Below are 56310 nucleotides of genomic sequence, written 5' to 3'. Positions count from 1 at the left end.
CGCAGCCGACAGAGCACGAGGGAGATAGCAGTGGACGAGACATACGACGTGGTGGTGGTGGGTGGCGGCGCCGCCGGGCTCAGCGGAGCCCTGGCGCTGAGCCGGGCCCGACGGTCGGTACTGGTGATCGACTCGGGTGAGCCGCGCAACGCGCCGGCCGACCGGATACACAACTACCTCGGTCGGGAGGGGACGCCGCCGGGCGAACTGCTCGCCATCGGACGGGCCGAGGTGGCCGGGTACGGCGGGCAGTTCCGCACCGGGCGGGTGCAGGCCGCGACCCGGCACGACAACGGGTTCCAGCTGAGCCTCGACGGCGGGGAGTCGGTGCGGGCCCGCCGGCTGCTGGTGACCACCGGCCTGACCGACGAACTGCCCGACGTGCCCGGCCTCGCCCAGCGGTGGGGCCGCGACGTGCTGCACTGCCCGTACTGCCACGGGTGGGAGGTTCGGGACCAGCGGATCGGCGTCCTGGCGACCAGCCCGCTGAGCGTGCACCAGGCCGAGATGTGGCGTCAGTGGAGCCCCAGCGTGCTGCTCCTGCTGCACGACGCCCCGGCACCGGACGCGGAGACCGCCGAGCGGCTCGCCGCCCGCAGCATCGCTGTGGTGCCCGGCCCGGTCGCCGCGGTGGAGGTGACCGACGATGCTCTGACCGGCGTACGGCTCGCTGACGGCCGGGTGGTGGCACTCGACGCGATAGTGGTGGCGACGCGGCTGACTCCCCGCGCCGACGTGCTGGTGGGGTTGGGTCTGGCCCCGGAGGAGGTGACGATGGGTGAGCACGTCATCGGTGCCCAGGTCCCGACCGACGCCACCGGCGCCACGACCGTCCCGGGTGTCTGGGTGGCGGGCAACGTGGCCGACATCCGCGCTCAGGTGATCACGTCCGCCGGGGCCGGCCTGACCGCGGCGGCGGCGATCAACGCCGATCTCATCGCCGAGGAGACCCGGGACGCGGTGGCCGCGTACCGACAGCTGGTGGCCACGACGTTCGAGGAGCCGGCGTGGGAGGAGCGCTACCAGTCCCGGCCCACAGTGTGGAGTGGTCGGCCGAACCCGCAACTGGTCGCCGAGGTCACCGACCTGGCCCCGGGGCGCGCGCTGGACGTGGGCAGCGGCGAGGGCGCCGACGCGGTGTGGTTGGCCGAGCGCGGCTGGCAGGTGACGGCCGTGGACATCTCCAGCACGGCGCTGAGCCGGGCCGCCGCGCACGCCGAGGCCGTCGGCGTGGGTGACCGGATCGAGTTCACCCACGTCGACCTGCGGGACAAGCCGCCCACCGAGGAGGCGTACGACCTGGTGTCCGCGCAGTTCATGCACCTTCCGCCGGTGCAGCGGCGGGAGTTGTTCGGCCGGCTGGCCGCGGCGGTGGCGCCGGGCGGTGTCCTGCTGATCGTCGGGCACCACCCGTCGGACCTGTGGGGGTCGGCGCACCGGATGCACATGCCGGACATGATGTACACCGCGCAGGACGTGGCCGCCGATCTGGAGCCGGCCCAGTGGGAGGTGCTGGCGGCGGAGGAACGCTCCCGCCCCGTCACCAACCAGGACGGCGAGAACATCACCCACCACGACGCGGTCCTGGTCGCCCGCCGACGCTGACCTCGTGCCGAGGTGACCTGCGTCGATCATGGAGTTGTGGTGGACGACAAAGGTGGTGGAGCACCACCTTTCCGGCACCACGAGTCCATGATCGGCGCGGGATCGGGGCAACGCGGGTCGGCAACGTGAGAGGAGGTGGGGCAGGACTTCGCATGAGGTCCGCTCGGCGGTAGCGTTGCGCCACACTGACGGCCCGTGGGGCAGGCGACCGCCGACCCTGACGCCCCGATCGTACGGAGGATGGTGCATGTCCATCGGCGCTGAGCCGCACGCAGCACGCGACGATGCGGCCTCCCGGCCGAGCTTCGAGCTCGCCCTGCGCGGATACGACAAACGCCAGGTGGACCGGCACCTGGAGCAGCTCGACGGTCAGATCGCGATGCTGAGCGGGGAGCATGGGCGTTCCGCCGTCCGCGTCCGTGAACTGACCGCCGAGGTGCAGCGTCTGCGCGCCGAACTGGCCGAGCTTCAGGAGCAACCCGTGCAGGTGGACCGCGCCTCGTTCCACGATCTGGGCCCGATGGTCGGCGAGATCATGGCGCTCGCCGAGAAGCAGGCCGGCATCATCACCGAGTCGGCCACCGACCGCGCGAACGAGCTGCGCAGCGAGTCCGAGCGGATCCTCGCCGACACCCGTGAGCGGGCCGCGCAGGCACGTCAGGATCTGGCCGAGGAACTGGCCGCCCGGCGGACCGAGCAGGAGCAGGCGCACGAGGAACGGCGTACCCACGCCGAAGCCGAACTGACAGCGATCCGCGAGCACGCCGAGCAGTTGCGGGCCGACGGTGAGGCCGCGCACGAGCGCGCCCAGCACGAGGCCAAGCGGATCACCGAGCAGAGCGCGCAGCAGCTCAACCAGACCCGGGTCGCCGCCGACGCGCTGATGAAGTCGGCCCGTACCCAGATCCAGCAGGAACTCCAGTCGGCCCGCTCCAAGAACCAGCAGGAGATGGCCCAGTGGCAGGCCAGCGTGGAGCGAGAGGTCAACGAGCGGCGCACCGCCGCCGAGCAGGACATCGCCGAACAGCAGGCCGCCGCCGAGCAGGAGCTGGCCGAGCAGCGCAGCGCGACCGAGCAGCAGATCGCCGCGCTGCTGGCCGAGGCGCAGCAGCACGTGACCGAGCTGCGCAACCGCGCCGACGAGCAGGCCGCCAGCCATCAGCAGCAGCTCGCCACCCTGCAGAAGGAGCTTGCGGAGCGCCGGCAGGAGGCCGCCGAGCTGAACGCCGAGCTGGACACCGGCCGCCAGCAGCTCGCCGAGATCCGCCAGGAGGGCGAGACGCTGGAGAACGAGCTGTCCCGGATGCAGCAGCGACTCGGTGAGGTCCGCCGGGACCTGACCGCCGAGAGCGCCCGGCTGGACGAGGCCCGGCGTGCCGGGGACTCCGCCGAGCGGCACGCCAAGGAGGTCCGCGCCCGCGTACAGCGGGAAGCGAAGCGGGTGGCCGATCTCGCCGCCGCCGCGGTCATGGCCGCGGCAGCCGGCGGTACGGAGACCGCCGAATACCCGATGGTGGGTTCCCGCTCCAGTGCCGACCGACCCGCCCCCGAGCGGGTAGGCGTCGAGCGGCTCCACGTCGACCGCGTCGGCGTCGACCGGCACTCACCGGAGCGATCCACAGCGGACGATGCGGACGCCGACCGCACCCCGCTCAGCCCCGCGCCTGTCGACCGCGTCCCGGCCGAGAACGGCTATGTCGACCGGACCCCGGCCGAGCAGGCGAACGGCGAGCACGGCGACGCGTCGGCGGTGGCGGACGAGTCGACGGCGCCCGAGCGTACGGCTGCCCGGGAGGTGAGCGCCGACGACGCCGAGCCGACCTTCCCTCGGCACATCGGCACCGACGCACCGACGCCGGTGCCGTTCCTGGCCTTCGGGCAGCCGGTCAGCGAGAACGGCGCCGCCCGACACTGATTCCAGCTCAAGGAACGCCCCGTCCGCGCCGATCTTGCAGTCTCGGTCGCCGAGATGCGCGGAATGCCCCCTACGTCGGGACAGTAAGTGCAAGATCGCGGAATGGGGGCGGGCCGGGCGGATTCTGCGCGGAACCGGGTCGCCGTGCCCGCTTGAGCTGGCAGGCTGGGCTGGCCGCCGCGCACCAGCGGCGGCCGCCGGCCCGGCCGGTGACCGAGAGGAGCGCCCGGTGACCGACCAACCGGAGGAGTTCGACCTGCTCGTCGTCGGTGGCGGCAAGGCCGGCAAGACGCTCAGCATGGACGTCGCCCGATCCGGTCAGCGGGTCGCCATGGTCGAGCGCGGCATGATCGGCGGCAGCTGCATCAACGTCGCGTGCATCCCGACGAAGGCGCTGGTGACCAGCGCGCGGGCCGCCCGCCAACTGCGGGACGCGTCGGCGCTCGGCCTGGCGGTGGAGGGCGGCCGGGTCGACATCGACCTGTTGCGCGCGCACAAGCAGGACGTGGTCGAGGGGATGGTCGCCGCCAACCGGCAGCAGTTCCTCGACTCCGGCCTGCACCTGGTGATCGGCGATGCCCAGTTCGTCGGCCCACGGACCGTACGGGTGACACTCGCCGACGGCGGCGAGCGGCTGCTGCGCGGCAGCGACGTGGTGATCAACACGGGCACCCGCCCGCACCTGCCGTCGGTGCCCGGGATGGCCGAGGCCGGGGTGCTCACCAGCGACGAGTTGCTGCGCCTGGACCGGCTGCCGGCCCGACTGGTGGTGCTCGGCGGCGGCACCGTCGGTGTGGAGTTCGCGCAGATGTTCGCGTTGTTCGGCAGCGCGGTGACGCTGGTCGAGGGCGGTCCACGGCTGCTCACCCGCGAGGACCCCGACATCAGCGACGCGGTGATGCGCGTCTTCCTCGATGATGGCATCGACGTACGGGTGGGTGTGGCGGTCGCGCGGGTCGACCGGGAGGCCGACGGCTCGCTCCGGGTGACGCTGGACGACGGCAGCGTGGTGGTCGGCGACGACGTGCTGGTGGCCGCCGGCCGGGAACCGGTCACCGACGGAATCGGCCTGGACGTGGCCGGCGTACGGCTCAGCGAGCGGGGCTTCGTGCAGGTCGACGAGCACCTGCGCACCAGCGCCGAGCGCACCTGGGCGGCCGGGGACGTCGCCGGCAGCCCGCAGTTCACCCACGTCTCGCTGGACGACTACCGGATCATCCGGGCCAACCTCGCCGGAGGCCAGCGCAGCACCGCCGACCGGCTGATCCCGTACACCGTCTTCACCACCCCCGAGCTGGCGCGGATCGGACTGACCGAGACCGAGGCGCGCCACGCCGGGTACGACGTCCAGGTCGCCCACCTGCCGGTCGCCGCCATTCCCCGGGCACGCACCCTGCGCCAGACCCAGGGCATGTGGAAGGCGGTCATCGACACCGGCACCGACCGGATCCTCGGCGCGGCGTTGCTCGGCGCCGAGGCCGGTGAGGTGATCACCTCGGTGCAGTTGGCGATGCTCGCCGGAATGCCGTGGACCGCCCTGCGGGACGCCGTCATCACCCACCCGACCATGACCGAAGGGCTCAACCTGCTCTTCGCCTCGCTGGAGTCCCGCCCGGTCCGCTGAGCGCCGCCCGGCCCCGCAAACAGCGCGAGGGCTAGCCGGCGATCTCGTCGCGTACCCGTCGTTGGAAGGCGCGGGCCTGCGCCCCGGTGGGCGGCGGCCCGCCGTGCCGCGCGGCGACCGCCTGACCGATCACCTCGGCCTGGTCGCCGGCGTCGATCAGCCGCCGGCCGGCGGCCACCTTCGCCAACCAGACGCCGTCGCGGTGGCGCACCAGCGACCGGCAGGCGCCGAGTACGGCGTCCTCGGTGCCGGGCGCGGGTTGGTCGTCCGGCGGTGTGGGCAGGGCGAGCCACCAGGACAGCGCCTCGATGAGCAGCCGGCGCAGATCGGCCGGGGCGAGGTCGGCGAAGGCCTCCCCCGTCGGCGGGCCGAGCAGTGGGAGTCCACTCTGGTGCAGGATGCTGCGATCGAGGCCGTACCAGAATCGGCCGTCGGCGGGCGGGCGGTCGGCGGGGTCGAGGGTGCGCCGGAACGGCATGCCGGCCCCGGTGTTCAGTTCGACCTCGAAGCCGGGCTCCGGGGTGCCGGAGGCGGCCACCGCCCGGTCGTAGACGACAAGCTCCAGTCCGCGCGCGGGGCAGGGCAGTGCCTCGTGCCGCAGCCGGGCCACCAACGTCCGCTTGGCGGTGTCGGTGAGCGGCCCTGCGCTGAGCAGCGCCACGTCCACGTCGCTGCGGCCGGGCTGGTACGCCCCGAGCCCCACCGAGCCGGCCGCGTACGCACCGACCAGGTCGGCGCCGAGCACGTCCCGGGCGGTGGTGACGAGGTCGTCGAGGTAGCGCTGAAGATCGGAGTCCACGGGCCATCATGGCGCACGGGTCGGAGACCGGCGGGACTACCCCGCGTAGAGCAGCAGCAGACCGGCGACGGTGTAGGCGACCATCAGCGCCAGCAGGGGTAGTTGGCCGGCCACCGCCCGGGCCCGGGGGAACAGGTACAGGGCGCGGTCGTGGGCGAGCAGCGTGCCGAGCAGGTGCCCGAGGATGATGACGGTGATCTGGAGGGTCGCCACCCCGGAGGGCGTGATCAGCGCTGTCTGCGGTTCCCAGTCGGCGGTGCCGAGCCAGTTGGCGCCGGTGCCCAGGGGGTCGGAGAGCAACGCGACGGTGCGCTGGCCCTCCAGGATCAGCAGCGAGTAGTAGTGCGCCACCACGTACCCCACGGCGATCGGCACGATGGAGTGGGCGATCTCGCCCGGCACCCCGCGGGCCTCGGCCGTGTCGGCGCGACCGATGCGCGCCGCGGCGCCGGTGGCGGCAAGGTACGCCACCGCGACGGCGGCGATGACGAGGCTCAGACCGGCGCTGCCGGTGACAGCCGGGTGCAGGCCGTTCTCCTGGCTGAAGCGCAACCAGCCCGGCGCGTTGGAGAGGCTGTCGTACATTGTCGAGCCGAGCAGCACGATCACCACGGCGACCAGCCCGGGGCGGGGTCGCAGGCCGGCGATCCCGTCGAGCGGGTTGCGCCACACCAGGACGCCGTCGGCGGCCCGGCCGAGAGGGGCGAGCTGACCGATCACTGTGCTGTACGCCTCGAACGGGTCGGCGTGGTCGAACCAGCCGGCGCCGAACAGGACAGCGCCGGCCAGCAGGACCACCGCGTACCCGGCCAGCCAGGCGGTGATGACCGGCAGGGTGGCCCGGTCGGGGGCGACCAGTTCCAGCCAGACGAACCCGAACAGGGTGGCGGCGGCCGGCCACCAGCCGACGCTGTCGGGCAGCTCACGGAGGCCACGGTTCGGGTCGCGCCGCGCCGCCAGCGCTGCGAGCAGGTGCACCGTACGCAGCGGGTTGACCACCCGCCAGATCGGGCCGAGCAGCAGCGACAACGGGGCCAGTCCGACCCAGAGCAGCACGTAGAGCGCGCCGGCGGTGGGGTTGTCCGCGGTGTCCGGCCCGCCCAGCAGACCGAGGCAGAACCAGGCGGCGGCGAGCAGGCCGAGCCCGCGCAGCGCCCACCGGAACGCGGGTGCGTCGACGAGTCGGGCGAGCTGGCGGGGCACCGGGCGACCACCGGTGGCGTCCCGGTCGAGCCGGGGTTCGCGCCAGAGCAGGCCCAGCGCCACGAACGTGACGACGAGGGTCAGCGCGGCGGCGACGACGAGCTGCGGCAGCGTGATCGGCAGGTCCTGGCGGCCACCGACGCCGTGTGCCAGCACCGTGGGAGCGGCCGTCATGTGGTTCAGCGGACGACGAGCTGGAAGAGCACCAGCTCGGACTCGTGCGTCTCCACCTCGAACAGCCCGGTCTTGTCGGCGCGGAACTCCACCGAGCCGGGTGTGCCGGCCGGCAGCCGGGCACCCAGGTCGTAGCCGTGCACGTGCAATTCGTCGGCCACGTCCGAGATGACAGTGATCCGGATCAGCTGGCCCTTACTGACGGTGACCCGTCCGGTCGGCGGATCGACCCGCTTCTTCGCGATCGTGACGGTGATCTGTTTGTCGACCGCGGCGGTGCTGGCGGAGGCGCCGGGCGTGCCGGTGGCCGTCGGGGTCGGCGCGGTGGGGGTGGCGCTCGACGGGGCGGCGGACGTGGGAGCCGCCGAGGTGGTGGCCACGGAGGGGTCGTCGTCCTGCCCGCAACCGGCAAGGAGCAGGGCGCCGAGGGTGACGGCGGCGAGGGTGGCGGCGGTCCGGGCGGCGGGGGTACTGACGAACACGGGCGGACTCCGAACGACGCGAGGGGGACGGGTGTCGGGTTGATCGTCGGGGAGGAGAACTCTACGTCTTGTTCGGTGCCGGGGAAATGACCATGATGAACGAATGCGATCGAAGCTGGTCACTGTGCGTAAGGTCCTGAGCCGTGTCGTGGCGGCGTTGGCGGCGACCGTTGTGGTGTCGCTGCTGCTGCCGGTCGCCCCGGCGTCCGCGCACGGCCAGCTGGCGACCTCCACGCCGTTGAAGGGCACCGTCGTACGCGAGCCGCTGACCCAGTTGGCGTTGTACTTCACCGAGAAACCCGCGTCCAACGCACACTTCGCCATCAGCGGTCCGGACGGGTCGCGAGTGGACAACGGGTGGTCCTACGGTGAGCCGAAGCGGCTGGACAAGCCGGTCACCGAATACTTCATGGTCAACGGTGTGTTCGAGCCACGGCTCTACCACACCGGTTTCCCGGCCATGGTGACAGTCGCGCACTGGCCGGCGAAGGGCCGCTACACCGCGAGCTACCTCTCCGTCGCCTCGGACGGTGAGGCGGTGCGGGGCGAGGTGACCTTCGACTACCAGGGCCCGGGCACGCCGGCCCCGGCCGGCTGGTCGGTGCCCACGGCGGGGCCGGATCCGGCGCTGCTCGCCCAGGCCGAGGGCGAGGGCTCGACCAACCCCGGGGCCACCGGAAGCCCGGTCGCCCCCACCGGCGCTCCGGCGAGCGAGCCCGCCGGCGCCGCCGAGGAGCAGCGCGACGGCGGGTTCCCGGCCTGGCTGATCCCGGCCCTGATCGTCGTGACTGTCGCAGTGCTCGTGTTGGTTGCGGCCCGCCGTCGGCCTGCGGTGCGCGGAGCCTCCACTGCGGACCGCCGACCAGTCGGCGGCGCGAGCCGGGGCGGCACCTCGACCCGCAAGTCCGCCAACCCGACTCGGAAGAGCGGCAACCGGACGGGTGGTCCGACGCGGCGCGGACGGCGGTAGACCGTCGCAAATACCCGGGCATTTTGCGCGTACCATCGCGAACTTTCGCACGGACATTGGGAACTTTTGATGTATCGAGGCGAAGCCATGGACAGTCCAATCGAAACGCCTTAATGTTCCGAGCCATCCACCCGGTGTTTCCGCAACGTCACTCGTCGGCGTCGAGGACGTTACGGAGCCGGGCCGACGGTCATCCTCACCGCTGATCCACGCCGACCGTCGGACACTCCACTGCCTCCTGGAGGAACGATGGGCACACGCCTGCTACGCCGACTCCACCATCCCGTCCTGGGTGCGCTGGCACTCGTCCTCGCCGCCGGTCTCTGGGCCGTCCCCGCGAACGCGGCCCCCGCACAGGAACCGGGCGTCACGCTGCGCGTCTTCGACGTGCAGGTGCCGCTGTCCGAGTTGTGCACCCTGAAGCCCGCCCAGACCCCCAACGTGGACAAGCTGATGTCCACCATCAACTGGACCTCGGCGGCCGACTTCGGCTTCGAGGACAACTTCGTCTCGCAGGTGCTCGGCAACATCACCACCACCCAGGCCGGCAGCTACACCTTCCGGCTCAGCAGCGACGACGGCTCCAAGCTGTCGATCGACGACGCCGTGGTGATCAACCACGACGGCCTGCACGGCGCGACCCCGCCCAAGGAGGGCACTGTCACCCTCACCGCCGGCCTTCACCCGCTGCGCATCGACCACTTCGAGCGTGGGGGTGGGCAGCAGATCACCCTGGAGTGGAAGACTCCCGGTTCGTCGACCTTCGTGGTCGTACCGAACTCGGCGCTGAGCACCGACGCCGGCGTGGTCCGCGTGACCGCACCCGGACGCAAGGAGTGCGAGGGCGTCTCCGACACCCCCGGTGACGGCCTGCCGCTGACCGGCGTGCACCCCGGCTACGCGCTGACCAACCTGCGGCCCAGCGGCTTCCAGCCGAAGGTCACCGGCATGGACTGGCTGGCCGACGGCCGGCTGGTCATCAGCACCTGGGGCGGCAGCGACCAGTCCGGCACCTCCCAGGACGGCGAGGTCTGGATCCTCGGCAACACCGGCGGAGCGACGAGCCCGGGCACCGTGACCACCAAGAAGATCGCCGGCGGCCTCAAGGAACCGATGGGGCTCAAGGTCGTCGACGGGGTCGTCTACGTGACCGAGAAGCAGCGCTTGACCCGGCTGGTGAACACCGGCGGCGACGAGGTGGCCGAGCGTCTGGAGACCGTCGCCACCTGGCCGTACGGGGGCAACTTCCACGAGTTCGCGTTCGGCCTGCTCTACCAGGACGGGTTCTTCTATCTGAACCTGTCGGTGTCGATCAACTCCGGCGGCGCCACCACCAACCCGCAGCCCGCCACCAACCGGGGCACCACCCTCAAGGTCAACAAGGACACCGGTGCGGTCAGCTACGTCGCCGGCGGCCTGCGGACGCCCCACGGCATCGGCTGGGGCCCGGAGGGCGGCATCTTCGTCACCGACAACCAGGGCGGCTGGCTGCCCTCGTCGAAGCTGGTGCACGTCAAGCAGGGCCGGTTCTTCAACCACTTCACCAACCCGGCGGGTCCGTTCGACACCGCTGCGGTCACGCAGCCGGTGCTCTGGATGCCGCAGAACGAGATCGCCAACTCGCCCAGCACGCCGCTCTACCTGACCAGCGGTCGCTACGCCGGCCAGTTCGTCATCGGCGACGTGACCTACGGCGGCCTGCAACGGGCGAATGTGGAAAAGGTCAACGGTGAGTACCAGGGCGCTTTGTTCCGGCTCACCCAGGGCCTGGAGGCGGGTGTCTCCGAGGTCAACGTCGGCCCGGACGGCGCGATCTACGTCGGCGGGCTCGGCGCGGGCGGCAACTGGGGCCAGACCGGCAAGCTGTCGTACGGCCTGCAGAAGCTCACCCCGAACACCGCCACCACGTTCGAGATGCTCGCGATGCGCGCCACCACGACCGGCTTCGAGGTGGAGTACACCCAGCCGGTGTCGACGGCGACCGCCACCGACCTGGCCGCGCGCTACAAGCTCAAGCAGTGGCGGTACGTGGCGACGTCGAACTACGGCGGTCCGAAGATCGACGAGGAGACCCTGACCGTCACCTCGGCCACCCTGTCGGCGGACGGCAAGAAGGTCAGCCTCACGGTGCCCGGTCGCAAGGCTGGCAGGGTGGTGTACCTGCGGTCGCCGCGCCCGTTCACCTCCACCAGCGGCCAGTCCCTGTGGAGCACCGAGGCGTGGTACACGCTCAACTCGATCCCGGGCAGTCCTCCGCCGCCGACCGGCGGCACCATCACCGGCGTCGGTGGCAAGTGCCTGGACGTCGACAACGCGGGCACCGCGGACGGCACGAAGATCCAGCTCTGGACCTGCAACGGCACCACCGCGCAGTCGTGGACGAAGGTCGGCGATACGTACCGGGTGCTGGGCAAGTGCCTGGACGTGGACAACGGCGGCACCGCCAACGGCACGAAGGTTCAGCTCTGGACCTGCAACGGCAGCGGCGCGCAGGTCTGGCAGCCGCAGTCCGACGGGTCGATCCGCAACCCGCAGTCCGGCAAGGTCCTGGAGGCCGCGGGCGGTAGCAGTGCCGACCGCACCCAGATCCAACTCGGCACGTACGCGGGCGGCGCACACCAGAAGTGGGTGGTCAGCAGCGGGGTAACCGGCTGACCTCGGACGAAGGGGCGTGGTCTGACCGGCGGGTCAGGCCACGCCCCAGCCGTCCGTCGTGCGGGAACCGCCGCTCAGCGGAACAGCACCGGCCGGTTCCCCCGGGCGCCCACGAGGTGGCCCCGGATGTTGATGTCCTCGATCGAGTCGGTCTCCCACACGCCTCGGGTGGTCAGGTCGGTCATCACCCCGTTGCGCCAGAGAAACGGGCGCCACGCGGCGGTGGTGGTGCTCTGGCCCACCACAGCGCCCCGGTCGTTGATCGCGGTGGCGCGGCTCCAGTAGCCACCGAGCGTGCCGAGGTCGGTCAGTGTCCCGTTCTGCCAGCGGAACGCCCGCCCGTTCGCCGCGCCCACCACCTGGCCCCGGTTGTTGACCCCGATGGCCTCGCTGCCGATCTGGGTGAAGACGCCGTCGCGCAGGAGACCGCCGACGCAGGTGCACGGGTAGTCCTGCGGCGGGACGTTGAACCCGCCCACCACGTCGCCCGCGTTGTTGAAGTCGGTGGTGAACTCGTAGAAGTACTCCCGACCCAGGTCGGTGAAGACACCGTTGCGCCACAGGAAGCGGTGCGGCATCTCGCCGGCCGGCTCGCTGGTGCCGAGCACCTGCCGCCGGTCGTTGACGCCGATCGCCACGCTGTTCTCCCCGCCCAGGGTGCCCAGGTCGTGGAGCTGACCGTCGCGCCAGAGCACAGCGCGGGTCAGATAGTCCGAGCCGAAGGAGGTGATCGCCACGTCACCGAACTCGTTGACGTCCACCGCGCTGGAATCCGTGTCGCCCGGCAGCACGCCCAGGTCGGTGATGACACCGTGGCGCCAGAGCACGGCGTGCCGGGCGCCGCTGGCGACTGTGCTCCAACCGACGATGTCGCCGCGGTCGTTCATCGCCGTCGCAGCGCCGTCACCTCCGCCCAGAGTGCCGAGGTCGACGACCCGGTAGCTGTGCGGGGACGCGGCGACGGGAGCCGGAGCGAGAGTGATCAGCGCGACGACTGTCGTCGCCGCGGTCAGCAGGGGACGCGGGGACACCATGGACGCCAAGGGGGACGCTCCTCGGATCGGAGCGGCGACGACCCGGCGGACGGGCGCGGGACCACCACCACTGCGCGTTCGATCGGTAACGCACAGTAGATCCGGTGTCGTGGCGGCGCGCCACTGACCGAACGGTCACCGACGCCCGGGGCGTCCAGCTGTGGAGGCGTCGGTCAGGGGCCGTGCGGCAGCGGCTGCGCCAGTGCCCGCAGATCCGCCGGGAGTTGGGCCAGGGCGTCCTCGAACTCCCGGTGCCCGACCACCCGATGCATCGTCTGGAGCACCGCGCGGGTGCCCCGCTCGGCGGCCGGACGGTCGATCCCGGCGCGGTCGGCCACCCGACGCAGGAACTCGTCGTAGCCGAACGTCTCCGGCGGCTCGGCGGCCTTGACCAGCAGCGGGCTCAGCTCGGCGGCCAGGTGGGGGGCCAACGCGCCCGCCTCCCCGCCGCTGAGCCGCTCGGTGAGGGTCCGCAGGACCGCCTCGGTGAGCGGGCGCGCCTGCTCCGGCGGGAGACCCGCCCTTGCCGCAACCTTGTCGACGAACGCCAGCTCGGCCATGCCCCCGCCCTTCGCTTTCGGAAACGCGTGGCTACCCGGGCCCACCGGCAGCAAACCCGGCAGGCGCAGCGGAATGGTTCTGCTGGTTGCTCCGCGCGGTGCCGTCCGCTTCTCGTACGGTGAGGTCGGACCGGGAACCCGACGGCTGCCCGACGGCGGCCCGTGCCGCAGGAGGAGCAGATGGCCCTCGACCTGCCCGACGTGATCGACAGGTACTTCCGGGCCGTCAACGACCGGGACCTGGACGCCTTCGTCGCCTGCTTCGCGGACACCGCGAGCGTCGCCGACGAGGACCGGCTGTACGACGGGCGGGCCTCGATCCGCGCCTGGCGGCAGAAGACGATGGACGCCTACTCGTACACGGCCGAGCCGGTCCGGGTCACGTCGCAGGCGGGCGACTCGTACCTGGCGCTCACCCGGGTGTCCGGTGACTTCCCCGGCAGCCCGATCGAGCTGCGGTACCGGTTCACGCTGCGCGACGGGTTGATCGGCGCCCTGGACATCCGCCCCTGACGACGAGTGCCGCCGTCGGAGCGGCGAGGCTGGTCGGGGCGGCCCGCCGGTGATCAACCGCCGAACGGACGAGACAGTCAAGAGGTCAGTGGGTGACATGATGTGGCGACAACAGCTGTCGCTACGAGAAGGGTTCCCGCTGCCCGATGGCGCACTTCGAGGCTCGCACGCCCACGACACCCGCGCGGAACGCGGTGCCGCTGGCCGGGCAGCCGCATCGGGCGGGCTGATGCCTGGCGAGCGACGGGAAACCGTGGCCGAGCAGAGTGTCCCCACCCACGCCGCGGACACCATGTCGTATCAGGTCGCTACCGACATACGAGCGCTGCGCGCGTTCGTCAGCGCCGGCGCGCTGGCCCGCGGCCTGTCGGCCGAGCGGGTGGAGCTGTTGACGCTGGCGGTCAGCGAACTGGCCACCAACACGTTGCAGCACACCACCGGCGGCGGCTGGGTACGGCTCTGGGCCGAGCCGGGTCAGCTGCTCTGCGACGTGGTCGACCGGGGGCCGACGCGGGCGTTCGGCCGGAGCATGCCGGCCGCCGACTCGGTACGGGGTCGCGGGCTGGCTATCGTGGAGCAGATCTGTGACGAGGTAGCGGTGCTCAGCGGCCCCGGGCAGACCGTCGTACGGATTCGCCTGAGTCTGTGAACGTCGGCGGCGATCCCTCCCCGCCCGGGCCAGGTTCGCTGCCACAATGCGGACAGCCCGGGCCGACGGTGGCACCGGGTCGGACCCGAACGGGAGGACGCCACAATGCCGGACAGCGCACGCGAGGCTGAGCTGCTCGACGCCGAGCGCACCCTCCAGGCCGCCCAGCGGGCCGGCGACGTCGCCGCCCTCGATCAGCTGCTGGTCGACCAGCTGATCGCCATCGGCCCGGACGGGCGTACCCACACCAAGCAGGATGACCTGGCCGCCCACCGGGACCGCCGCTCGGTCATCGAGGAGTTGGTGGAGGAGGAGTTGGATCTGCTCGTCGTCGGGGCGACGGGGGTGACGTTCTTCCTGGGCCGGGTGTCCGGCGTCTCCGAGGGTGCGCCGTTCGCGGCGCGGCTGCGCTACACCCGGACGTGGGTCCACGACGACCCGCACGGCTGGCGGGTGTTGGCCGCACACATCAGCCCGGTCTGACTCAGCTCCCGTCCTCGTCGTCCTCGTCGAGGAGGCCCTGCTCGTCGAGGAACGCGAACCACCTGTCGTCGGCGGGGGTCAGGTCGGCGTAGCCCGGCCCGAGCAGGTAGTAGTCCACGAAGGATTCCACGTCGGGGGCGAGCTCCTCGAACGCGTCGGACATGAACCACTCGGTGCCGGTGGGTGGGAAGTACCAGATCGCTCCCGTGCCACGATCCATGAAGATCGGCTCGTCGCTGCGAACGCCGACCACCAGCCAGCCCGGCCGGTCCTGCGGGATGGACGAGAAGTCCGGGGCGTAGTCCAGGTGGTACTGGATTCCCGCGAGGGTCGACGAGGACGCCAGCTCGACCCGACCCGCCCGCAGCCCGTCGGCCACCAGCAGGAGGTCCCGCAGGTCGGCCGGGAGCCCCGCCGGTACGGCGTCGATGGCCGCCCCCTCGCCGAACTCGGCGTAGGCCAGGCTGTCCGGCAGATCGGCCAGCTCAGCCCGCAGCTCCTCGATGAGCTGCCGCAGCTCGAGGTTCACCGCATCACCTCTGTTCGGATGAGGTCCCGTCCGGCAATGCCCCCGGCTGCCCGGAGACCGGCGAGCCGATGTGCGGTTTGGTTCTACCACGCACCAGCTCGCCGGGGCGCCACCTCGCCGAATCCGCCAACCGGGTGGCAACGCGGCGCTCACACCAACGGCGGCTGCTCGGCGCCGACGTCCAGCCCTTTCCTCAGCTCACGACGGCGTCGATAGCGCCGACGCGCAGGGTGCCGTCGTTGAGGGGCGTACAGCGGATGCCACCGGTGGTGCGCAGCGCCTTCCACGTCCCCGGGCCGACGGTGACGTCCATCCAGGCGCACGGCCGGGCCGCCCGGTTGACCCGCAGGCTGACCGGGCCGTCGCCGGAGTCCAGCACCAGCACTCTGCCGATCAGCTCGTCCACGGCGATCCCGGTGGTGAGGATGTTGCGTCGTACCTCGGCCAGGCCGATGCCGGCCGGTAGCGACTCCTGGGCGATGACTGTGACGCTGGCGTCGCGGTGCGCCTGCTGGCCGAAGTACCGGTCGCCGACGATGCCGAGGCCGGCCCGGATCCGGACGGCGTCGACCAGCTCACCGGGCGGCGCCGGGGCCGGGCCGTCGGAGGGCCGGCCCAGGAAGCGGTGCACGGGCGAGGCCAGCAACTCGACGATCTCCGGCATGGCAGGAATTCTACGAACCGGACCGGGCCTGCCGGGGCAGGTCGACGGATGAGCCGGTGGGGACGGCGGCGCGAGCGTCGCCGTCCCCACCGCTCCCCCGGTTCAGGCCGGCGTGCCGGTGAGGGTCAGGTTGCGCAGTCGGCCCACGTTGTCGAACGAGCCGAAGCCGACCCGTCCCGAGCCGAACGTGGTGTCCCTCGCGGTCAGCAGCGGGTCGCGGTGCCCGTCGACGTAGACGGCGATCTCGCCGGTGGCCGGCAGGTGCACCACCCGGACGCGGTGCCACAGGGCATCGGTGATCGCCGGGTTGGCGCCCCGGGACCGGCCGTTCCACTGGTGGTCGATGCGCTCCCGGTCGGCGTTGTCCACCTTGAAGATGCCGTTGTGCGGATAGATCGTGTTGTCAGTGGAGAGATGGGCGTAGTAGAACTCGGTGTCCGAGCGCCAGCCGAAGACGATGATCACGTCCCGGTTGGTGACCTCCACCGGCGTGTCGAGTCGTACCTGGGCGTCGACCCGCACCGACGACCACGCCGGGCCGTTGGTCAGCACCGCGTACTCGAAGGGCCGGCGCGGACCCGGCCGGCTCTCCCCGGCCTCGGCCAGGATGACCTGGTCGCCTGTGAACTGCCACTTCGCCGGCGTCACCGGCGCCCAGTTCGCGGCCCCAGCGGTGCGGCGCAGTGTGACGTCCCCGACGTCGCCGCTGGCGAACTCCCTGGTGCCGGTCACCTTCCACACCTTTCCGTTGGCCTTCGCGACGACGTAGAGCTCGCCGGCGGCGTCGGTGCCGAAGCGCAGGTCCACCCGGTTGGGGTCACCGGGCGCGCCCGGGGCGGACAGGTCGCGCATCCGGACCGGGGTGCCCGCCGCGTCGAAGAGCGCGAGCTGGTGGATGGTGGCCAGCCCTCGGCCCCGGCGCATCTCGTTGGCCTCGGTGTAGAGCACCCGGCCGTCGACGAGGTCGCCGAAGACGTACTTGCCGCGCAGCGCGGGCAGCGCCCGCCCCCGGTAGACGAAACCGCCAGCCACAGCGACACCGACGTCGTCGGTGCAGTTCCAGCCGGCCGCGGGGTCGTGGTCGTACGCGGCGACGGGGTAGGTGTAGCCGTACCTGTCGTCGTCGGCGGGCAGCGGGAGCAGCCGGTCGCACGGGTTCGTGGCCGTCTTGTCGAAAATGAATGAGCCCTCGCGCTCGCTCCAGCCGAAGTTGTCCCCGGCGCGGACCTCGTAGATGGCCTCGACGGCGTGTTCACCGATGTGTCCGAGGTACATCCGGCCGGTCGCCCGGTCCCAGCTGAACCGGTGCGGGTCCCGGAAACCCACGGCGTACAGCTCGCCGAGCGCGCCGGCCCGGCCGACGAACGGGTTCCCGGCTGGGATGCCGTAGCGCCCGTTGGCGGACTTGGTGCCCCGGGGGTCGATCCGCAGCAGCTTGCCGTGGGGCAGTGCCAGGTTCTGCGGGTCGGTGTTGCGCGCGCCCTGGCCACCGTCGCCGACGGCGAGGTACAGCAGACCGTAGTCGCGGTCGTGACGCTTGGCAGTGGGGTTGAAGTTGATCTCCTGGATGCCGTGCACCTGGCCGCCGAAGCCGATGCGCAGCACCTCGCGGTGGGTGCCGGCGAAGGTGTCGGCGGCCGGATCGGTGGCCGTCCACTCGGTGATGACACCGTGGAAGAGCGCGTTGGGCTGGGCATAGTCCGGGATGGCGGTCGTCGTCGACGCCAACTCGGTGTGGATGGTGTAGAAGCGGCCGTTCACACCGAACTCCGGGTGGAACGCGACGTACCCGAAGCCCTGGCCGAGCCCACGACCGGAGAAGAACCGCGGCGCGAACGTCGCCGCCACGTCCAGGTAGACGTGCGGCACGCCGCCCTCGACCAGGTAGAGGCTGCCGTTGAGGTCGGGCACCGCCCGCCGGCCGGAGCCGTCGGGCACCTCCATGATGGTGTTGATCCGCGCGGTACGCATGAGCCGCGCGTCGGTCGGCGCCGGCGTCGGGTACGACTGCGGGAAGCTGGCGTACTCGCTGAGGACCAGCCCGAGTCGGGACTGGACCGGCATCTCGGGGATGGGGTCGTCGACAGCGTCGGCGGCCCGCGCGGGCGAGGCGACCAGTGTGGACAGGATCAGCACGAGGGCGGTGAGGCCGGCCCTCACTGTGGGCCGGCGGGCGGTGCCGGCGCGGCGGTGCAGGGTGCGCACGCGTGTCTCCTTCTCGGTGGGACGGTGCCGAGGGTGGTCAGCGGGCAAGGTGGCGGTACTGCCTCCGCACGTCGTTCGCGGAGACCACACTGTCGAGGAACATCAGGCCGTCCATCCGGCAGTCGCACGGGTTGCGCTCAACTGTGTCCTGCGGGAAGCTGCCGCCGATCTTGATGCCCCGGGGGTCGGACGCGGTGGTCACGTGTGGGCCCGGCCCGGACACCAGCCACGGGTCGTCGGCCCGGGTGTAGAAGCCGTCCACCGGTTCGCCGTCGCGGTAGAGGGCGAGCGCGCCGGTGTCGAAGTCGAAGGTGGCGGCCAGGTGCACCCACTCCCCCACCGGCAGCAGCTCGCGCCAGTCCCGGGTGGCGGCGAAGGTCTGCGAGTTGCCGCCGTCGAGCCGCCGGCCGAGCGCGACGAGGCGCAACTCCCCGTCGACGTCGATCAGCTCCAGCAGGGCGCGGACGCCGTGGCCGTCGGAGTCGCCGGTCAGCACTCCGGCCAGCCCGATCGCGTTGTACCTGTCGCCCGGGTCGGCGGTGGTGGAGTTGGGCAGGGGGCTGTCCATGTTCAGCTTGAACCAGCCCATGACCGTGGTGCCCGCTGTGGCGCTGAAGGGCCGCAACGTCCGCACCCCGCTGGCCGACCAGGTGCCGGCCTTCCAGTCGTCGTTGCCGGCGACGGCGGGGTCGACCTGGCGGGTCTGCACCGCGTTGCGGCTGCCCCGGTAGGCCCGGTCCGGCACCCGCATGGCGGCGCCGCCGTTGATCAGCTCGATCTCGGTGCCGGACCGCCCCTGGTCGCGTTCGAGGGCGGGGTCGCCGGGCACCGGGTGGTCGAAGTCGTACGCGGCGACCAGGTGCGCGCGCAGCGCCGGGTGGACGTCGTGCGAGAGGCTGCGATCCGCCTGCGCCGGTGGCGCGCTGGCGCCGGTCAGTGCGCCGATCGCCAGGAGGGAGACGGCCGCTCGTCGGGCCCTGGACATGGCTGTCACCTCGTTTCGCGGCATACCGGATGCCGGTCACGTAAGCGCTTACGAAAGCGCTTACGTACCCTAGGCTTCGATCGATGTCGCTCGCAACAGATCGGGTGACATGAATGTTCTCGGAGGGTTGCCGATGCCCAGGGCCAGCCACCGGCCGCGCCTCGTGGACGTCGCCCAACACGCCGCCGTCTCGCTGGCGACCGCCTCCCGCGCCCTCGCCGGCCGTGAGGGGGTCAGCACCGAGGTCGCCGACCGGATCCGGCAGATCGCCAGTGAGCTGGGCTACGTGGCCAACCCGTACGCCCGCACCCTGGCCAGCGGGGCCACCTCCACCGTGGGGTTGATCGTCCATCAGGTCGACGACCCGTACTTCTCCGAGATCGCCGCCGGTGTCATCCAGCTCGCCGCCGAGCAGGGGCTGCTGGTGCAGATCTGCCAGTCCGGCCGCGACCCCGGCTACGAGCTGCAACAGTTGCGCCACCTGATCGCCCAGCGGGTCGGTATCGTCCTGATCAGCGGTTCCGGCTACGACGACCCACGGATGGAGAGCGCGGCCCGCGCCGAACTGGACGCGTTCCAGGACCACGGCGGACGGGCCGCCGCCATCGGACGACACGCGCTCGGCGTCGACGCCGTGCTGCCGGACAACGAGGCCGGCGGCCATGCCCTCGGCCAGCACCTGATGGATCTCGGCCACCGGCGGATCGCTGTCGCCGCGGGCAGCGCCGGCCTCACCACCGTCGCCGACCGGCTGGCCGGGGTGTCGTCGGCCCTGCGGCAGCGCGGCCGGTCCCCCGCCGACCTCGTCGTCGTGCACAGCGACTTCACCCGCGGCGGTGGGCGCGCCGCCGCCGAGCAGATCCTCAACGAGCATCCCGAGACGACGGCGATCGTCGCGCTCAACGACGTGATGGCCATGGGCGTGCTGTCGACGCTGCGGTCCCGCCGCGTGCCGGTGCCCGCGCGGATGTCAGTGGTCGGCTTCGACGACGTCTCCGTGGCGGCCGACCTCGCGCCCAGCCTCACCACCATTCGTCTGCCGATGACCGAGATGGGCCGCACGGCACTCACCCTCGCGCTCAAGCCGCGCACGACACGCCCGCGCCGCCGCCCCACCGGGCACCTGCTGATCGTGCGCGACTCGACCGGGCCCGCACCGAGGACCTGACCGGCGCCGCGCCGGTCAGACCGCCAACGCCGCCCGGACCTCCCGTTCCGCCGTGACACCCCCTTCGCCGTGCGAGGTGACCCGACCGGACTCCAGCACGTGGTAGCGGTCCGCCACCCGCAGCGCGAAGCCCAGGTGCTGCTCGACGAGCAGCACACTGAACCCGGACTGCCGGGTCAACTCGACGATCCGCTCCTGGATCTCCGCGACCACCGACGGCTGGATTCCCTCGGTCGGCTCGTCGAGCATCAGCAGCCTCGGCCGGGTGATCAGGGCACGGGCGATGGCCAACTGCTGGCGCTGACCGCCGGAGAGCAGCCCGGCCCGACGCCGCAGCAGCGGGCGCAACGCCGGAAACAGATCCAGCACCTCCGCCGTGGCCACCGCACCGTCGCGCCGACCGTCGGCGACCAGCCGCAGGTTCTCCGCCGCGGTCAGGTGCGGGAAGCACTGCTGACCCTGCGGGACGTACGCCATCCCCCGCGCCACCCGCTCGTGCGGCCCGGCGCGGGTGACGTCCTCGCCGTCGAGCTCGACGGTGCCGGCGCTCGGGCGCAGCAGCCCGGCCGCGACCCGCAGCAGGGTGCTCTTGCCGGCACCGTTGTGCCCGAGCACGGCGGCCACCCCGTCGGGCGGGACCGCCAGATCGACCCCGTGCAGCACCCGGGAACGCCCGTACCCGGCGTGCACCCCGCGCAGCGTCAGCATCATGCCTCCAGGCCGGTGCGGGCCGACCCGGCGTCGACCGGGTGGCCAAGGTAGACCTCCTGCACGCGCGGGTCCGCCTGGACCTGCGCCACTGTGCCCTCGCTGAGCACCCGGCCGGCGTGCAGCACTGTGACGCTGCGCGCGAACCGACGCAGGAAGTCCATGTCGTGCTCGATCACGACGACAGTGCGATCCCGGCTCACCGTCTCCAACAGGACGCCGGTGGCGTCGCGTTCCTCGTGGCTCATCCCGGCGACCGGCTCGTCCAGCAGCAGCAGCCGCGCGTCCTGCACCAGCAGCATGCCGATCTCCAGCCACTGCTTCTGACCGTGCGCGAGCGTCCCGGCGAGGTGCGCGGCCCGCTCGGCCAGACCGATGGTCTCCAGCGCGGCGGCGACCTCGTCAGGGACACCGCGGCGGCGGCGGGCAAGTGTCGCCCAGCTACGCCGGGCGCCCGCAGCGATGTCGAGGTTCTGCAACACCGACAGCTCCTCGAAGACCGTCGAGGTCTGGAAGGTCCGCCCGATGCCGAGCCGGCTGATCCGGTGCACCGGGCGGCCGAGCAGTTCCTCGTCGCCGAACCGGACCGAGCCGGTGGCCCGGACCAGGCCCGTGATCGCGTCGACCAGTGTGGTCTTGCCGGCGCCGTTCGGCCCGATCAGGAACCGGATGTCGCCGGCGGGCACCTCCAACGAGACGCCGTCGACGGCGGTGAAACCGTCGAAGCTGACCCGCACATCACGGACGGACAACCCGTCCAACCGCTCACCGCTCATGCCGCCGGCACCTCCGTCCGCTCAGCGCGTCGTCGGCCCAGCGACAACCGCCCACGCCGCAGCGGCTGCGCGGCGACGTCGCGGCGGCGGGCCAACGCCCACAGCGACGCCAGGCCGCCGGGAAGGAACGCCACCACGACCACGAAGAGCAACCCCTGGAGGTACGTCCAGGTGCCCGGGAACCTCTCGGAGAGGGCGGTACGCGCCCAGGCCACCGCCACCGCGCCGAGCACCGGCCCGAGCAGGCTCGCCCGCCCGCCCACCGCGACGCCGATGACGAACTCGATCGACGGGACGATGCCGATCAGCGCGGGCGAGATGATGCCCACCGCCGGCACGAACAGCGCCCCGGCAAGCCCGGCCATGCCCGCCGCGACCACGTACGCCACCAGCTTGACCGACGCCGGGTCGTAGCCCAGGAAGCGGACCCGTTCCTCACCGTCGCGGACCGCCACCAGCAACTCGCCGTAGCGGCTGTGGATGAGCTGACGGGTCAGCGCGAGCAACGCCAGCAGCGTCCCGGCGATGATGAAGTACACCATCCGCTGGTTGACCGGGTCGTCCAGGTCGTAGCCGAAGAAGCCCTTGATGTCGGTGAGCCCGTTGGTGCCGCCCGTGGTGCCCTGCTGCCCGATCAGCAGGATCACCATCGCGGCGGCGAGCGCCTGACTGAGAATCGCGAAGTACGCGCCGCGCACGCGGCGGCGGAAGACCAGCGAGCCGAGCCCGAAGGCGACCGCCATCGGCAGCAGCACCGTCGCGGGCAGCGCGAACCACGGGCTGGCGAACGGCCGCCACCACAGCGGCAACTCGTCGAGTTGCCCGTACAGCTGCATGAAGTCGGGCATCCCACCCGGGCCCGCGTCGGCGAGCTTGAGGTGCATGGCCATCGCGTAGCCGCCGAGGCCGAAGAAGACACCCTGGCCCAGGGTGAGCATTCCGCCCCGGCCCCAGGCGATCCCGATGCCGACCGCGACCATGGCGACGCAGAGGTACTTGGCGAGCAACGCCAGCCGGAAGTCCGACAGCACCAGCGGGGCGACGGCGAACAGCACCGCCGCGCCGAAGGCGAAGCCGGCCAGGGTCCGCAGCCGTGATCGGCCGGCGGGCCGACCCGGTGGTACGGCGCCGGCGGGCGCCGGGCGGACGGCGGTGCTGGGTGGCGCGGGGGTGACGGCGGTCATGCGAGGCTCCTGGTCCGCAGGGTGAACAGGCCCTGTGGCCGCCACTGGAGGAACGCGACGATCGCCACGAACACGATCACCTTGGCGACGCTGAGGGTGGTGAGGTACTCCCCGGTGGCCTGGAGCACGCCGAGGGCGAAGGCGACGATCACGCTGCCCTTGAGCTGGCCGATCCCGCCGACCACGACGACCAGGAAGGCGTCGATGATCAGGTTGGTGCCCATCGTCGGGCCGATCGGGCCGAGCAGGGTGAGGGCCACCCCGGCGAGCCCGGCCAGGCCGGAGCCGAGGAAGAAGGTCGTCCGGTCGACCCGTGAGGTGGCGATGCCGGACACGGCGGCGAGGTCGCGGTTCTGCACCACAGCGCGGATACGACGCCCGAGCGGGGTGAGTCGCAGCGCCAGGGTGAGCGCCGCGACGGCGGCCAGCGCCAGGGCGAGGATGAACAGCCGGTTGTTGGCGATCGTCAGCCCGCCGGGCAGCGCCACGTTGCCGGTGAGCAGCTCGGGCGCGCGGGTCTGCACGTTCGGGCTGCCGAAGACGTCCCTGGCCAGTTGCTGCAACATCAGTGACACACCCCAGGTGACCAGCAGGGTGTCCAGTGGCCGGGCGTAGAGCCGGCGGATGAGCAGCACCTCCAGCAGGACACCCATGGCGCCGGCGACCACGAACGCCACCGGCAGCGCGACCACCAGGGACAGGCCCGCGCCGGTGATGCTCTGTTGCAGAACATAGGTGGTGTACGCACCGGCCATGATGAACTCACCGTGCGCCATGTTGATCACGTTCATCTGGCCGAAGGTCAGCGCGAGGCCGAGCGCGATGAGCAGCAGCACCGCGCCGATGCTGATGCCGGTGAAGAGTTGACCGAAGAGGACTGTCACGGTGGGTACTCCGAACTGCTGGTCGGGTGGCCCGGGCGGAGCGCGCGGCAACGCGTTCCGCCCGGGCCGGCGTCGTCAGCTCAGGCCGCTCGCCCACGGGTAGGTCTTGAGGTACGGGTCCGGGGCGACGGGCTTTCCGGAGTTCCACACCTCGGTGATCAGGCCGTCCGCGCCGATCTTGCCGATCCGGGCGGTCTTGGCGATGTGCTGGGTCTTGCCGTCGACGGTGACCAGACCCTCCGGCGCGTCGAAGGTGATCCCGTCCGAGGCGGAGCGGACCTTCTCCACGTCGAAGGCGCCGGCCTTCTCGACCATCGCCTTCCACAGGTGCACGCCGACGTACGCGGCCTCCATCGGGTCGCTGGTCGGCTTGTCCGCGCCGTACTTCGCCTTGTACGCGGCCACGAACTTCGAGTTCGCCGCGCCCGGAGTGGTCTGGTAGTAGTTCCAGGCCGTCAGCTGACCCTCCAGGTACTGGGTGCCGATGCCCTTGACCTCTTCCTCGGCGATCGACACCGACACCACAGGCATCGCGGCGGCGGTCAGGCCCGCGGACTTGTACTCCTTGAAGAAGGCCACGTTGCTGTCACCGTTGAGCGTGTTGAACACCGCGTCCGCTCCGGAGGACTTGACCTTGTTGACGATGGTGCCGAACTCGGTGGAGCCCAGAGGCGCGTAATCCTCACCCAGCACCGTCATCCCGTTCGCTGTCGCGTACGCCTTGATGATTTTGTTGGCGGTGCGCGGAAAGACGTAGTCGCTACCGACCAGATAGACCGACTTCGCGCCCTGCGACTTGAGGTAGTCGAGCCCGGGAACGATCTGCTGGTTGGTCGTCGCTCCGGTGTAGAAGATGTAGGGCGACTGCTCCAGGCCCTCATACTGCACCGGGTAGAACAGCAACGCCTTGTTCTTCTCGAACACCGGCTTGACCGCCTTGCGACTGGCCGACGTCCAACAGCCGAAGACGGCGGCCACCCGGTCCTCGGAGATGAGCTTCTCGGCCTTCTCCGCGAAGGTGGGCCAGTCGGAGGCGCCGTCCTCACCGACCGGCTGGATCTTCTTGCCGAGGACACCGCCGGCCGCGTTGATCTCCTCGACGGCGAGCATGATCGAGTCGCGGACGGTGACCTCGCTGATCGCCATGGTCCCGGAGAGCGAGTTGAGCAGGCCCACCTTGACGGTGTCGCCGGAGACATCGGCGGTGACGCCGGTCGCGCCGCCCTCGTCGGTGGTCTTGCTGCCGCACGCGGTCAACGCGGCCGCGGCGACCAGGGTCATGGCACCCGCCAGGATGCGGCGGCCCCGGAATAATGACATCTACTCTCCCTGCGGTGCACTCAAGTGGCGAAAGGACGGTCGGTGCGGTCCGATGGAGCTGACGTGGGCGATGCCAGGGTCGACGGGTGGACGTCGCGCAGGGCACCGGATCGGATATGGGCAGGGAAAGCGTCGACCGGCATGATTGCGCGGGTGTTTCCCGGTCCTTAATTGACTGTTTCCGACAGACCGTCGAGGCGCGCACGAAAAACGGCCGACACCGTCGGGGAGGAAACGGTGTCGGCCGTTCGGAAAGACGCAGAATAGGTGCCACCACAATGGTCGACGGACACATCCGTCGACGGTGGGCACACATTGGCGAGATCTGACCCGCGGCCAGATACTTCACGCAGGAAGCATCTTAGGACGGGGGCGGGTGGCGCTGTCAAGGGTCGGGGGGCCGACTGGCAGGGCCCGGTTCAGAGTTGGGCGAGCACAGTGAAGTCGAGTCCGTCGGCCTCGGCCAGGTAGATGCGCTGCCGGACGTGCCGCTGACGCAGCCGTAAGCGCCCACGCGGCCCGTGGTAGGCGACAGTGTCGGCGGCGGTCTCGATGGCCCGTACGTCGAGGGTGCGGGCCTGGCCGATCAGCGCGGCGAGCAGCATGACGCCCTCGTAGCAGGATTCCCCCAGGCTGCCCAGCGGCGGTGCCTCCACCCCGAAGCGCCGCGCGAACTCGCCGTGGAAGTCGAGATTTTCCGGTGTCACCAGCCCGGCGAAGAAGCCAGCAGTGCTGTACAGCCTCCGGGTCGCGCCGGCGCCGCTGGCCAACAGCATGTTCTCGTCCATCAGGGTGCTCAGCCGCAGGCAGCGCTGATCCAGGCCGGACCGGGCGAACGCGCGGTTGAACCGCACCGCGTCGGCACCGACCAGCAGCATCAACACCGCGTCCGCGTCACTGTGCTCGATGCGGCGCAACACCTCGGTGAAGTCGTGCGCGTCCAACGGCAGGAAGTGCCGGCCCACCACCTGCCCACCGCTGCGCAGCGCGTACCGCTGGGCGGCTCGCGACGTGCGGCGCGGCCACACATAGTCGTTGCCGACCACGAACCAGCGGCCCACGCCCTGCTCCCCGGCGAGCAGCCGCATCGCGGGCCACAGTTGGGCATCGGGCGTCTCGCTGGTCAGGAAGACCCCTTCGGTCCGTTCGCCACCCTCGTAGAGTGCGGTGTAGACGTAGGGCACCCGGTGCGCGACGCGGGGCGCCATCGCCTGGCGCACCGAGGAGATGTGCCACCCCGTCACCCCCTGCACGGCTCCCACTGACACCAACGCCTCGACCTCGGCGGCCACCTCGGCCGGCGGTGCGCCACCGTCGACCGGCACCAGCCGGACCTCCCGGCCCAGCACGCCACCACACCGATTGATCTCCTCCACCGCGAGCTGCGCGCAGAGCTCACAGGTGGGACCGAACATGCCGGCCGGCCCGCGCATGGGGTAGACCAGCGCGATGCTGACCACGGCGCGGTCGACGGTCAGCCACGGCGGTGCCGGCGCGGACATGAGCACATGATTGCCCGGCCCACCACGGAAGACCAGCGCTCACCACTGACCGGGACGACTCGCTACCATGACAGGGCCACCGGACCAGGGAGTTTAATGTCAAACGTGCCCGGGGCGCCAGCGGACCTGCTGCGCTCGCTCACCCGCGCCGAACGGCTGCTCTCCCGCCGGTTGAGCGCCGTTCTGGCGGACGACGCGATCAGCATCGAGGCGTGGCGGGTGCTCTGCCTGCTCGCCGACGGCCAGGGTCACCCGATGAGTGAGGTGTCCGCCGAGGCGTCGCTGCCACCGGGCACCCTCACCAAGCTGGTCGACCAGCTCGTCGACCGCAACCTCGTCTTCCGCCGGATCGATCCGATCGACCGCCGACGGATCCGGGCGTACCTGACCGCTCGGGGCCGCCGCGAGCACGCCCGCCTGGACGAGCGGGTCCGGGCCAGCATCGACGAACTGGGCATCACGGAGATGGGCGTCGCGGAGACCAGCGAGCCGGGCACTCCCTCGGCCGCCAACCTCGTAGGCCAGCTCGACGACCTGATCGGCCGCCTCGACCCGGCCCGGCAACGAGTGCACGCCGACGCGGCCGGTCCACGCCGCTGACCCCTTCCCCGCTCCCCGCTCCGGGCTCCGGCTCCGGGCTTGCGGGGCCGTCGGGCTTGCGGGCGGTCGGCACGGCCTTGAGCGCGGCGCGACCTCGCACCTCATAATCCAGAGAGCGTGATGTCGGTGAGTCATCACGATGACCCACCGACATCACGCTCTCTGTGGAGTGTCCGCCGGCCGGCACCGTCGTGCTCTGCACCCACCTGGCATCGGGAACGGTCTCGGCGGTCGAGGCCAATCCCCGCTTGGCCGCCGCGGGTGAGACGGGCCATGGCGGCGTCGCGCAGGGCCAAGACGGCATCGCGGCCCGGAAGCGGCTCCTCAGACCGTGAGGTGGGCGCGCAGGGTGTGCGCGTCGGGAGCGGTGGCGGTCCACAGTGTTCCCGGGCCGCCGGCCAGCGGCAGCCGGGCGACGCTGCCCTCGGCCGTTGGAGGTTCGGCGGGTCGCGACGGATCGACCACCAGCAGGGATCCGGTGGCCGGGGCGCCGCCGAGTACGGCCGGCCCGGCCCAGCCCGGCGCGTTCGGGCCCACCGCGAGGGACTGGCGCAGCAGGGGCCGACCCGCGTAGTCGACCTGGGTGTGCACGACGGCGCCGCCGGGCACCTCGCCGTACCGGCCGCAGATCAGCTCGTCGCGCCACCGCAGGCTCGCGCCGGCGGCCAGCGCGATCCGGGACTCGGCGAGGTGGGCGCAGCCGGCCGCAGCGACCAACTGTTCCGGAAGCCAGTGCAGCGTCGCACCGGCGTGCACCACCGCCCGCACCGCCATCCGGGAGACGGCACCCGCGCGACCCGGTAGGGCGATCGACGCGGCGACGCTGTGCACCCGGACGGCCGCACCCGGCCCGACCTCGATCTCCAGGCGCAGATCGTCCCCGGCGAGCGGTCCGGCCGCCCCGCCGACGAGGTGCACAGTGGCGACACCACAGTCGGTCGGGGTCTGGCGCAGCAGCAACGGCGTTTCGCCGTGCAACTCGACCAGGGCTGTGCCGCCCCTACCGTCGGCCCTGGCGACCAGCCGAGCGAGCGCTCGCATCAGGCCGGGCCGACCGGCACGGCCAGTGGGTGCAGGGCGGCGTGGTGAGCCAGCTCGTGCCGGATCCAGTCCGCTACCGACGTCGCCGTGGGGTCTCCCACGATGGACAGGAAGAGGGTCGGGAGGTCTCCGCGTCGGGCCCGCGCGTCACGATCCATGACGGCGAGGTCGGCACCCACCATCGGCGCCAGGTCGGTCTTGTTGATCACGAGAAGGTCGGCGGCGGTGACCCCCGGCCCGCCCTTGCGGGGCACCTTGTCCCCGCCCGCCACGTCGACCACGAAGATCTGTCGGTCGACCAGACCCCGACTGAAGGTCGCCGTCAGGTTGTCCCCACCGCTTTCCACAAGGACCAGGTCCAACGGGCCGACCGCCTCGGCCAATTCGTCGACGGCGTCCAGGTTGGCGCCGATGTCGTCGCGGATCGCGGTGTGCGGGCAGCAACCGGTCTCCACAGCGCGGATCCGGGCCGGGTCCAGCACGCCGGCCCGCCGGAGGAAGTCGGCGTCCTCGGTCGTGTAGATGTCGTTGGTCACCACGCCGAGCCGCAGCTCGTCGGCGAAGGCCCGGCAGAGCGCGGCCACCAGGGCCGTCTTGCCGGAACCGACCGGGCCGCCGATGCCGACCCGCAGGGCACGGCCGGCTTGCGCCAACGGCGGATGGGGGTCCACCCCCGGCTCCGGATGGGTGTGCGCAACGGTCTCGTCGTGGGGTGGGGTGGCCGGCGGTGGCGGCGTGATCGGTTCGACGGCGGGCACAGCGCTTGGCACAACGGTGTCAGGACGCAAAGAGACGCACCTCCCAGGTGGCATGGATTTCGGCATGGATGTCGGCGAGTGGCGCGGCGGCCGCCGGCAGCCGCTCCGGTGGATCATCGGCGGCCCGCGCCGCGTCGGCGGCCGTGCCGTCGCAGGCGTCGGCCAGGCCGACCAGCAGGGCCTGCACCTGGTACGGGTCGAGGCCGAGCAGACGTACGCCGGCGCTGGCCGCCCCGGTCAGCGTCCCGTACGCCGCGATCATGGCGGTCTCGACGCGGGACAGCCCGGCCGCGGCGCAGAGCAGCCCGAGCACCAGCGGTTGGTGTGGGCCACCGGGCGTCGCAGGCAGGTCGGCGAACGGGGCGTCCGGCCAGATGGACCGGCCGGCACGCAGCAACGCCCGGCCCTGCCGACGCGAGACCGCCCGCAACGCCGGGGCGGCGGTGCGCGCGTCCAGCTCGGCGTCGAGCCGAGTCAGCGCGCCCGACCGGGCGGCGAACTCAGCCAGCACCGCCGCTCGGTGGGCTGCCGCCGCGAACGCCGCGCCGACCAGCCCGGCGGTGGCCAACCGGCCGGCCAGGAACGCCTCCAACGAGGTCAGGTCGGTGACCCGACCGGCGGCGACGGCCGCCTCCAGACCACCGGAGTGCGCGTGCGCCCCGGCCGGGAAGCGCCCGTCGGCCAACAGCAACAGCAGGCTCGGCGTCGCCATCAGAACAGGAAGTACCGCTGGGCCATCGGCAGCCGGGTGACCGGGTCCGGCTCCACCACCTGCCCGTCGATCCGTACCGTGAAGGTGTCCGGGTCCACCTCGATGCGCGGCATCGCGTTGTTCTCCGGCAAATCGGCCTTGCCCCGCGACCGTACGTCGCTCACCGGCACCACCCGGCGTCGGACGTCCAAGCGGAGTCCGGCGTCCAGGGCCGCCGGAGCCACGAAGGCCAGGCTGGTGGCTGCCGCCGCCGTGCCGTACGCCCCGAACATCGGCCTGGGCAGCATCGGCTGCGGTGTCGGGATCGAGGCGTTGGCGTCTCCCATCTGGGCGTACGCGATCATGCCGCCCTTGATCACCAGGAGCGGTCGGACGCCGAAGAACGCCGGATCCCAGAGCACCAGGTCGGCGAGCTTGCCCGGTTCGACCGAGCCGATCTCCCGTTCCAGGCCGTTGGCCATCGCCGCGCAGATGGTGTACTTCGCCACGTACCGTCGGGCCCGGTGGTTGTCGGCGGGCCCGTCGCCCGGCAGCGCGCCGACCCGGCCCTTCATCACGTGGGCGCTCTGCCAGGTCCGCATGATCACCTCGCCGACCCGGCCCATCGCCTGCGCGTCGGACCCGATGATCGAGATGGCGCCGAGGTCGTGCAGCAGGTCCTCGGCGGCCATCGTGGACGGTCGGATCCGGCTCTCGGCGAAGGCCAGGTCCTCCGGCACTGACGGGTTGAGATGGTGACAGACCATCAGCATGTCCAGGTGCTCGGCCAGGGTGTTGGCGGTGTACGGCCGGGTCGGGTTCGTCGACGACGGCAGCACGTTCGGTTCACTGGCCACGGTGATGATGTCCGGTGCGTGCCCGCCACCGGCTCCCTCGGTGTGGTACGAGTGGATCGCCCGCCCGCCGATCGCCCGCAGGGTGTCGGCGACGAACCCGGCCTCGTTGAGCGTGTCGGTGTGGATCGACACCTGGACCCCGGACGCATCCGCCACCCGCAGGCAGGCGTCGATCGCCGCCGGTGTGGTACCCCAGTCCTCGTGCAGCTTGAAACCGCCCGCACCGGCCCGCAACTGTTCCCACAGCGCCTCGCTGGAGACGGTGTTGCCCTTGCCGAGCAGCAGCACGTTGACCGGCATGGTGTCCAGCGCCTCGTGCATCCGGGCCAGGTGCCAGGCGTTCGGGGTGACGGTTGTGGCGCGGGTCCCCTCGGCCGGCCCGGTGCCGCCGCCGACCATCGTGGTGATGCCACTGGCCAGTGCCTCGGTGACGATCTGCGGGCAGATGAAGTGCACGTGGGTGTCGACTGCGCCGGCGGTGAGGATCCGCCCGTTGCCCGCGATCACCTCGGTCGACGGGCCGATGACCAGGTCGGGGTGGACACCGGGCATGGTGTCCGGGTTGCCGGCCCGGCCGAGCGCCACGATGCGCCCGTCGCGCAGCCCCACGTCGGCCTTGACCACGCCCCAGTGGTCGAGCACCACAGCGCCGGTGATGACGGTGTCCAGTGCCCCCTCGGCGCGGGTGGCACGGGACTGACCCATCGACTCACGGATCACCTTCCCACCGCCGAAGACCGCCTCGTCGCCGCCCACACAGTGGTCGGTCTCCACCTCGATCAGCAGGTTCGTGTCGGCCAGTCGGATCCGGTCACCGGTCGTCGGCCCGTACAGGTCGATGTAGCGGTCCCGCCGCACAGCGCTCACCGTGGCGGCCCGTCTTCCGTGACCGGCTGCGGCGACGGGTCCAACGGTCCCGCGCATTCTGCGCGCAGGCCCGGCACGACGCGGGCGCCGCCGAGTGGCACGAGGTCGACGCTGCGGTTGATGCCCGGCTCGAACCGGACGGAAGTGCCGGCCGGAACGGCGAGCCGCTGCCCCCAGGCCGCGCCCCGGTCGAACGACAGCGCCGGGTTGGCTTCGGCGAAGTGGTAGTGCGAGCCGACCTGCACCGGGCGGTCCGCGGTGTTGACCACGAGCACTGTGGTCACCGGACGACCCACGTTGATCTCAACCGGCTCGGCGGCCGGCAGGATCTCCCCGGGGATCACGGGATCGGGTGGTGCACAGTCACCAGCTTGGTGCCGTCCGGGAACGTCGCTTCCACCTGCACCTCCCTCAGCAGCTCGGGGATGCCGTCCTGGACGTCGTCGCGGCCGAGCACCGCCCGGCCGGCCGACATCAGGTCGACCACCGACCGCCCGTCGCGGGCCCCTTCGAGGAGGAACGCGGTGATCACCGCGACGGCTTCGGGGTAGTTGAGGCGCAGGCCGCGTTCGCGGCGGGCGCGGGCGACATCGGCCGCGACGTGGACGAGCAGGCGGTCCTGCTCGTGCGGGCTGAGGAACACGGGGCTCTCCCGGTGGGTCGGCGTGCCCCGGCTCGCTGTCGGCTCCACGCGGAGCCACCCCGGCCACAGGACCTGGGAACGAGCTGGGAGTCACACGACCGCCGGGTCACCGCCGACGGGGCGACCCGGGACTCCACCATCCCGGCCCGCACGACGGGCAACCGGCGGTGTCGGGTCGGATGCGGACCGCACCGCCCACCGCTGACCAGACCGTAGAGGATCACCACCGACCGAGGCAACAGTCCAACGCGGACGGCCCGCGTACCCGCGTGTCCTGACCCCCGGCGACGTGCGATCCGGTGAGAGCATGAGCTGGGCGGGCTTTCCGTCGTCCCGGTCGGGCCTCGGCGCGATCGCCCCGCCCAACAAGGATCAGGTGTTCGTCGTCCACGTCGTGGTCTGGAACGCCACCGGCGCCTGAGGTCGGGGCGCGGGACGGCTGTTCCGGTGCGGGGCAGGCAGGGGATGATCGCCGGATGACGGCGACGAGGGGTACCCGCGCACTGCTCGGTGTTCTGTTCCTGGCGGCGGCCACGGTCGGGGCATGGATCCTCTGGCTGGGCTGGGACACCCGGTACACGGTCGACGCGCAGACCGGCGCGAGCAGTGGCCCGTACGAGCCGTGGCAGGTGATCGGCTGTGTGCTGACGCTCGTGCTGCTGGCCGCGCTCGCCGGGACGCGGCTCAGCCCCTGGCTGGTGGCGCCGGTGATGACTGTGGCGTTCACGGCGGTCTGGTCGTGGCGGGCCGCGTCGACCGACGACAGTGGACTGTGGGTGGTCGGGGCGGTTCTGGTGCTGGTCGGGATGGCGGTCGGCAGCGCCCTGGTGAGCCTCGTCGGGCGGCGGGTCGGCCAGCGGTTCGCCGGCCGATCCGTCTAGGGACGACCCATCGCCCTGTGAGCGCCGAAATGCTACGAAGGGGAGGTGCCTGACCTGACAAGCTCCCCTGATGCCACGTCCCTGGAAACTCCGCGGCTGCTGTTGCGCTGCATGCGAAGCGACGATCTGGACGGCTTCGCCGCGATCAACGCGCAGCCCGAGGTGATGCGCTACATCCATGACGGCCGCACCCTGGACCGGGCCGCGACCGCGGAGCGTCTGGCCAACTCTCAGCGGCAGTGGGACAAGCACGGCTTCGGCCTGTACGCGGTGGAGGTCAGAGAGACCGGCGAGTTGGCCGGTTTCACCGGACTGGCGGTGCCGACCTTCCTGCCCGAGATCATGCCGGCCGTGGAGATCGGCTGGCGGCTCGGCCGCGCACACTGGGGTCGGGGCCTGGCCACCGAGGCGGCCCAGGCCGTTGTCGCCCACACTCGCGCCGCGCTCGACCTGCGGCGGCTGGTCAGCATCCACGTCGTCGGCAACGAGGCGTCCGCGCGGGTGATGGTCAAGCTGGGCATGTCGCTGGAGCGCGAGACCGTGCAGCCGGACACCGGCCGCCAGGTCCGGGTCTACGCGATGGACCTGTAGGCGGCTGTGGTGCCGGTTGCCGCGGGTCGGCCGGTCAGCGGGCTCCGGCGGGCTGCGGCGCTGGCACGCCGGCGAACGGGACGTCGACGTGGTCGGCGGTCCCGGGTCGGCCGTCGGGGTGCCGCCACAGCCCTCGGTCGCGCAGGATCGGCAGCACTCCCTCACCGAACCAGTACGCCTCCTCCAGGTGCGGATAGCCGGAGAGGATGAACTCGTCGATGCCGAGCGCGTGGTATTCCGCGATCCGGTCGGCGACCTCGGCGTGGCTGCCCACCAGAGCGGTGCCGGCCCCGCCGCGGACCAACCCGACCCCCGCCCACAGATTGGGGGCGATCTCCAGGCCGTCGCGGGAGCCGCCGTGCAGGTCGAGCATGCGGCGCTGTCCCTCGGACTCGCTGCGGCGCAGACCCTCCTGCACGGCCCGGATGTCGGCCTCGGAGACCCCGTCGAGGAGACGCTGGGCCTGCGCCCAGGCCTGCTCGGTGGTGTCGCGCGCGATGACGTGCAACCGGATGCCGAAGCGCAGCTCCCGCCCGGCACCGGCGGCCAGCGCCCGGACCCGCTCCAGTTTGTCGGCGACCAGGGCCGGCGGCTCGCCCCAGGTGAGGTAGACGTCGCTGTGTCGCACCGCTACCGGGAGGGCGGCGGAGGAGGACCCACCGAAGTAGACCGGCGGCACCGGGTCGGGTAGCCGGTGCAGCCGCGCCTGTTCGACACGGACGTGGGCGCCGTCGTGGTCGACGGTCTCGCCGCGCCACAGCGCACGCACCACGTGCAGGAACTCGTCGGCCCGTGCGTACCTGGCGTCCTTGTCCAGGAAGTCGCCGTAGGCCCGCTGCTCCTGCGACTCGCCACCGGTGACCACGTTGAGCAGCAGCCGGCCCCGGGACAGCCGCTGGAAGGTCGAGGCCATCTGGGCGGCGAGCGTGGGGGCCAGCAGCCCGGGCCGGAAGGCGACCAGGAACTTGAGTCGCTCGGTCACCTCGGTGAGCATCGCGGTGCTGAGCCAGGCGTCCTCGCACCAGGCGCCGGTCGGGGTGAGCGCGCCGACGAAGCCGAGTTGCTCGGCGCTGCGGGCGATCTGCCCGAGGTACGCCACGCTGGCCGGGCGGGCGCCTCCGGCGGCGCCGGTCGGTACGCCGTGGCCGCCGCCGACGATGTCCCGGCTGTCGCCGTTGGTGGGCAGGAACCAGTGGAAGGTGAGGGTCATCGGGGCTCTTTCCTCCAGCGGGGGCGGTCGGCGCACGCGGCGATGCGGGCACCTCCTGATGGGTGGGACGATCCCGTCGACAGCCTACCCATAAAACCTATCGGGTTAGTAGGCTACTGCCGGCGCCGACACCTGTCGATGCGCCACCGTCCGCCTGCCCCGACCCGAGGAGCCGCCATGCACAGCCCGTCGACGAGCCGTCCCCCGCATCGCCGCCTCCTGACGGCCGTGCTCACCACCGTGGCGCTGCTCGCCACTGTCGCGGTGAGTGCGTGCGGCGGGTCCGCCGATGCGGGCGGCAGCGCGGACAAGCTCCGGATCGGCTACCAGCGCTTCGGCGGGCTGAGCCTGGTCAAGGCGCGCGGCGCCGCACCGGATGTGGAGTGGTCGCTGTTCGAGAGCGGCCCGGCGCTCACCGAGGCGCTCAAGGCCGGCTCCATCGACATCGGACAGGTCGGCGAGGCGCCGCCCGTCTTCGCCGCCGCCGGGAAGATCCCGTTCTCCGTCATCGGCACGTCAGCGCCGATCCCGCAGGGTGAGGCCGTGCTGGTCAAGGCCGACCGGGGCTACCGCAGCTTCGCCGACCTCAAGGGCAGGACGGTGGCCCTCAACAAGGGGTCCAACGTGCACTGGCTGCTGGTGCGGCTGTTGGAGGCGAACAACATGACGCTGAAGGACATCCAGGTCAAGTACCTCAAGCCCGCCGAGGGGCGGCCCGCGTTCGACGGTGGGCAGATCGACGCCTGGGTGATCTGGGACCCGTACTTCGCCCTGGCCGAGCAACCGGGGGTCCAGGTGCTCGCCGACGCGACCGGCCTGGCCAGCAACCGCGAGTACGTCCTGGCCACGCCCCGGGCGCTCGACAAGCGGACGGACGACATCCGGGCGTTCCTCCAGCGCTACCGCGAGGTGACCGACTGGGGCATCGCCCACCCTGAGGAGCGAGCCAGCACCCTCGCGCCGGAGCTGAAGATCCCGCAGGACGTCACCAGCCGCGCCCTGGCCCGCAGCGCCAGGCCCCTCGCCCCGGTCACTCCGGCCATCGGCGACGAGCTTCAGGCGATCACCGACAGCTTCATCGCCCTGGAACTCATCCCGGGGCCGGTCGACCTCCGCTCCCGGGTCGACGACCGGTTCAGCGCGGTGTTCCAGTGAGTCGTACCAGCCTCGTCGAGGCGCCCGACGAGGTCGCGGCGGCGGTGCCGGTCGTACCCCGTCGTCAGCGGCCGGCCCGGCGCTGGCGGCGGGTGGTGAGCCCGGTGGTGCTGGTCCTCGGGTGGGAGTTGGCCGCACGGACCGGGCTGCTGGCGGCCGAGAAGCTGCCCGCGCCCAGCGACGTCCTGGCCACCGGCTGGCGGCTGAGCCGGGACGGGACGCTCGGCATCCACCTGTTGGACTCCCTGACCCGGGCCGGGGCGGGTCTGCTGATCGGCGGTCTCCTGGCCCTGGCCCTGGGGACCGTGGCCGGGCTGCTGCGGCTCGGTGACGACCTGGTCGACCCGCCGGTGCAGATGGCCCGGATGCTGCCGCACCTCGGACTGGTTCCGTTGCTGATCATCTGGGTCGGCATCGGCGAATCACTCAAGATCAGCCTGGTGGCTCTGGGCGCGTTCTTCCCCATCTACTTCAACACCTACGCCGGCATCCGGGACATCGACGAGCGGCTGGTGGAGGCCGCCCGGACCTGTGGTCTGGGCCAGGCCGCCCGACTGCGGCACGTGGTGCTGCCCGGCGCGCTGCCGTCGCTCTTCCTCGGCCTACGGCTGGCGATCGGGGCGGCCTGGCTCAGCCTGGTCGTCGGCGAACAGGTCAACGCCCAGACCGGAATCGGCTTCCTGATGATGGAGGCGCGGGAGTTCAGCCAGACCGACGTGGTGGTGCTCGGCCTGCTCGTCTATGCCCTGCTCGGGCTGATATCCGACCTTGCGCTGCGCGTCCTGGAGAGGAGGATGTTGACATGGCGTCGCGGACTGCGGGCGACCTGAACGGCGCCGAGCCGGTGCTCACCGCCCACGCGGTGCGCCGGGCGTTCGGGCCGACGGTCGTGCTGGCCGGGGTCGACCTCACCATCGCCCGCGGTGAGGTGGTGGCCCTGCTGGGCGGCAGCGGTTCCGGCAAGAGCACGCTGCTGCGGATTCTCGCCGGGTTGGACGGCGAGGCCGGCGGGACGAGCGTCGTGCACGGCACCGCCGCGGTGGTCTTCCAGGAGCACCGGTTGCTGCCATGGAAACGTGTGACGGAGAACGTGGGGCTCGGGCTGTCCGGCGCGGACGGCCCGGGCCGGATCCGGCGGGCGCTGGCCGAGGTCGGTCTGGCCGAGCGGGATCGCGCCTGGCCGGCCGAGTTGTCCGGTGGGCAGGCGCAGCGGGTTGCCGTGGCGCGGGCCCTGGTCCGCGAACCGGACCTGCTGCTGCTCGACGAGCCGTTCGGCGCGCTGGACGCGCTGACCCGACTGCGGATGCAGATCCTGCTGCGCCGGCTGCGCGCCGAGCACGGCTTCGCCGCCCTACTGGTCACTCACGACGTGGAGGAGGCGCTGCTGCTCGCCGACCGGATCCTGCTTCTCGACGAGGGCCGCATCGCCGCCGAGATGCCCGTCGACCTCGGCCCCACCCGTACGCCGGACGACAGGGCCTTCGGCGCGCTGCGCCGCCACCTGCTCGACCGACTCGGCGTTCCCACCACCTGACGAGCGGAGCTGCGATGACCCGCTGGACCCCCGACCCCACGTTCTATCCCTCGCCTCGGGAGGCGGTGACAGCACCGGCGGAGAAGCTCGCCTACGTGGCGGCCTTCGACCGGACGGCGAGCCGTCCGGACGCCATCGTCGTGCTGGACACCGACCCCGGCTCCCCCGACTACGGCCGGGTCGTCGGCTGGACCGACCTGCCGTACGTCGGTGACGAGCTGCACCACTTCGGCTGGAACGCGTGCAGCAGCGCGCTCTGCCCGACCGCCCCGCACCCGCACGTCGAGCGGCGCTACCTGATCGTGCCCGGCCTGCGGTCGTCGCGCATCCACGTGCTCGACACCCAGCCCGATCCGCGCCAGCCGCAGATCGTCAAGGTGATCGGGGCGGAGGAGCTGGCGAAGCGGGCCGGCTACTCACGGCCGCACACAGTGCACTGCGGCCCGGACGGCATCTACCTCTCCGCCCTCGGCGGCGCGGACGGCGCGGAGGGCCCGGGTGGCATCGCCATCCTCGACCACACCACGTTCGAGGTACGCGGGGCGTGGGAGGCCGACCGGGGGCCGCAGTTCCTGGCGTACGACGTGTGGTGGCACCTGACCCAGGACGTGCTGGTCACCAGCGAGTGGGGCACGCCGTCGATGATCGAGGACGGCATCATCGGTGAGTTGCTGCTGGGCCGACGCTACGGGCACGCCATCCACTTCTGGGACCTGGCGAAACGCCGGCACGTCCAACGGGTCGATCTCGGCGACCAGTACCAGATGCCGCTGGAGCTGCGCCCGGCGCACGATCCGACGAAGTCGTACGGGTTCGTCGGGGTGGTGATCAGCGTCGATGACCTGTCCGCCTCGATCTGGCTCTGGCACCGTGACGGGGACGCCTGGGCGGTCACCAAGGTGATCGACATCCCGGCCGAGCCGGCCGACGCGGCGGACCTGCCCGACCTGCTCAAGCCGTTCGGGGCGGTGCCGCCGCTGGTGACCGACATCGACCTGTCGGTCGACGACAGGTTCCTCTACGTCTCCTGCTGGGGCACCGGTGAGCTGCGCCAGTACGACGTCAGCGATCCGCTGCACCCGGTGCAGACGGGCTCGGTGCACCTCGGCGGGATCGTCCGCCGAACCGCGCACCCGTCGGCGCCGGACGAGGCGTTGGCCGGTGGCCCACAGATGGTGGAGGTCAGCCGGGACGGCCGACGGGTCTACGTCAGCAACTCGCTCTACGGCGCGTGGGACGACCAGTTCTACCCCGACGGGGTGGGCGCCTGGCTGGCCAAGCTCGACGTCGACGTGGACGCCGGCGGGCTCACCCCCGATGAGCGGTTCTTTCCGCACGGGGACGAGTTCCGGGGCCTGCGGGTGCACCAGACCCGGTTGCAGGGCGGGGACGCCTCCTCCGACTCGTACTGCTATCCGTGACCGTCACCGCACTGGCGACGCTCGCCGCGCTCGGCGCGTTCCATGGTCTGAACCCGGCGATGGGTTGGTTGTTCGCGGTGGCCCGGGGCCTACAGGAGCGCAGTCGGCTGGCGTTGCTGCGCGCCCTGCCGCCGATCGCCGCGGGGCATCTCGCCTCGGTGGCCATCGTCGCCGCGTTGGTCGCCGCGACCCGGTCGGTGACGACGAGCAGCGCCCTCGCGGTGGTCGGTGGTGTGGTGCTGGTGACCTTCGGGCTGTGGCGGCTGCTCTCCGAGCGGCACTTCCGTTGGGCGGGAATGCGGCTGTCGGCGGCGCAGCTCGCCGCCTGGTCGTTCCTCATGTCGTCGGCGCACGGGGCGGGGCTGATGCTGTTGCCGGTGCTGGTGGCCGAGCCGGTGCCCGGGGGTCACTCCGGGCACCTGGCCGCCGCGCCGATGGGTGCGCTGTCCGGCCTCGCGGCGGCCGGGGTGCACACAGTGGCAATGCTCGGCGTCGCCCTGGCGGTGGCGTTGCTGGTCTACCAGGTGCTCGGTGTCGGTGTGCTGCGTCGGGCCTGGTTCAACGTGGACCGGCTCTGGGCCGGGGTGCTGGTGGCCGCGGGGTTGGTGACGCTGATCCGGGCGTGAGCGTCCATGTTGGAAACGTGTGATGTGTGATCTCATGTCGGGGTGATCACCCCGACTCCCCTCATGCGTCTGGTGGCCGGTGTGTGGGGGTTCAAGACCCTCGCGGTCGGCGTTGAACTCGGTCTGTTCACCCGGCTCGCCGGCGGGCGGACGATGACCGTCGAGCAGGCCGCCGCCGAGTTCGGGTTACCCGACCGTCCCGCGGACCTGCTGCTGGCCGCCAGTGCGTCGCTCGGCCTGTTGGAGAAGGCCGGCGACGGTTACCGCAACTCCGAGTTGGCCGAGCAGTTCCTCGTCGAGGGCCGCCCGTACTACTTCGGGGCGCAGGTCCGCTACTCGGACCTACGCACCTACCTGCCCTGGCACCGCATCGGCGAGGCCCTGCGCACGGATCGGCCGTTGACCTGGGATCCGGAGTCCCAACAGTCGATGTTCGACACCGAGGACCCGCAGATGCTGGCGCAGTTCTGGGACGCGATGTTCTCCACGTCCAGCTTCACCGCCAGCGCGTTGGCCGACGCGTACGACTTCTCCGCGCACCGGCGGTTGCTCGACGTGGGCGGCGGGGCGGGCGCGTTCCCGATCGAGTTCTGCCGACGCCTGCCCGAGCTGCGGGCGACGGTCCTGGACCTGCCGCACGTCTGCGTCCGGGCCCGGGAGCGGATCGCGGAGGCCGGGCTGACCGGGCGGATCGACGCGGTGGCCGGTGACTTCCTCGCCGACCCGGCGCTGCCGGACGGGCACGACGTCATCCTGCTCAGCATGATCCTGCACGACTGGGACGAGCCGACGAACAGGGCGTTGCTGGCCCGGTGCCACGCGGCGTTGCCGCCCGGCGGGGCGATCGTCGTCTGCGAACTGCTGCTCAACGACGACCGCACCGGGCCGCCGGAGGCGGCCCTGATGGGGATGAACATGCTTGTCGAGACCGAGGGCGGCCGCAACTACTCGGGCGCCGAGTACGCGGCCTGGCTCACCGACGCCGGTTTCGTCGACGTGCGTACCGTCCCGTTCGACGCGCCCGGCGCCAACGGCGCGGTGGTGGCCCGCCGGGCCTGACCGACGACGACACCCGGCCCCGGTGCGAACCGTGGGCCGGGTGTCGCGGCGCCTCACGGCGCGGGCGTCCGATCGGCTACCGGTACGGGTCAGGCGCGAGCCTTGGCGGGCTGCTTCATGAAGTCCATGATCGCCTTGTTGACCTCGTCGGCGTGGGTCCACGGAATGCCGTGCGGCGCGCCCTTCATCGTGATCAGATTGGCGGTCGGCATCATCGGCCCGAGCCGCTGACCGGTCACCGGGTAGGGCAGCACGTTGTCCTTGTCGCCCTGCATGATCAAGATCGGTACGTCGATCTTCGGCAGGTCCTGACGGAAGTCCTCCTGCCAGGCGGTCACGCTGTCGTGGGTGGCCCTGGCCGAGGCCATCGCGCCGATCTGCCAGTGCCCCCGATACGCGTCCTCACTGACCAGCTTGCCCTTGTTCTCGCTGTAGTTGAAGAACGCGTCGCAGAACTGGGTCAGGTACGCGTAGCGGTCCTTGATGATGGCGTCCTGGAAGCCCTTGAAGAGGCTCGTATCGACGCCCTCCGGGTTGTCCTTCGCCTTGGCGAGCATGGGTTGCAGCGGGCTGAGCAGAACACCGCGACTCACTCGCTGGGAGCCGTAGTTGGCCAGGTAGCGAACGACCTCGCCGGTGCCCATCGAGTGACCGATGAGGGTCGCTTCCTTCAGGTCCAGCTCGGTCATCAGCACGTCCAGGTCCGCCGCGAACGTGTTGTAGTCGTACCCGAACGCCGGCTGGGCGGAGTTGCCGTAACCGCGTCGATCGTAGGTGATCGTCCGGTATCCGGCGTTGAGGAGCGCGTTGGTCGCCTTCTCGAAGGTCGCCCCGTTGAACGGGAACCCTGCGATCAGCACGACCGGCTTACCGGAACCGTGATCCTCGTAGTACAGGTCGATGGGCGCGGAGTTTTCCGTACCCACGGTGATGAAAGGCATGTTTGTCTCCTGCTCCGGTCTCGGGCTGTCGGACGCCCCGCGCTTTCCCGTCGGGTCGCCGGATATGCGACCGTCAGATCGGCCCGAACGGCAGGCCGCAGAGGTTCCGTGACGCGCCCGTTCCGTCCTAACCTCGGGGGGTGAAACTTCCACCCCGGCTGCGGGCCGTCAGCGACCTGCACGTCGGACACCCGCAGAACCGCGCTTTCGTTCAGGACCTGCACCCGGACAACGACGGCGACTGGCTGCTCGTCGCCGGGGACGTCGCCGACCGGTTCGCCGACATCGAGTGGGCGCTCGGGCTACTGAGCAGTCGCTTCGCGCGGGTCGTCTGGGCGCCGGGCAACCACGAGCTGTGGACGCCGCCGCAGGACCCGGTCACGTTGCGCGGCGAGGAGCGCTACCGCGAGTTGGTGCGGATGTGCCGGCGGCTGGGGGTGCTCACCCCGGAGGATCCATACCCGGTGTGGGACGGCGACGGCGGCCCGGCGACCATCGCCCCGCTCTTCGTGCTCTACGACTACACGTTCCGGGTGCCCGAGGCACACACCCAGGAGGAGTCGCTGGCCCTGGCGTACGCGGCCGGTGTGGTGTGCACCGACGAGGCGCTGCTGCACCCCGACCCGTACCCGAGTCGGGAGGCGTGGTGCGCGGCCCGGGTCACCGAGACCGAACGCCGGCTGGCAGACCGCGACACGGCGCTGCCGACGGTGCTGGTCAACCACTACCCGCTGGTGCGGGAACCCACCGACGTCCTGCGCTACCCGCTGTTCGCCCAGTGGTGCGGCACCGTCCGCACCAGCGACTGGCACCTGCGCTTCGACGCGGCCACAGTGGTCTACGGGCACCTGCACATCCCCCGCACCACGTTCCACGACGGGGTGCGTTTCCAGGAGGTCTCCCTCGGCTACCCCCGCGAGTGGCAGCCCCGAGGGCCGGTACCCGACCCGGTGCGCACCATCCACCCGGCCGACGACAGGCGCCGACGATCGTCCGTCAACGGGTGAGGCGCGTCAGGATGTCCGCAGCGGCCGGAACGCGGCCCGCACCTCGGCGGAGAAGAGTTCCGGCTCCTCCCACGCCGCGAAGTGCCCGCCGCGGTCAGCCTCGTTGAAGTACGCGATGCCGGGGTAGACAGCCTCGGCCCAGCTACGCGGAGCGGGCCAGATCTCGCCGGGGAACGTGGTGAAGCCGACCGGCACCGTGACCGGCGGCGGAGCCTGACCGGCCGCCTGGGCCGCGGCCTGAAACCGCCCCTGCTCCCAGTACCACCGGGCGGACGAAGCACCGGTGCCCGTCAACCAGTACAGCGTGATGTTGTCGAGGATGCTGTCCCGGGTGAGACCGCCGGCCGGATCACCGTCGAGGAACGCGCGGGAGATCTTGTAGTAGCTGTCCGTGTCGTGGTCGAGCATCCAGGCCGCCATCCCGACGGGCGAGTCCAGCAGCGAATAGCCGATCGTCTGCGGCCGGGTGGACTGCTCCAGGAAGTAGCCGAAGCCGTCCATCGAGAACAGGTTGAGCGCGTCGAGCGCGGCGCGTTCCTGCTCGGAACTCGCCGGCAACTTGTCCTTGATGCCGACCGCCCCGGCGAGCAGGTTGACGTGGATGCCGAGCAGCCCCTCGGGTGCTTGACGCCCCATGGCGTCCGTGACGGCCGCACCAACATCGCCACCCTGTGCGACGTAGCGCGAATACCCGAGGCGGTCCATGAGTTTCGCCCACGCCTGCGCCATCCGCGCCGAATTCCAGCCAGGCTCGGTCGGCTCGCCGGAGAAGCCATAGCCCGGCAACGACGGCAGCACCAGGTGGAACGCGTCCTCGGGCGTGCCGCCGTGCGCCGTCGGGTCGGTCAGCGGGCCGACGGCCCCGAGCAGCTCGGCGACCGAGCCCGGCCAGCCGTGCGTCATGATCAGCGGCAGGGCGTTCTCATGCTGCGACCGTACGTGGATGAAGTGAATCTCGACGCTGTCGATGTTCGTCGTGTACTGCGGCAGCGAATTCAGCGTCGTCTCGCACGCACGCCAGTCGTAATCGGTGATCCAGTAGCGGGCCAACTCCTGGATCGTCGCCAGCTGCACCCCCTGGGAGCGATCGGTGACCAACTCGCGAGTGGGCCAGCGGGTAGCCGCAATCCGGCGACGCAGGTCGGCGATCGTGTCCTCCGGTGTGTCGAGCCGGAAGGGACGAATCTCGCTGTCGTTGGACATCTACCCCACCTCGCAGTCGAGTCGGCCAGCGCCGATGCACCGACGTGCCGGCACTCGCCCAGTCTCACAGCGGGCCGACGCCACCCGGGCCGAAACGCGAATCGCCGACGCGCCTGCGCGTCACACCCATGGGATGATCAACCGGTGAGCCAACCGGACGAAGACGACGACAACTGGCTGAACGGCGAGGAAGTCGCCTGTCCGGAGTGCCACGAACGCCTCTACCGCCTCGACCACTCGCCACTGCTGGACTGCTATTTCCTTTACTGCGACAGCTGCCCGATGCGGGTGGATGTCGGCTACTACGACAGCACGTTCGTAACCATCGCGGACGCGGTCCCTTCGCAGGACAGGACCTACGCCACGCTGATGGCGGCGCTTGAGGCGCGGCTACGACGATGCGACTGCGGCGGGCGATTCCGGGACTCGGCACCTCGGCGCTGCCACCGGTGCTCCACCGCCCTGACGGCCATCAGCGCACCTTCCGGTGTCGACGTCTGGCCGGGTTGGTGGACAGATGAGACGGACACCGGCTCCCTGGAAGAGGCGTTCACCGCCAGGTACTTCCGCACCGAAAACCTCTGGGAGCACTGACGCTGCCGTTACGCACCATCCACCCGGCCTACGACCTGCGCCAGCGCTCGTCCGTCAGCGGGTGAGGCCGACCACCGTGGCCAGTCGCGCCACACCGGCCGGCGCCGGCTGCGCGCGGGCAACGTCGGCGATCACGGTACGCGCCAAAGGCCGACACCGAACCTCAGCCGGCGCGATACTGTCCGCGTCGACCAGGGCGCGAGCGGCCCCGCGCAGGTCACCCACCTGGAGGTACGCCCGAGCGACGTCGACCAGGTACGCGCCCCGATACTCGGCCGGCAACCGCCGCCACCCCTCCCGCCGCATGACGGTCGAATGCCGTCGTAGCGCCTCGTCGGCGTCACTCCGTTGCGCCGCCACCAGCACCCGCGCCAGTTCGACGGCGACCAGCCCGAAGCTGGTGCGGTGCGGATCGTCGTACCCCCTCAGGCTGGCGGCGACGCCCGCAGCCCGGTCGGTCAGCTCGTTGGCTTGACGGTGCTCGCCGCAGCCTGCGGCGGCCAACGCCGCCTGAAGCAGCAACGTCCCGCCCACCGCCCACTCCCCCGGCGGTCGCTGCCGCGCAGGCGCACCCTCGCCCTCGCCCTCACCTCGTTGATCATGAGGTTGACGGGCGGTTTGATCTCCACGAAGCCCGCCAACCCCATGATCAGCAGGGCAGGAGAGGGCCGGGAGGATGCGGTTCGCTGCGGTTAGGGCCGCCGTCAGGGCTAGGCGGTCGCGGTTTGACGCGCGGAGTGCCTGGACTACCGAGATGGCCGCCGCTGCCGCCAGGATCGGGTCGTCGCTGGCGGCGGACATCGCCCGGTCGGCGGCCAGCCAGCCGAGGTCGGCCTCGCCGAGCTTCACCAGCAACAACGAGGTGATCCGGTACGACTGCACCAGCAGCTCCGGTGATCGCGCGCCCTGGGCAGTGTCGAGCAGACCCGGTAGCACCCGCACCAACTGGCCGTAGTGCGCATGCTGGTAGCTCAACCAGGCGTACCCGACCTGCCTTCTTAGCTCGTCCGTCTCCTGCGGGGCTTGCGAGGTGTCGTAGCGGGCGAGTGCGGCCCGGATGCCGTCGACCCCGTCCGGCGTGCCCGCCGAGGTGCTGGGCTGCTGGCCGAGCAGCACCTCCGGGTCGACCCGCAGGACGTGGGCCAACTCCTGAATCACCGAGTACCGATCCAGGGCGCGTACACCCCGCTCCACCTTGTCCACCCAGCTCTTCGACCTGCGCAGCCGGTCCGCGAGCATCTGCTGCGTCATCGACCGCCGCACCCGCCACCGCGCCACCCGACGGCCGATCGGCACGTCATCGTTGGTCACGCCGCCACCGCCGGTCCGGGACCGCACGGGTCGTCTCCTCCACGGGGACGCGCTCCGCCTCGGCCTGCGCCAGGAGACGCTGCTTGGCAGCCTCCCGCTCGGCCGCCTCCACCTGCTCGCCCTTACTTTCTGACTCGTCACCCTGGCTGGATCTTGTGCTGCTCATCCGTCACCTTTCAGGCCGGGGCGCGACGTCAGAGAGGAGCCGAAGTCATCGCGCCCGGCTCGCCGCGCCATGTAGGGACGCAGCAATGCCTAGGTGACAGCTTGTGACGGTCAAAGTGCACAATCCAGACGGATCGCGTCCGCTACTGTCCGCCAGGGTGCCCGCCACCGACGGCGGACAGGTCAGCGGACAGCTCCAGGAACTCGGCCACCGCACCGGCATCGCCCGCAGCGGCTGCCACCATGCGACGCAGCTCGGCGACACGCTCTACCGCCCTCGGCGACTGCGCCCGGCGAGCAAGACTCAAAGATCGTTCGGCTGTTACCGCCACCCGTTCGAACTCTCCCGCCTGAAGGAGGGCTTCGGCGAGCCAGCTCAGGTACAGCGACGTTTCCCGGGGAGAGTCGTCGCCATAGCGAGCAATGGCGCTTTCCAGGATGGGCACCGCCCGCAGCGGTCGACGCAGCTCCGTCCATACTCGCCCCGCCATGACCTCCACCTCGTCCCGGGTCAGCCAGTACGCCCAGGACGGGGCTTGATCAAGATCGCAACGCGGATAGATTTCTTGAACCTGTCCGAGCACCCTTTCAGCAAGGCTCGCTTCACCCAGGCGCGCGTGCGCCCAGGCGACTCGTTCCAACAGCAGAGCCTGACCCGTGGCCTCGGCTGCGTGCCGACCACCGACGTACGCCGACCGGGCCAAGGTCACGGCCTCCCGCCGATCGCCGACGCCCGCCTCAAGGTAGGACAGACTGCTCAGGCAGTTCGCTGCGCTGGCGGTGTCTTCACCGGCATGCGCGGCTCGCATTCCGGACAGGTAATGCTGGCGTGCCTCGGCGATCCTGCCGGAGTCTTCGGCAACGAAGCCGGCCAGCTGACACAGGTCCGCGACGACGTGGAGCAGCCTGCGGTTGACCGCCTCGGAGTAGCTGCCCTCCCGAAGCAGTTCGGCGGTGGCGACCAACTCGGCGGCGACCAGCGCATGCGTCTCTGCGCCACCGACGTGGTCATCCAGCCGCCGAAGTTGACGAATTCGACTCTCGATTCGTGTCACCGTGCTCACGCCGACCCGCCGGCCCGCGCTCAGCTCATACCGCTGCGGTGGCTCCGCTATTAGCCACTGATGAGCCAGCGCGGCGGCGTTGTCCGGATCCGGGGCCTGCGCTGTTAGCAGGTCGGCGAGCCGCTCGGCATCGCGCCGCGACCACCGCGCCGCGCCACCGATCGCCCATGACTCGCGGACGCCCGGCTCGGCGGCGAGCACAGTCAGTTCTCCGCCCGCCGCCAACGCCGCGTCTAGGCGTTCGGCGGTTTTCGGGGTCGGCGGTTTCCGGCCGCTCGCGAGATCGTGAAGATAGCTCTTGCTGTAGAAGGTCTGCGCGGCGAGCGTTCGATAGCTGACTCCGCGCTTCCTCATCAGCGCCCGAAGCTGTTCGGCGAAGAGTGCGGCAGACGCGGGCATCACGGCTCCGGGGGAGTGGCATTTCGACCGGTGACGGTCCCTCCGGCGACCACCACTTCGGACAGTACATCGATCACAACCGTGCGTACGCCCGGTGCCAGCCCTCCGATTCAGATCAACACGGGATCAGTAGAATCGGGGTGTCTGAGTGACCAGGACACCCCGACTTCCAAGAACCCGAGTCGATCAGACAGCAACTGCAAGCTTCGCGATCCAGTGCCGTCGGCTTTGGCCTACACGGAGACGGTCAGCGTCCGGCTAGCGTCACCGAGATGACCTGGACGGAGCCCGCCACGTGGTACGCCAATCTGGCTTCCTTCTACGCGGCCGCCGCGGCCTTCATCACCGACCCGGCCGGCAACGTGCTGCTCGTCAAACCCACCTACCGCGACCACTGGGCGTTCCCCGGCGGCTATGTCGACGAGGGCGAATACCCCCATGATGCCTGCGCCCGTGAGATCCGAGAGGAGTTGGAACTCTCTGTGTTGGTGGGTGACCTGCTCGTAGTGGACTGGGCACCACCCGCCGGGCAGCGGCCACGACCGATTGTCAGCTTCACGTTCGACTGCGGGTCCATCGCCAACCTCGATGGCCTCGTTCTGCCAGGACAAGAGTTGGAGGAAGCCGCCTTCTTCTCACCCCGAGAGGCCGAGCAGCTTCTTCCCGACAACGTCGCCACACGAGTTCATGCGGCGATGAGTGCTCGTGACCGCCAGGCACCGGTGTACCTTGCTGGCGGCTCAGTCGTACCACTGCCATCCGCTGACAGAACAGAACACTAAGCAGGCGCTGCGGCTGCCGTCGGAAGCTCTTCTCCTGGTGGAGCGGATGCCCGCTGGGGTGGTCTCTATCCGGCTGAGCCGCCGGCTGGGTCTTCTGCGCCGTCTACTACGGAGCGGACGCAGGCCAACCAGTCGCTCCACGCGGCGGGGTCCGGTCCCGCCATCTGCCTCGATGCCAATGTCTCCCAGAAGCGTGAGCAGGTCGTCCCCTGCACGGTTCGCGAACTGCCACACGAACCGGGACATGGCCACGAAGGCCTCGCGCTCCATCGAATAGCGGCTCATCGAAAAGCTCTCTTCGGGCGGAGCCCCCACGCTCGGGCTTTGATTGTGATCTTGCCGAGTTGGGCGCAAGAGCCGTGTCACGGGTCGGTTCGCCCGGGTCGAGCTTCGCCGCCGGGCACGCTCGCTGGTGCTGGGGTGAGCTGTCTCCGTTACCGTGCGGGCATGGATGGCCACCTCCTCGCGTGGAGCATTGTGGTTGCGCTCGCATTGTTGGGCCTCGTGGGTTTGGCGCTGTTGGCCAGCCGCCGACGAGCATCCCGAGCCCTGAGCCGGGAGGAGCAGTTGCAGCTGGCGAAGCGCGCTGCTCGGCAGATCGCCAAAAAGAGCACAACGTCGAGGCGGGGCAGCGCGCGCGGCAGGGGTACCGGAGTCGACAGCCTTCCGAACGAAGCAGCCTTCTATGGAAATGATGGTGACATGTCAGGCACACCGTGATGGCCGAGCAGTTCTGCTCTGAAGAGAGTGCTTGCCCTCCGGATGGGCGGCCGCCGCTCCCCCGGCGGCCGCCCACGCCTCGGTCAGCTGGCGTAGACCTCCAGCGTCGACAGTTGGCCAGCCGGCCAGCCCGTGTTGCCGGTGACGGTGATCCGCACGTAACGCGCCTGCACGGCGGTGAAGGTCAGCGTCACCTGATTACCGGTGGCCGGGTTGAAGGTCCGCCCCGCCGACCCAACCAGCGTGGAGAAGCTCCCCCCATCGGTGCTGCCCTGCACGGAGAGCGTCTGCGTCCGACTGCCCCACGCCGACGACGGCGGCAGCTTCAGCACCACCCGCCCGACAGTGCGCGAGGAACCCAGGTCGACCTGCACCCACTGCGGGAACGCGCTGTTGGCGCTCTCCCAGTAGCTGTTCGCGTCACCGTCCACCACGTTGCCCGACCCGTAGCTCTGGACGTGGCTGCTCTCCGACGTGGGTCGACCCCGGGCGAGGTCCGAGTTCGCCACGGCGTCCGTGGTGACGGTGACCGCCGAGGACGCGCTGGAGGTGTTGCCGGCGGCGTCGCGGGCCACAACGGTGAAGGTGTACGCGGTGGACGGGCTGAGCCCGCTCACCGTCGCCGTGGTGCCGGTGACGGTGGCGACGACGTTGCCGCCCTGTCGTACCTGGTAGCCCGTCACGCCGGTGTCGTCGGTGGAGGCGGTCCACGCCAGGGACACGCTCGTCGACGTCTTGCCGGTGACCGTGAGGCCGCTCGGGGTGCTCGGCGGGTTGTCCGGGACGGTGGTGCCGGCGTACACCTCGACCTGGGCGAGTTGGGCGGCCTGCCAGCCGGTGTTGCCGCTGATGCTGAGGCGGACGTAGCGGGCCGTGGTGGTCGTCAGCGTGCGGGTGACGGTGTTGCCGGTGGCCGGGTCGAAGGCAAACGCGGAGGCCCCGGCGATGGTGGCGAAGGAGCTGCCGTCGACGCTGCCCTGCACGGTGATGGTCTGGGTGCGCGCGCCCCAGCCGGCGGGCAGCCGCACCACGAGCTTGTTGACCTGGTGGCTGGCGCCGAGGTCGACCTGCCACCAGTGCGGGAAGGAGCCGCCGCCGCTCTCCCAGTAGCTGCCGGCGTTCGAGTCCACCGCGTTCGACGCCGGGAACCCGCCGCCCTGACTGCTGGCCGAGGTGGGTCGGCCGGCGGCCAGGTTGCCGGTGGCCGGTGGCGGGGTGCCGACCATCGGCGGGGTGGGGCGTACGGCGGTGAGCGCGAGTTGCCCCTTGAGCATCCGGCCGCCGTCGGCGGTGATCCGCAGGTAGTAGTCGGAGGAGCAGGCCACGCCGTCCTCGTCGAGGGCCCGGATGTTCGCGCCGGCCGGGGTGGTGGCCTGGGTCTCGGACGTCTTGGCGATCTGGTTGCCCTCGTTGTATTCGTCGAACATGGACACGTACAGGCCCTGGGAGCCGAGCCGGACCATGTTGTAGATGTGCCGCCAGTAGAAGTCGCCGTGCTTGCGGTGGCCCCCGGCCAGGTCGCCGGGCATCACGCAGGGCAGGTAGTCGATGCCGCGCGCCGCGCAGTCGGCCATGTCGCCGACGTTGACGTTGTTGTAGTAGGAGTCCAGCTCCTCCACGGTCCTGGCCCGGTAGACCATCCACGGGGAGATCGCGTGGAACGAGTGGTAGACGTCGAGGAAGCCGGGGCGGGAGTCCTCGATGCCCTGCCGCCACCAGGTCGGTACGCCACCGATGACGTAGCAGCCCTGGGCCTTGAACCAGTTGATGACCTCCAGGCAGGGCCCGGGGGTGAAGGGTCGGCTGGGCTCGCTGAAACCGAAGCCCCAGATGCAGACGACCGGCTTGCCGTTCTGTCGGGCGTACGCGGACGACGCGGTGTGCGCCGCCATCTTCGTCGTCCAGTCGGTCTTGATCTCCGATTGGAAGGTCAGCCAGTCGGTGACGTCGTACATGATGTAGAACTTGCGGTTGTGGCGCTCGGCGGCGGAGCGGACCTTCTGGGTCATCGCGTCGCGGGTGGGGCCCTCGTCGCCCATCGGGTTGAACCGTTGCAGAGCGGCGGTGTCGCAGCCGTTCTCCTGCATCCAACGGAAGTGGGTGTCCACCGTCTGCTGGTCGTACGAGGAGAAGAGGGTGGCCGGCTGGCCGTTGCCCAGGTTGGGGTACGCGGTGGGATAGGTGCGGGTGTACTCGCGCATGTCCGGCCAGGACACGATCGTGGTGTTGGCGGGTGAGGGCGGCTGGAACCGGTCGCGGCCCCAGTGCCACCATCCGCCGATCGGCGCCCCGTCGCCGGGTGCGCTGAACCAGCCCTGGTAGCCGACCGTCACCTTGCCGACCACGTCCCCGGGAGGACTGGCGGCCTGCGCGGGGCTGGACATGCTGGTGAGCAGCTCGGTGGTGGAGGCGGTGGCGAGGGCGGACCCGGCCAGCACCGATGTGACGAACCTGCGGCGGGAGACCGCCATGACGACCACTCCTTCGGGACGGAAGGCATTGACGGCCATCGTGGCAGCAGTGGATGCCGACCCGCAAGAGTTAGACTGATCGATGAAAATCCCGATCAGATGACGGGAATTACGCGCTGAGCCCTCAGCCGCTGACGGCGCGCTCCAGGGCCCGCACCGGGGACAGGATCTGGCTGCCGGCCTGGCGGCGGCGGGCGTCGCGCACCGTCATCCGTACGCCCTCGGTGAAGCCGATCTTCGGGTACCACCCGAGCAGCTCGCGTGCCTTCCTGGTGTCCAGCGCCATGTTGCGCACCTCCCCCGGCCAGGGCAGCGGCTCGTAACGGGCCGCGTTGCCGACGCCGGACGCCTCCCGAACCGTGTCGTACACCTCGTTCACGCTGGTCTGCCGACCCGAGGAAATGTTGACCATACCGACCCCGGGGTGGTGACAGGCGACGGCGATCGCCTCGGCGACGTCGCTGACGTGGATGAAGTCCCGAGTCTGCGTGCCGTCGTCGTAGATCACCACCTGCCGGCCCCCGAGCAGCGCGTCGGCCATCAGGGACACCACGCCGCAGTCGCTGCCCTCCTGCCGGGGCCCGTAGACGTTGCCGAACACCATCGAGGTGTACGGCAGGCCGTGCTGACGCCCGTACCAGTCGAGGTAGTGCACGCCGGCGGCCTTGCTGACGCCGTACGGGCTCACCGGGGCGATCGGGTAGTCCTCGCGGACCGGCAGGTCGTGGGCGGGGACGCTGCCGAAGATGGCGCTGCTGGCGGCGTTGATCACCAGCCGTACACCGCCGCGGGCGCAGGCGTCCAGCACGTTGACGGTGCCGAACACGTTCACGTCGGCGTCGTACAGGGGTGACCGACGGGCCGCGGGAACGCTCGGCTGCGCGGCGAGGTGCACCACCACGTCCGGCTGCCACTGGTGGATGACCTCGACACCCTCCGGCGTACGGATGTCACCCGAGACGACGTCCGCCTCGGTCAGTCCGCCGTACGCGGCGTCGGCCAGGTTCTCGATGCGGCCGGTGGAGAAGTTGTCGAGCACCCGGACCTGGCTGCCCATCAGCATCAGCCGGGCGACCACGTGGCTGCCGATGAAGCCGGCGCCTCCGGTCACCAGCACGCGCCCGGGAATCAGGTCCGTCGGCGGGTCGACGCCAACGGCAACAACTGGCTGGTCCATGTGGAACTCCTTGGAACGACGGGGTTCTCGGCCCTCAGCGGCAACCGGACGACCGGGCACGACCGTAACCCACCAAATACCCACCAAAGGTGCGTTTCCGCCAACGTTCTGGGCTGATATGCGAGCTTCAGAGCGAGATGTCCCGTTTTTACCTATCCGGGACTGTTGGGGCATTTGTGACTAGTAGCTTACTCCCGGGGCGCCCGCCCGCATGCCCTCGAAGGACCTGACGGAGAAGGAGGTCGGCGCGTTGAGAAAGACCCCGGGACCCGTAACCGCGGACTCAGCTCCGATGCCGGGCAACGACAGCGCGACCCCGCACGACCTCGCCACGACACCGAGGTCCGAAGCGCGACAACGCCCGGAGATCCCACTCCAGCTTCAAGAGTTGTTCGACCGCCACGAGCAGACCACCACCCGGTCCGACCAGCACCGACGGCGGGCCCGTGTGGTGGTGCTCGAAGCGAACGACGCGACCACCACTCCCGACCGCCTCGACGAGGAGTTCGACGTGGCCGTCCGACTCCCGGTGCCGGCCTGCGCCGAAGAACTCGCCACTGTGCTGGCCAGCCTCCGCCCCCGGCTCCTGTTGCTCAAACATTCCCTGGAGAGCATCGACGACCGCATCATCACCAGTTGCATGAGTGCCGGCGTCGAGATCATGGTGCTGGCCCGCCCCGTCTACGGTCTGCTGCGGGCACCAGCGATGGCGCGCTTCGGTGGGCTGCCCTGGATTCGGCTGGGGTCCGGTGGGGCCGGCCGCCCCCGTGGCGAGCGGCTGAAGCGGTTCTTCGACCTCAGCGTGCTCCTGCTCAGCGCCGCCGTGGTGATCCCGCTGATCGCGGTGATCGCCGCCGTGGTGTCGTTCACCGGCCCACCGTTCTACCTCCAGCAACGCGTCGGCACCGGTGGCCGGCTGTTCCGGGTGGTCAAGTTCCGGACCATGCGGGTCGGCGCCGAGCAGGCCACCGGCCCGGTCCTGGCCCTGCCGGACGACGTCCGGATCACCCGACTGGGGCGCTGGCTACGACGGTCCCGGCTGGACGAGTTGCCCCAGCTCTGGAACGTGCTGCGCGGCGAGATGAGCCTCGTCGGGCCCCGCCCGGAACGACCGGAGTTCATCGCCGGCTTCGGCCGGCTGCCCGACTACGACCTGCGGCACCTGATCCGACCGGGACTGACCGGCATCGCGCAGCTCACCGGCGGATACGCGGCCACCGTCGAGGACAAGCTCCGCTGTGACCTGCTCTACCTCAACTGCCGCTCCATGCGGGTCGACCTGACCCTGCTGCTGCTGACCGTGGTCGAGCTGTTCCGGGGGTTCCCCCGTGGCTGACGCGACCCACGCGGTCGAAACCCGGGTCACCCGCAACACGGCCAGCATGCTGGCCGCGCGGGTGATCATGGCGGTGTCCGGGCTGGTCTCGGTGCCGGTCATCTACCAGCGGCTCGGGCCACGGGAGTTCGGGATCTGGGTCGTGCTCGCCGGCCTGCTGGCGATGGCCGCCCTGATCGATCTCGGGCTCGGCTCCGCACTGGTCCGCGAGGTCGCCCGAGCCGAGAGCGCGGCCGACCGGGACCTGGTGCGCCGGCTGCTCGGGCTGGGGCTGGGCTGGGCCGTGCTGCTGGGCGTGCTCACCCTCGGGGCGCTCGCTGCCTGCTGGCCGTGGCTCGTCGGGCTGCTGCGCCTCGGTGACCTGGCCGACCAGGCGTGGCAGGCCACCCTCTGGCTGGTCGTCGGCCTGGTGGCCGGCGCCGTGGAGCTGCCGTGGCGGGCCGTGCTCGAAGGCGGTCAACGGTACGGGTCGCTGGCCGCCATCAGCGCCGGCACCGCCATCCTCGCGGCTGCCCTAGCCATCCTGGTGGTACGCCTCGGCGGCGGCCTGGTGGCGTTGGCCGCCTCGGCCGCCGCCACCGGGGTGATCCGCACCCTCCTGCTCGCCGCGACGACCCACCGCCAGTGCCCGGACCTGTCCCCGCGATGGGGACGAACGGACCTGGCCGACATCCGCCGGATCGGCGGCTACGGCCTGCGGGTGCAGGTCTCCAGTGGCGCCGGCATGGTCAATGTGGAGCTCGACCGCCTCGTCCTCGGTGGCGCCTTCGGCCCCGCCGTTGCCGGTGGCTTCGACCTGGGCAGTCGCCTGCTCAACCTGCTCCGCCTGCCCCCGGGCTTCGCCCTCATCGTGCTGTTCCCCGCGGCGGTCGCCCGCACCGTCTCCCGTGGCACCGGCTGGCTGGACCGGTTCTACCTGGCCGCTACCCGCTACCTCGCGCTGTTCCTCGCTCCGGCCACCGCGGCGCTGATGGTCAGCGCCGATCCGCTGGTCCGGCTGTGGCTGGGCCACCAGGTCCCCTGGGCCGCGGCGAACATCATGATCCTCGCGCCCGCGTACGCCCTCAACCTGATCACCGGGGCGGCGACGATCGCCGCCCGCGCCGAGGGCCGGCCCGGGTTGGAGACGCGGTACGTGCTGCTCTCCGTCGTCCTCAACCTGGCCCTCACCGTGCCGATGCTGCTGCTGTGCGGGCCGCTCGGCGTACCGCTGTCGACAGCGCTGGCGGTGGTGCTCAGCACCGGGTACTTCCTGGTCTACTTCCACACCGCCACGGCCCGGCCACTGGCCCCGCTGGCGCGGGCGATCTGGCCGCCGCTCGCCGCGGCCGTCGCGGCCGGGTTGGTCACGGCGGCGGCCAGTCAGTTCCTGCCGGATGGTCCGGGACGCCTCGACGCCGCCCTCGCGGTGTCCACCCGGGCGGGTCTGACAGTGCTCGTCGCCGGCACGCTGCTGATCGCCGGCGGACACGTCGGCGCGAGCGACCGGATGCGGCTGCACCGGCTGCTGCGCGCGCCGACGGCAGTGCTGTCGCCGAGCACCGGTGGTCCGCGATGAGCGTCGACCACCGCACCGCGCGGTGCGTGCTGTGTGGGCCACGGCAGGCCCACCTGCCCCGACTCGGTGGGCTGCTGCGCCGCTGCGAAGGCTGCGGCTTCAGCTGGACCGCGCAGGAGCAGGCCACCGAGGACGGGCGCTACGACGAGGACTACTTCGCCGAGGGTGGTTACGACGACTACTTCCGGGCCGCACCACGCCGGTTCGAGGCACGGCGGCGCCTGCGCTGGCTGCTCTCCACAGTCCGTCCCACAGTGCTGCTCGAAGCCGGTCCCGCCGGCGGTTACTTCCTCGAAGCCGCCCACCGCGCCGGGATCACCGCCAGCGGCATCGAGGTCAGCCACGCCGCCGCCAGCTTCGCCCGCGACCACCTCCACATGCCCGTACGCCAGGGCTACTTCGAAACCATCGCACCCACAGTCACCGCCGACGTCGTCTGCGCCTTCCACGTCCTCGAACACGTCGAAGACCCCCGCGCCTTCCTGCACGCCGCCCACACCGCCCTCACCCCCGGCGGCTGGCTCGCCCTCGAAGTACCCAACATCGCCTCCGCCGCCGCCAACCGACTCGGCACCGACTGGCCGGGCCTGCAACCGCGCTACCACCGCTGGCACTTCACCCCCGACACCCTGGTCCGGCTGGTGACCGACCTCGGCTTCGAGGTGATCCGGCAGGACACCACTGTCTTTCGCTACTACATGCCGCTCGCCTACCGACTGCGGCACGCACGACATCTACTCCCCGCCGACGTGCTCGGGCTCCGCTCACCGCGGCTGACCCACCCACGCCTCGGCGACCTACTCCGGGTGATCGCCCGGGCGCCACGAACCGGACGGAGCACCTGATGAAACTGGATGGGATCGAGCTGGTCCGCTGCCAGCTCTGCGGCCGCGCCGGTGGGCACTCGCCTACCCTCGGCGAGCTGCTGTGGAGCTGCCCGGACTGCGGCTTCGTCTGGACCGCGGGCAGCGCCCCGGCCCCGGAGGAGCTGTACGACGAGGCCTACTACACGACGGACGGGTACCAGGACTACTTCGCCTCCGCCGCTCAGCGCCGG

At 71.1% G+C, this 56310-nt stretch carries 54 protein-coding genes (1 of these 54 cut by a window edge); 25 read left to right on the top strand and 29 right to left on the bottom strand.

The window, feature by feature from the left end; genetic code table 11:
- Positions 1-30 precede the first annotated feature (30 nt).
- The 3 genes from NIE79_RS28495 to NIE79_RS28485 all read left to right on the top strand — a co-directional run bounded on the left by NIE79_RS28495 (position 31) and on the right by NIE79_RS28485 (position 5144).
- A complete protein-coding gene (locus tag NIE79_RS28495) occupies positions 31-1605 on the top strand; it encodes a bifunctional NAD(P)/FAD-dependent oxidoreductase/class I SAM-dependent methyltransferase (protein WP_238681514.1) in 1575 nt (524 codons plus the stop codon).
- A 247-nt stretch (positions 1606-1852) separates the two neighbouring features.
- Complete coding sequence (locus NIE79_RS28490) at positions 1853-3520, top strand: coiled-coil domain-containing protein (protein ID WP_238681513.1); 1668 nt, start codon at positions 1853-1855, stop codon at positions 3518-3520.
- A 229-nt stretch (positions 3521-3749) separates the two neighbouring features.
- Positions 3750-5144, top strand: coding sequence for a dihydrolipoyl dehydrogenase family protein (locus NIE79_RS28485; RefSeq protein ID WP_238681512.1), 1395 nt, complete (start codon positions 3750-3752; stop codon positions 5142-5144).
- Positions 5145-5175: 31 nt separating this feature from the next.
- On the opposite strand, the gene NIE79_RS28480 is transcribed toward NIE79_RS28485, so the two are convergent.
- Genes NIE79_RS28480 through NIE79_RS28470 form a run of 3 tightly spaced genes read right to left on the bottom strand, consistent with a single transcriptional unit; the run spans position 5176 to position 7802 of the window.
- Positions 5176-5943 (bottom strand): nucleotidyltransferase domain-containing protein, encoded by a 768-nt coding sequence (locus NIE79_RS28480; protein ID WP_238681511.1) that lies wholly within the window; start codon positions 5941-5943, stop codon positions 5176-5178.
- A 36-nt stretch (positions 5944-5979) separates the two neighbouring features.
- Positions 5980-7320: a hypothetical protein gene (locus NIE79_RS28475; protein ID WP_238681510.1), complete on the bottom strand. Its 1341-nt coding sequence runs from the start codon at positions 7318-7320 to the stop codon at positions 5980-5982.
- A 5-nt stretch (positions 7321-7325) separates the two neighbouring features.
- Positions 7326-7802 (bottom strand): hypothetical protein, encoded by a 477-nt coding sequence (locus NIE79_RS28470; protein WP_238681521.1) that lies wholly within the window; start codon positions 7800-7802, stop codon positions 7326-7328.
- A gap of 103 nt (positions 7803-7905) precedes the next feature.
- On the opposite strand from NIE79_RS28470, the gene NIE79_RS28465 reads away from it, so the two are divergent.
- Together NIE79_RS28465 and NIE79_RS28460 are read left to right on the top strand one after the other, a co-directional pair.
- Positions 7906-8772: a copper resistance CopC family protein gene (locus NIE79_RS28465; protein WP_238681509.1), complete on the top strand. Its 867-nt coding sequence runs from the start codon at positions 7906-7908 to the stop codon at positions 8770-8772.
- A 249-nt stretch (positions 8773-9021) separates the two neighbouring features.
- On the top strand, positions 9022-11427 hold the full coding sequence (locus NIE79_RS28460; protein ID WP_238681508.1) for an RICIN domain-containing protein: 2406 nt from the start codon (positions 9022-9024) through the stop codon (positions 11425-11427).
- Positions 11428-11501: 74 nt separating this feature from the next.
- Here the strand turns inward: NIE79_RS28460 and NIE79_RS28455 are convergent, their stop codons facing one another.
- Complete coding sequence (locus tag NIE79_RS28455; protein WP_238681520.1) at positions 11502-12461, bottom strand: hypothetical protein; 960 nt, start codon at positions 12459-12461, stop codon at positions 11502-11504.
- A 173-nt stretch (positions 12462-12634) separates the two neighbouring features.
- A complete protein-coding gene (locus NIE79_RS28450) occupies positions 12635-13021 on the bottom strand; it encodes a DUF2267 domain-containing protein (protein ID WP_238681507.1) in 387 nt (128 codons plus the stop codon).
- Between the two features lie 180 nt (positions 13022-13201).
- Between NIE79_RS28450 and NIE79_RS28445 the strand changes: the two genes are divergently transcribed.
- The 3 genes from NIE79_RS28445 to NIE79_RS28435 all read left to right on the top strand — a co-directional run bounded on the left by NIE79_RS28445 (position 13202) and on the right by NIE79_RS28435 (position 14666).
- Positions 13202-13534 (top strand): nuclear transport factor 2 family protein, encoded by a 333-nt coding sequence (locus NIE79_RS28445; protein WP_238669123.1) that lies wholly within the window; start codon positions 13202-13204, stop codon positions 13532-13534.
- A 229-nt stretch (positions 13535-13763) separates the two neighbouring features.
- Entirely contained in the window at positions 13764-14183 is a 420-nt protein-coding gene (locus tag NIE79_RS28440; protein WP_238681506.1) for an ATP-binding protein, read from the top strand.
- A 105-nt stretch (positions 14184-14288) separates the two neighbouring features.
- Complete coding sequence (locus NIE79_RS28435; RefSeq protein WP_238681505.1) at positions 14289-14666, top strand: nuclear transport factor 2 family protein; 378 nt, start codon at positions 14289-14291, stop codon at positions 14664-14666.
- Position 14667: 1 nt separating this feature from the next.
- Here the strand turns inward: NIE79_RS28435 and NIE79_RS28430 are convergent, their stop codons facing one another.
- The 4 genes from NIE79_RS28430 to NIE79_RS28415 form a co-directional block, all read right to left on the bottom strand.
- On the bottom strand, positions 14668-15195 hold the full coding sequence (locus NIE79_RS28430; RefSeq protein ID WP_238681504.1) for a hypothetical protein: 528 nt from the start codon (positions 15193-15195) through the stop codon (positions 14668-14670).
- Between the two features lie 193 nt (positions 15196-15388).
- Positions 15389-15859 carry a molybdenum cofactor biosysynthesis protein gene (locus tag NIE79_RS28425; protein WP_238681503.1) on the bottom strand — a complete coding sequence of 157 codons (471 nt, stop codon included), beginning with the start codon at positions 15857-15859 and terminating at the stop codon, positions 15389-15391.
- Positions 15860-15961: 102 nt separating this feature from the next.
- Entirely contained in the window at positions 15962-18064 is a 2103-nt protein-coding gene (locus NIE79_RS28420) for a PQQ-dependent sugar dehydrogenase (protein WP_238681502.1), read from the bottom strand.
- A gap of 37 nt (positions 18065-18101) precedes the next feature.
- Positions 18102-19049, bottom strand: coding sequence for a LamG-like jellyroll fold domain-containing protein (locus NIE79_RS28415; RefSeq protein ID WP_238681501.1), 948 nt, complete (start codon positions 19047-19049; stop codon positions 18102-18104).
- A gap of 133 nt (positions 19050-19182) precedes the next feature.
- Between NIE79_RS28415 and NIE79_RS28410 the strand changes: the two genes are divergently transcribed.
- On the top strand, positions 19183-20217 hold the full coding sequence (locus tag NIE79_RS28410; RefSeq protein ID WP_238681500.1) for a LacI family DNA-binding transcriptional regulator: 1035 nt from the start codon (positions 19183-19185) through the stop codon (positions 20215-20217).
- 15 nt (positions 20218-20232) lie between these two features.
- On the opposite strand, the gene urtE is transcribed toward NIE79_RS28410, so the two are convergent.
- The 6 genes from urtE to NIE79_RS28380 all read right to left on the bottom strand — a co-directional run bounded on the left by urtE (position 20233) and on the right by NIE79_RS28380 (position 26591).
- Positions 20233-20925 carry an urea ABC transporter ATP-binding subunit UrtE gene (gene urtE, locus NIE79_RS28405; protein ID WP_238681499.1) on the bottom strand — a complete coding sequence of 231 codons (693 nt, stop codon included), beginning with the start codon at positions 20923-20925 and terminating at the stop codon, positions 20233-20235.
- Positions 20925-21701, bottom strand: coding sequence for an urea ABC transporter ATP-binding protein UrtD (gene urtD / locus NIE79_RS28400; protein ID WP_238681498.1), 777 nt, complete (start codon positions 21699-21701; stop codon positions 20925-20927). Before urtD ends, urtE begins: the two co-directional genes overlap by 1 nt.
- Entirely contained in the window at positions 21698-22885 is a 1188-nt protein-coding gene (gene urtC, locus NIE79_RS28395) for an urea ABC transporter permease subunit UrtC (RefSeq protein ID WP_238681497.1), read from the bottom strand. The genes urtD and urtC overlap by 4 nt, the downstream gene beginning before the upstream one ends.
- Entirely contained in the window at positions 22882-23769 is an 888-nt protein-coding gene (gene urtB, locus NIE79_RS28390; RefSeq protein ID WP_238681496.1) for an urea ABC transporter permease subunit UrtB, read from the bottom strand. The genes urtC and urtB overlap by 4 nt, the downstream gene beginning before the upstream one ends.
- 75 nt (positions 23770-23844) lie before the next feature.
- Positions 23845-25089, bottom strand: a complete 1245-nt coding sequence (gene urtA / locus NIE79_RS28385; RefSeq protein WP_238681495.1) for an urea ABC transporter substrate-binding protein — start codon at positions 25087-25089, stop codon at positions 23845-23847.
- Positions 25090-25508: 419 nt separating this feature from the next.
- The gene (locus NIE79_RS28380) at positions 25509-26591 is read right to left on the bottom strand and encodes a substrate-binding domain-containing protein (protein WP_238681494.1); all 1083 of its coding nucleotides are present in this window, start codon (positions 26589-26591) and stop codon (positions 25509-25511) included.
- A 96-nt stretch (positions 26592-26687) separates the two neighbouring features.
- Between NIE79_RS28380 and NIE79_RS28375 the strand changes: the two genes are divergently transcribed.
- Positions 26688-27191, top strand: a complete 504-nt coding sequence (locus tag NIE79_RS28375) for a MarR family winged helix-turn-helix transcriptional regulator (protein ID WP_238681493.1) — start codon at positions 26688-26690, stop codon at positions 27189-27191.
- Positions 27192-27515: 324 nt separating this feature from the next.
- On the opposite strand, the gene NIE79_RS28370 is transcribed toward NIE79_RS28375, so the two are convergent.
- The 6 genes from NIE79_RS28370 to NIE79_RS28345 are packed head-to-tail and all read right to left on the bottom strand — an operon-like array spanning position 27516 to position 32048.
- Positions 27516-28232, bottom strand: a complete 717-nt coding sequence (locus NIE79_RS28370) for an urease accessory protein UreD (protein ID WP_238681492.1) — start codon at positions 28230-28232, stop codon at positions 27516-27518.
- A complete protein-coding gene (gene ureG / locus NIE79_RS28365) occupies positions 28232-29020 on the bottom strand; it encodes an urease accessory protein UreG (RefSeq protein ID WP_238681491.1) in 789 nt (262 codons plus the stop codon). The genes NIE79_RS28370 and ureG overlap by 1 nt, the downstream gene beginning before the upstream one ends.
- Positions 29010-29702, bottom strand: a complete 693-nt coding sequence (locus tag NIE79_RS28360) for an urease accessory protein UreF (protein ID WP_238681490.1) — start codon at positions 29700-29702, stop codon at positions 29010-29012. The genes ureG and NIE79_RS28360 overlap by 11 nt, the downstream gene beginning before the upstream one ends.
- The gene (locus NIE79_RS28355) at positions 29702-31405 is read right to left on the bottom strand and encodes an urease subunit alpha (RefSeq protein ID WP_238681489.1); all 1704 of its coding nucleotides are present in this window, start codon (positions 31403-31405) and stop codon (positions 29702-29704) included. Before NIE79_RS28355 ends, NIE79_RS28360 begins: the two co-directional genes overlap by 1 nt.
- The gene (locus tag NIE79_RS28350; protein WP_308193244.1) at positions 31402-31749 is read right to left on the bottom strand and encodes an urease subunit beta; all 348 of its coding nucleotides are present in this window, start codon (positions 31747-31749) and stop codon (positions 31402-31404) included. The genes NIE79_RS28355 and NIE79_RS28350 overlap by 4 nt, the downstream gene beginning before the upstream one ends.
- Positions 31746-32048, bottom strand: coding sequence for an urease subunit gamma (locus NIE79_RS28345; protein WP_030335444.1), 303 nt, complete (start codon positions 32046-32048; stop codon positions 31746-31748). The genes NIE79_RS28350 and NIE79_RS28345 overlap by 4 nt, the downstream gene beginning before the upstream one ends.
- 476 nt (positions 32049-32524) lie before the next feature.
- On the opposite strand from NIE79_RS28345, the gene NIE79_RS28340 reads away from it, so the two are divergent.
- Both NIE79_RS28340 and NIE79_RS28335 read left to right on the top strand, forming a co-directional pair.
- Complete coding sequence (locus NIE79_RS28340; protein ID WP_238681488.1) at positions 32525-32929, top strand: hypothetical protein; 405 nt, start codon at positions 32525-32527, stop codon at positions 32927-32929.
- Positions 32930-32974: 45 nt separating this feature from the next.
- Positions 32975-33520 carry a GNAT family N-acetyltransferase gene (locus NIE79_RS28335; protein WP_308193243.1) on the top strand — a complete coding sequence of 182 codons (546 nt, stop codon included), beginning with the start codon at positions 32975-32977 and terminating at the stop codon, positions 33518-33520.
- A 34-nt stretch (positions 33521-33554) separates the two neighbouring features.
- On the opposite strand, the gene NIE79_RS28330 is transcribed toward NIE79_RS28335, so the two are convergent.
- Positions 33555-34730, bottom strand: coding sequence for an LLM class flavin-dependent oxidoreductase (locus NIE79_RS28330; protein ID WP_238681486.1), 1176 nt, complete (start codon positions 34728-34730; stop codon positions 33555-33557).
- Between the two features lie 177 nt (positions 34731-34907).
- Between NIE79_RS28330 and NIE79_RS28325 the strand changes: the two genes are divergently transcribed.
- From NIE79_RS28325 to NIE79_RS28300, 6 genes are read left to right on the top strand one after another with little or no spacing between them, the layout of a single operon-like run.
- Entirely contained in the window at positions 34908-35885 is a 978-nt protein-coding gene (locus tag NIE79_RS28325) for an aliphatic sulfonate ABC transporter substrate-binding protein (protein ID WP_238681485.1), read from the top strand.
- Positions 35882-36715 carry an ABC transporter permease subunit gene (locus NIE79_RS28320; protein WP_238681484.1) on the top strand — a complete coding sequence of 278 codons (834 nt, stop codon included), beginning with the start codon at positions 35882-35884 and terminating at the stop codon, positions 36713-36715. The genes NIE79_RS28325 and NIE79_RS28320 overlap by 4 nt, the downstream gene beginning before the upstream one ends.
- Complete coding sequence (locus NIE79_RS28315; protein ID WP_238681483.1) at positions 36688-37419, top strand: ABC transporter ATP-binding protein; 732 nt, start codon at positions 36688-36690, stop codon at positions 37417-37419. Before NIE79_RS28320 ends, NIE79_RS28315 begins: the two co-directional genes overlap by 28 nt.
- Positions 37420-37433: 14 nt before the next feature.
- Positions 37434-38840 (top strand): selenium-binding family protein, encoded by a 1407-nt coding sequence (locus tag NIE79_RS28310; protein ID WP_238681482.1) that lies wholly within the window; start codon positions 37434-37436, stop codon positions 38838-38840.
- Positions 38837-39466 carry a hypothetical protein gene (locus NIE79_RS28305; RefSeq protein WP_238681481.1) on the top strand — a complete coding sequence of 210 codons (630 nt, stop codon included), beginning with the start codon at positions 38837-38839 and terminating at the stop codon, positions 39464-39466. Before NIE79_RS28310 ends, NIE79_RS28305 begins: the two co-directional genes overlap by 4 nt.
- Before the next feature lie 42 nt (positions 39467-39508).
- Positions 39509-40525 (top strand): methyltransferase, encoded by a 1017-nt coding sequence (locus NIE79_RS28300; RefSeq protein ID WP_238681480.1) that lies wholly within the window; start codon positions 39509-39511, stop codon positions 40523-40525.
- 89 nt (positions 40526-40614) lie between these two features.
- Here NIE79_RS28300 and NIE79_RS28295 read toward each other — a convergent pair whose 3' ends face one another.
- Positions 40615-41466 (bottom strand): alpha/beta fold hydrolase, encoded by an 852-nt coding sequence (locus tag NIE79_RS28295; RefSeq protein WP_238681479.1) that lies wholly within the window; start codon positions 41464-41466, stop codon positions 40615-40617.
- Positions 41467-41606: 140 nt separating this feature from the next.
- Here NIE79_RS28295 and NIE79_RS28290 point away from each other — a divergent pair, with 140 nt between their 5' ends.
- Positions 41607-42473 (top strand): metallophosphoesterase family protein, encoded by an 867-nt coding sequence (locus NIE79_RS28290; RefSeq protein WP_238681478.1) that lies wholly within the window; start codon positions 41607-41609, stop codon positions 42471-42473.
- 6 nt (positions 42474-42479) lie between these two features.
- On the opposite strand, the gene NIE79_RS28285 is transcribed toward NIE79_RS28290, so the two are convergent.
- Positions 42480-43676 carry an epoxide hydrolase family protein gene (locus NIE79_RS28285; protein WP_238681477.1) on the bottom strand — a complete coding sequence of 399 codons (1197 nt, stop codon included), beginning with the start codon at positions 43674-43676 and terminating at the stop codon, positions 42480-42482.
- Positions 43677-43820: 144 nt separating this feature from the next.
- On the opposite strand from NIE79_RS28285, the gene NIE79_RS28280 reads away from it, so the two are divergent.
- Positions 43821-44270, top strand: a complete 450-nt coding sequence (locus tag NIE79_RS28280) for a hypothetical protein (protein WP_238681476.1) — start codon at positions 43821-43823, stop codon at positions 44268-44270.
- A gap of 54 nt (positions 44271-44324) precedes the next feature.
- Here the strand turns inward: NIE79_RS28280 and NIE79_RS28275 are convergent, their stop codons facing one another.
- The 3 genes from NIE79_RS28275 to NIE79_RS28265 all read right to left on the bottom strand — a co-directional run bounded on the left by NIE79_RS28275 (position 44325) and on the right by NIE79_RS28265 (position 47209).
- Positions 44325-45581, bottom strand: coding sequence for a helix-turn-helix domain-containing protein (locus tag NIE79_RS28275; protein WP_238681475.1), 1257 nt, complete (start codon positions 45579-45581; stop codon positions 44325-44327).
- The gene (locus NIE79_RS28270) at positions 45568-45747 is read right to left on the bottom strand and encodes a hypothetical protein (protein ID WP_238681474.1); all 180 of its coding nucleotides are present in this window, start codon (positions 45745-45747) and stop codon (positions 45568-45570) included. Before NIE79_RS28270 ends, NIE79_RS28275 begins: the two co-directional genes overlap by 14 nt.
- 142 nt (positions 45748-45889) lie before the next feature.
- Positions 45890-47209: a helix-turn-helix domain-containing protein gene (locus NIE79_RS28265; protein WP_238681473.1), complete on the bottom strand. Its 1320-nt coding sequence runs from the start codon at positions 47207-47209 to the stop codon at positions 45890-45892.
- Between the two features lie 272 nt (positions 47210-47481).
- On the opposite strand from NIE79_RS28265, the gene NIE79_RS28260 reads away from it, so the two are divergent.
- Positions 47482-47991, top strand: coding sequence for an NUDIX domain-containing protein (locus NIE79_RS28260; protein WP_238681472.1), 510 nt, complete (start codon positions 47482-47484; stop codon positions 47989-47991).
- An 803-nt stretch (positions 47992-48794) separates the two neighbouring features.
- On the opposite strand, the gene NIE79_RS28255 is transcribed toward NIE79_RS28260, so the two are convergent.
- Positions 48795-51182 carry a galactose-binding domain-containing protein gene (locus tag NIE79_RS28255; RefSeq protein WP_238681471.1) on the bottom strand — a complete coding sequence of 796 codons (2388 nt, stop codon included), beginning with the start codon at positions 51180-51182 and terminating at the stop codon, positions 48795-48797.
- Between the two features lie 124 nt (positions 51183-51306).
- Positions 51307-52359 (bottom strand): GDP-mannose 4,6-dehydratase, encoded by a 1053-nt coding sequence (locus NIE79_RS28250; RefSeq protein ID WP_238681470.1) that lies wholly within the window; start codon positions 52357-52359, stop codon positions 51307-51309.
- 388 nt (positions 52360-52747) lie between these two features.
- Here NIE79_RS28250 and NIE79_RS28245 point away from each other — a divergent pair, with 388 nt between their 5' ends.
- The 4 genes in view from NIE79_RS28245 to NIE79_RS28230 are tightly spaced (each overlapping or abutting the next) and all read left to right on the top strand, a layout consistent with a single transcriptional unit that may run on beyond the window.
- Complete coding sequence (locus NIE79_RS28245) at positions 52748-53695, top strand: sugar transferase (protein ID WP_238681469.1); 948 nt, start codon at positions 52748-52750, stop codon at positions 53693-53695.
- Positions 53688-55253 (top strand): lipopolysaccharide biosynthesis protein, encoded by a 1566-nt coding sequence (locus NIE79_RS34130; protein WP_238681468.1) that lies wholly within the window; start codon positions 53688-53690, stop codon positions 55251-55253. The genes NIE79_RS28245 and NIE79_RS34130 overlap by 8 nt, the downstream gene beginning before the upstream one ends.
- Positions 55250-56098: a class I SAM-dependent methyltransferase gene (locus tag NIE79_RS28235; RefSeq protein WP_238681467.1), complete on the top strand. Its 849-nt coding sequence runs from the start codon at positions 55250-55252 to the stop codon at positions 56096-56098. The genes NIE79_RS34130 and NIE79_RS28235 overlap by 4 nt, the downstream gene beginning before the upstream one ends.
- On the top strand, positions 56098-56310 hold the 5' end (the start) of the coding sequence (locus tag NIE79_RS28230) for a class I SAM-dependent methyltransferase (RefSeq protein ID WP_238681466.1). Its footprint extends 639 nt past the window's final position; the window shows 213 of its 852 coding nt (coding positions 1-213); it begins with the start codon at positions 56098-56100; its stop codon lies off the right edge, out of view. Before NIE79_RS28235 ends, NIE79_RS28230 begins: the two co-directional genes overlap by 1 nt.

This window comes from Micromonospora trifolii (assembly GCF_022229005.1).
GTDB lineage: Bacteria > Actinomycetota > Actinomycetes > Mycobacteriales > Micromonosporaceae > Micromonospora > Micromonospora trifolii.
This window is presented reverse-complemented; position numbering and strand designations above follow the sequence as displayed.

Coding starts and splice junctions, on each gene's coding strand:
- urtC (WP_238681497.1), bottom strand. CDS start 22,885: ATGACCGCCGTCACCCCCGCGCCACCCAGCACCGCCGTCCGCCCGGCG.
- NIE79_RS28375 (WP_238681493.1), top strand. CDS start 26,688: ATGTCAAACGTGCCCGGGGCGCCAGCGGACCTGCTGCGCTCGCTCACC.
- NIE79_RS28490 (WP_238681513.1), top strand. CDS start 1,853: ATGTCCATCGGCGCTGAGCCGCACGCAGCACGCGACGATGCGGCCTCC.
- NIE79_RS28410 (WP_238681500.1), top strand. CDS start 19,183: ATGCCCAGGGCCAGCCACCGGCCGCGCCTCGTGGACGTCGCCCAACAC.
- NIE79_RS28440 (WP_238681506.1), top strand. CDS start 13,764: ATGCCTGGCGAGCGACGGGAAACCGTGGCCGAGCAGAGTGTCCCCACC.
- NIE79_RS28250 (WP_238681470.1), bottom strand. CDS start 52,359: ATGGACCAGCCAGTTGTTGCCGTTGGCGTCGACCCGCCGACGGACCTG.
- urtD (WP_238681498.1), bottom strand. CDS start 21,701: ATGAGCGGTGAGCGGTTGGACGGGTTGTCCGTCCGTGATGTGCGGGTC.
- NIE79_RS28370 (WP_238681492.1), bottom strand. CDS start 28,232: ATGCGAGCGCTCGCTCGGCTGGTCGCCAGGGCCGACGGTAGGGGCGGC.
- NIE79_RS28235 (WP_238681467.1), top strand. CDS start 55,250: ATGAGCGTCGACCACCGCACCGCGCGGTGCGTGCTGTGTGGGCCACGG.
- NIE79_RS28425 (WP_238681503.1), bottom strand. CDS start 15,859: ATGCCGGAGATCGTCGAGTTGCTGGCCTCGCCCGTGCACCGCTTCCTG.
- NIE79_RS28465 (WP_238681509.1), top strand. CDS start 7,906: ATGCGATCGAAGCTGGTCACTGTGCGTAAGGTCCTGAGCCGTGTCGTG.
- NIE79_RS28435 (WP_238681505.1), top strand. CDS start 14,289: ATGCCGGACAGCGCACGCGAGGCTGAGCTGCTCGACGCCGAGCGCACC.
- NIE79_RS28270 (WP_238681474.1), bottom strand. CDS start 45,747: ATGAGCAGCACAAGATCCAGCCAGGGTGACGAGTCAGAAAGTAAGGGC.
- NIE79_RS28450 (WP_238681507.1), bottom strand. CDS start 13,021: ATGGCCGAGCTGGCGTTCGTCGACAAGGTTGCGGCAAGGGCGGGTCTC.
- NIE79_RS28260 (WP_238681472.1), top strand. CDS start 47,482: ATGACCTGGACGGAGCCCGCCACGTGGTACGCCAATCTGGCTTCCTTC.
- NIE79_RS28330 (WP_238681486.1), bottom strand. CDS start 34,730: ATGACCCTCACCTTCCACTGGTTCCTGCCCACCAACGGCGACAGCCGG.
- urtA (WP_238681495.1), bottom strand. CDS start 25,089: ATGTCATTATTCCGGGGCCGCCGCATCCTGGCGGGTGCCATGACCCTG.
- NIE79_RS28360 (WP_238681490.1), bottom strand. CDS start 29,702: ATGGCGACGCCGAGCCTGCTGTTGCTGTTGGCCGACGGGCGCTTCCCG.
- urtE (WP_238681499.1), bottom strand. CDS start 20,925: ATGCTGACGCTGCGCGGGGTGCACGCCGGGTACGGGCGTTCCCGGGTG.
- NIE79_RS28315 (WP_238681483.1), top strand. CDS start 36,688: ATGGCGTCGCGGACTGCGGGCGACCTGAACGGCGCCGAGCCGGTGCTC.
- NIE79_RS28340 (WP_238681488.1), top strand. CDS start 32,525: ATGACGGCGACGAGGGGTACCCGCGCACTGCTCGGTGTTCTGTTCCTG.
- NIE79_RS28285 (WP_238681477.1), bottom strand. CDS start 43,676: ATGTCCAACGACAGCGAGATTCGTCCCTTCCGGCTCGACACACCGGAG.
- NIE79_RS28325 (WP_238681485.1), top strand. CDS start 34,908: ATGCACAGCCCGTCGACGAGCCGTCCCCCGCATCGCCGCCTCCTGACG.
- NIE79_RS28475 (WP_238681510.1), bottom strand. CDS start 7,320: ATGACGGCCGCTCCCACGGTGCTGGCACACGGCGTCGGTGGCCGCCAG.
- NIE79_RS28295 (WP_238681479.1), bottom strand. CDS start 41,466: ATGCCTTTCATCACCGTGGGTACGGAAAACTCCGCGCCCATCGACCTG.
- NIE79_RS28380 (WP_238681494.1), bottom strand. CDS start 26,591: ATGTCCGCGCCGGCACCGCCGTGGCTGACCGTCGACCGCGCCGTGGTC.
- NIE79_RS28445 (WP_238669123.1), top strand. CDS start 13,202: ATGGCCCTCGACCTGCCCGACGTGATCGACAGGTACTTCCGGGCCGTC.
- NIE79_RS28255 (WP_238681471.1), bottom strand. CDS start 51,182: ATGGCGGTCTCCCGCCGCAGGTTCGTCACATCGGTGCTGGCCGGGTCC.
- NIE79_RS28460 (WP_238681508.1), top strand. CDS start 9,022: ATGGGCACACGCCTGCTACGCCGACTCCACCATCCCGTCCTGGGTGCG.
- NIE79_RS28455 (WP_238681520.1), bottom strand. CDS start 12,461: ATGGTGTCCCCGCGTCCCCTGCTGACCGCGGCGACGACAGTCGTCGCG.
- NIE79_RS28265 (WP_238681473.1), bottom strand. CDS start 47,209: ATGCCCGCGTCTGCCGCACTCTTCGCCGAACAGCTTCGGGCGCTGATG.
- NIE79_RS28310 (WP_238681482.1), top strand. CDS start 37,434: ATGACCCGCTGGACCCCCGACCCCACGTTCTATCCCTCGCCTCGGGAG.
- NIE79_RS28415 (WP_238681501.1), bottom strand. CDS start 19,049: ATGTCCAGGGCCCGACGAGCGGCCGTCTCCCTCCTGGCGATCGGCGCA.